This window comes from Cupriavidus sp. 22TCCZM01-5 (assembly GCF_057798915.1).
This window is the reverse complement of record NZ_JBYOJR010000012.1, coordinates 115343-164482: the sequence shown is the minus strand read 5'-3', so window position 1 is coordinate 164482 and position 49140 is coordinate 115343. Positions and strand designations below refer to the sequence as shown.

At 65.3% G+C, this 49140-nt stretch carries 42 protein-coding genes (1 of these 42 running past the window's edge); 20 read left to right on the top strand and 22 right to left on the bottom strand.

The genetic code is table 11. The features are described 5' to 3' along the window. From AC3FNH_RS14330 to AC3FNH_RS14305, 6 genes are all read left to right on the top strand, one after another. Positions 1–256 (top strand): citrate/2-methylcitrate synthase (locus AC3FNH_RS14330; protein WP_488720499.1); only part of this gene is annotated, 256 nt, incomplete at its 5' end. 90 nt (positions 257–346) lie between these two features. Continuing rightward, complete coding sequence (gene acnD / locus AC3FNH_RS14325) at positions 347–2959, top strand: Fe/S-dependent 2-methylisocitrate dehydratase AcnD (RefSeq protein ID WP_276100421.1); 2613 nt, start codon at positions 347–349, stop codon at positions 2957–2959. 68 nt (positions 2960–3027) lie between these two features. After that, positions 3028–4221 carry a 2-methylaconitate cis-trans isomerase PrpF gene (gene prpF / locus AC3FNH_RS14320; protein WP_488720498.1) on the top strand — a complete coding sequence of 398 codons (1194 nt, stop codon included), beginning with the start codon at positions 3028–3030 and terminating at the stop codon, positions 4219–4221. A gap of 55 nt (positions 4222–4276) precedes the next feature. After that, positions 4277–5719, top strand: coding sequence for a bifunctional 2-methylcitrate dehydratase/aconitate hydratase (locus AC3FNH_RS14315; protein ID WP_488720497.1), 1443 nt, complete (start codon positions 4277–4279; stop codon positions 5717–5719). A 201-nt stretch (positions 5720–5920) separates the two neighbouring features. After that, entirely contained in the window at positions 5921–7045 is a 1125-nt protein-coding gene (locus AC3FNH_RS14310) for an asparaginase (protein WP_276100418.1), read from the top strand. Between the two features lie 342 nt (positions 7046–7387). Further along, on the top strand, positions 7388–9076 hold the full coding sequence (locus AC3FNH_RS14305; protein ID WP_488720496.1) for a SulP family inorganic anion transporter: 1689 nt from the start codon (positions 7388–7390) through the stop codon (positions 9074–9076). A gap of 7 nt (positions 9077–9083) precedes the next feature. Here AC3FNH_RS14305 and AC3FNH_RS14300 read toward each other — a convergent pair whose 3' ends face one another. Then, positions 9084–10463: an FAD-containing oxidoreductase gene (locus AC3FNH_RS14300; protein WP_488720495.1), complete on the bottom strand. Its 1380-nt coding sequence runs from the start codon at positions 10461–10463 to the stop codon at positions 9084–9086. A gap of 314 nt (positions 10464–10777) precedes the next feature. Here AC3FNH_RS14300 and AC3FNH_RS14295 point away from each other — a divergent pair, with 314 nt between their 5' ends. Further along, positions 10778–12316, top strand: a complete 1539-nt coding sequence (locus AC3FNH_RS14295) for a CYTH and CHAD domain-containing protein (RefSeq protein WP_488720494.1) — start codon at positions 10778–10780, stop codon at positions 12314–12316. Positions 12317–12361: 45 nt separating this feature from the next. Here AC3FNH_RS14295 and AC3FNH_RS14290 read toward each other — a convergent pair whose 3' ends face one another. Then, positions 12362–12826, bottom strand: coding sequence for a PaaI family thioesterase (locus tag AC3FNH_RS14290; RefSeq protein WP_488720493.1), 465 nt, complete (start codon positions 12824–12826; stop codon positions 12362–12364). 192 nt (positions 12827–13018) lie between these two features. Here AC3FNH_RS14290 and AC3FNH_RS14285 point away from each other — a divergent pair, with 192 nt between their 5' ends. Then, positions 13019–13261: a DUF1289 domain-containing protein gene (locus AC3FNH_RS14285; protein WP_276100413.1), complete on the top strand. Its 243-nt coding sequence runs from the start codon at positions 13019–13021 to the stop codon at positions 13259–13261. Between the two features lie 15 nt (positions 13262–13276). Here AC3FNH_RS14285 and AC3FNH_RS14280 read toward each other — a convergent pair whose 3' ends face one another. The 4 genes from AC3FNH_RS14280 to AC3FNH_RS14265 form a co-directional block, all read right to left on the bottom strand. After that, complete coding sequence (locus tag AC3FNH_RS14280; RefSeq protein WP_488720504.1) at positions 13277–13999, bottom strand: MOSC domain-containing protein; 723 nt, start codon at positions 13997–13999, stop codon at positions 13277–13279. Next, the gene (locus tag AC3FNH_RS14275; protein ID WP_488720492.1) at positions 13999–14718 is read right to left on the bottom strand and encodes a glutamine amidotransferase; all 720 of its coding nucleotides are present in this window, start codon (positions 14716–14718) and stop codon (positions 13999–14001) included. The genes AC3FNH_RS14280 and AC3FNH_RS14275 overlap by 1 nt, the downstream gene beginning before the upstream one ends. A gap of 97 nt (positions 14719–14815) precedes the next feature. After that, positions 14816–17284 (bottom strand): penicillin acylase family protein, encoded by a 2469-nt coding sequence (locus tag AC3FNH_RS14270; protein WP_488720491.1) that lies wholly within the window; start codon positions 17282–17284, stop codon positions 14816–14818. Positions 17285–17410: 126 nt separating this feature from the next. Then, positions 17411–18841, bottom strand: a complete 1431-nt coding sequence (locus tag AC3FNH_RS14265) for an aldehyde dehydrogenase family protein (protein ID WP_488720490.1) — start codon at positions 18839–18841, stop codon at positions 17411–17413. A 189-nt stretch (positions 18842–19030) separates the two neighbouring features. On the opposite strand from AC3FNH_RS14265, the gene AC3FNH_RS14260 reads away from it, so the two are divergent. Then, positions 19031–19651, top strand: a complete 621-nt coding sequence (locus tag AC3FNH_RS14260; RefSeq protein ID WP_488720489.1) for a hypothetical protein — start codon at positions 19031–19033, stop codon at positions 19649–19651. A 90-nt stretch (positions 19652–19741) separates the two neighbouring features. Here AC3FNH_RS14260 and AC3FNH_RS14255 read toward each other — a convergent pair whose 3' ends face one another. The 5 genes from AC3FNH_RS14255 to queE all read right to left on the bottom strand — a co-directional run bounded on the left by AC3FNH_RS14255 (position 19742) and on the right by queE (position 24280). Next, complete coding sequence (locus AC3FNH_RS14255; protein ID WP_276100405.1) at positions 19742–21364, bottom strand: ABC-F family ATPase; 1623 nt, start codon at positions 21362–21364, stop codon at positions 19742–19744. 184 nt (positions 21365–21548) lie between these two features. Beyond that, positions 21549–22505: a muramoyltetrapeptide carboxypeptidase gene (gene ldcA, locus AC3FNH_RS14250; protein WP_488720488.1), complete on the bottom strand. Its 957-nt coding sequence runs from the start codon at positions 22503–22505 to the stop codon at positions 21549–21551. A 15-nt stretch (positions 22506–22520) separates the two neighbouring features. Further along, positions 22521–23054 carry a tRNA adenosine(34) deaminase TadA gene (gene tadA / locus AC3FNH_RS14245; protein ID WP_276100403.1) on the bottom strand — a complete coding sequence of 178 codons (534 nt, stop codon included), beginning with the start codon at positions 23052–23054 and terminating at the stop codon, positions 22521–22523. Between the two features lie 7 nt (positions 23055–23061). Then, positions 23062–23538, bottom strand: coding sequence for a 6-pyruvoyl trahydropterin synthase family protein (locus tag AC3FNH_RS14240; RefSeq protein WP_276100402.1), 477 nt, complete (start codon positions 23536–23538; stop codon positions 23062–23064). 106 nt (positions 23539–23644) lie between these two features. Further along, positions 23645–24280 (bottom strand): 7-carboxy-7-deazaguanine synthase, encoded by a 636-nt coding sequence (gene queE, locus AC3FNH_RS14235; protein ID WP_488720487.1) that lies wholly within the window; start codon positions 24278–24280, stop codon positions 23645–23647. Between the two features lie 419 nt (positions 24281–24699). Between queE and AC3FNH_RS14230 the strand changes: the two genes are divergently transcribed. Then, complete coding sequence (locus tag AC3FNH_RS14230; protein ID WP_276100400.1) at positions 24700–25905, top strand: MFS transporter; 1206 nt, start codon at positions 24700–24702, stop codon at positions 25903–25905. 32 nt (positions 25906–25937) lie between these two features. Here AC3FNH_RS14230 and AC3FNH_RS14225 read toward each other — a convergent pair whose 3' ends face one another. After that, positions 25938–26444 carry a DUF1993 domain-containing protein gene (locus tag AC3FNH_RS14225; RefSeq protein ID WP_276100399.1) on the bottom strand — a complete coding sequence of 169 codons (507 nt, stop codon included), beginning with the start codon at positions 26442–26444 and terminating at the stop codon, positions 25938–25940. Between the two features lie 172 nt (positions 26445–26616). Between AC3FNH_RS14225 and AC3FNH_RS14220 the strand changes: the two genes are divergently transcribed. Further along, a complete protein-coding gene (locus AC3FNH_RS14220; protein WP_488720486.1) occupies positions 26617–27030 on the top strand; it encodes a hypothetical protein in 414 nt (137 codons plus the stop codon). 61 nt (positions 27031–27091) lie between these two features. Here AC3FNH_RS14220 and AC3FNH_RS14215 read toward each other — a convergent pair whose 3' ends face one another. Next, a complete protein-coding gene (locus tag AC3FNH_RS14215) occupies positions 27092–28018 on the bottom strand; it encodes a LysR family transcriptional regulator (RefSeq protein ID WP_488720485.1) in 927 nt (308 codons plus the stop codon). Positions 28019–28121: 103 nt separating this feature from the next. Between AC3FNH_RS14215 and AC3FNH_RS14210 the strand changes: the two genes are divergently transcribed. The 6 genes from AC3FNH_RS14210 to AC3FNH_RS14185 all read left to right on the top strand — a co-directional run bounded on the left by AC3FNH_RS14210 (position 28122) and on the right by AC3FNH_RS14185 (position 35379). Further along, positions 28122–29546, top strand: coding sequence for an aldehyde dehydrogenase family protein (locus AC3FNH_RS14210; protein ID WP_488720484.1), 1425 nt, complete (start codon positions 28122–28124; stop codon positions 29544–29546). Between the two features lie 504 nt (positions 29547–30050). Beyond that, positions 30051–30818 carry a 2-hydroxycyclohexanecarboxyl-CoA dehydrogenase gene (badH, locus tag AC3FNH_RS14205; RefSeq protein ID WP_276100393.1) on the top strand — a complete coding sequence of 256 codons (768 nt, stop codon included), beginning with the start codon at positions 30051–30053 and terminating at the stop codon, positions 30816–30818. Between the two features lie 29 nt (positions 30819–30847). Next, a complete protein-coding gene (badI, locus tag AC3FNH_RS14200; protein ID WP_276100392.1) occupies positions 30848–31630 on the top strand; it encodes a 2-ketocyclohexanecarboxyl-CoA hydrolase in 783 nt (260 codons plus the stop codon). Between the two features lie 93 nt (positions 31631–31723). Continuing rightward, the gene (gene aliB / locus AC3FNH_RS14195) at positions 31724–32875 is read left to right on the top strand and encodes a cyclohexanecarboxyl-CoA dehydrogenase (RefSeq protein ID WP_488720483.1); all 1152 of its coding nucleotides are present in this window, start codon (positions 31724–31726) and stop codon (positions 32873–32875) included. A gap of 48 nt (positions 32876–32923) precedes the next feature. Then, positions 32924–34567, top strand: a complete 1644-nt coding sequence (gene aliA / locus AC3FNH_RS14190; protein ID WP_488720482.1) for a cyclohexanecarboxylate-CoA ligase — start codon at positions 32924–32926, stop codon at positions 34565–34567. A gap of 35 nt (positions 34568–34602) precedes the next feature. Then, entirely contained in the window at positions 34603–35379 is a 777-nt protein-coding gene (locus tag AC3FNH_RS14185; RefSeq protein WP_488720481.1) for an enoyl-CoA hydratase, read from the top strand. A 27-nt stretch (positions 35380–35406) separates the two neighbouring features. On the opposite strand, the gene AC3FNH_RS14180 is transcribed toward AC3FNH_RS14185, so the two are convergent. From AC3FNH_RS14180 to AC3FNH_RS14150, 7 genes are all read right to left on the bottom strand, one after another. Further along, the gene (locus AC3FNH_RS14180) at positions 35407–36870 is read right to left on the bottom strand and encodes an efflux transporter outer membrane subunit (RefSeq protein ID WP_488720480.1); all 1464 of its coding nucleotides are present in this window, start codon (positions 36868–36870) and stop codon (positions 35407–35409) included. Then, a complete protein-coding gene (locus AC3FNH_RS14175) occupies positions 36867–37850 on the bottom strand; it encodes an efflux RND transporter periplasmic adaptor subunit (protein ID WP_276100386.1) in 984 nt (327 codons plus the stop codon). The genes AC3FNH_RS14180 and AC3FNH_RS14175 overlap by 4 nt, the downstream gene beginning before the upstream one ends. Beyond that, the gene (locus tag AC3FNH_RS14170) at positions 37847–38056 is read right to left on the bottom strand and encodes a DUF1656 domain-containing protein (protein ID WP_276100385.1); all 210 of its coding nucleotides are present in this window, start codon (positions 38054–38056) and stop codon (positions 37847–37849) included. The genes AC3FNH_RS14175 and AC3FNH_RS14170 overlap by 4 nt, the downstream gene beginning before the upstream one ends. Next, the gene (locus AC3FNH_RS14165) at positions 38056–40032 is read right to left on the bottom strand and encodes an FUSC family protein (protein ID WP_488720503.1); all 1977 of its coding nucleotides are present in this window, start codon (positions 40030–40032) and stop codon (positions 38056–38058) included. Before AC3FNH_RS14165 ends, AC3FNH_RS14170 begins: the two co-directional genes overlap by 1 nt. A gap of 630 nt (positions 40033–40662) precedes the next feature. Beyond that, on the bottom strand, positions 40663–41727 hold the full coding sequence (locus tag AC3FNH_RS14160) for a porin (protein ID WP_276100384.1): 1065 nt from the start codon (positions 41725–41727) through the stop codon (positions 40663–40665). A 400-nt stretch (positions 41728–42127) separates the two neighbouring features. Further along, complete coding sequence (locus tag AC3FNH_RS14155) at positions 42128–43117, bottom strand: Bug family tripartite tricarboxylate transporter substrate binding protein (RefSeq protein ID WP_488720479.1); 990 nt, start codon at positions 43115–43117, stop codon at positions 42128–42130. 153 nt (positions 43118–43270) lie between these two features. Continuing rightward, complete coding sequence (locus AC3FNH_RS14150; RefSeq protein ID WP_488720502.1) at positions 43271–44287, bottom strand: 1-aminocyclopropane-1-carboxylate deaminase; 1017 nt, start codon at positions 44285–44287, stop codon at positions 43271–43273. A 201-nt stretch (positions 44288–44488) separates the two neighbouring features. Between AC3FNH_RS14150 and AC3FNH_RS14145 the strand changes: the two genes are divergently transcribed. Continuing rightward, positions 44489–44998: an Lrp/AsnC family transcriptional regulator gene (locus AC3FNH_RS14145; RefSeq protein WP_488720478.1), complete on the top strand. Its 510-nt coding sequence runs from the start codon at positions 44489–44491 to the stop codon at positions 44996–44998. Between the two features lie 90 nt (positions 44999–45088). Here AC3FNH_RS14145 and AC3FNH_RS14140 read toward each other — a convergent pair whose 3' ends face one another. Both AC3FNH_RS14140 and AC3FNH_RS14135 read right to left on the bottom strand, forming a co-directional pair. Continuing rightward, positions 45089–46612 carry an amidase gene (locus AC3FNH_RS14140; RefSeq protein ID WP_488720477.1) on the bottom strand — a complete coding sequence of 508 codons (1524 nt, stop codon included), beginning with the start codon at positions 46610–46612 and terminating at the stop codon, positions 45089–45091. A gap of 74 nt (positions 46613–46686) precedes the next feature. Beyond that, positions 46687–47682 carry a Bug family tripartite tricarboxylate transporter substrate binding protein gene (locus AC3FNH_RS14135; RefSeq protein WP_488720476.1) on the bottom strand — a complete coding sequence of 332 codons (996 nt, stop codon included), beginning with the start codon at positions 47680–47682 and terminating at the stop codon, positions 46687–46689. 168 nt (positions 47683–47850) lie between these two features. Between AC3FNH_RS14135 and AC3FNH_RS14130 the strand changes: the two genes are divergently transcribed. Together AC3FNH_RS14130 and AC3FNH_RS14125 are read left to right on the top strand one after the other, a co-directional pair. Continuing rightward, positions 47851–48774: a LysR family transcriptional regulator gene (locus tag AC3FNH_RS14130; RefSeq protein ID WP_488720475.1), complete on the top strand. Its 924-nt coding sequence runs from the start codon at positions 47851–47853 to the stop codon at positions 48772–48774. A 170-nt stretch (positions 48775–48944) separates the two neighbouring features. Beyond that, positions 48945–49140, top strand: the beginning of a protein-coding gene (locus AC3FNH_RS14125; RefSeq protein WP_488720474.1) for an NAD(P)/FAD-dependent oxidoreductase. It continues 1046 nt past the right edge of the window; only the first 196 of its 1242 coding nucleotides appear in the window; it begins with the start codon at positions 48945–48947; the stop codon falls past the right edge of the window.

Genomic DNA, 49140 nt, shown 5'->3' with positions numbered 1-49140 from the left:
CGACATCGCCGAGCGCCTGGAAACGGTGATGTGGGACATCAAGAAGATGTTCCCGAACCTGGATTGGTTCAGCGCCGTGAGCTATCACATGATGGGCGTGCCGACCGCGATGTTCACGCCGCTGTTCGTGATCGCGCGTACCTCCGGCTGGGCCGCGCACATCATCGAGCAGCGCATCGACAACAAGATCATCCGCCCGAGCGCCAACTACACTGGTCCTGAGAACCTGGAGTTCGTGCCGATCGAGAAGCGCTGATCACACCGCGCTGACTGGGGAACGTGGAACGGGGCGCATTGCGCCCTGTTCCACAGTTCCTGTGCTTGACCCCGTATTCCTCCCCACGCCATGAACACTGCACACCGCAAACCACTGCCGGGCACCAAGCTGGATTTCTTCGATGCGCGCGAAGCCGTCGAGGCAATCCAGCCGGGTGCCTATGACAAGCTGCCCTACACGTCGCGCGTGCTGGCCGAGAACCTCGTGCGCCGCTGTGACCCGGCCACGCTGACCGATTCGCTGAAACAGCTCATCGAGCGCAAGCGCGAGCTGGATTTCCCGTGGTTCCCGGCGCGCGTGGTATGCCATGACATCCTGGGCCAGACCGCGCTGGTGGACCTGGCCGGCCTGCGCGACGCGATTGCCGACCAGGGCGGCGACCCCGCCAAGGTCAACCCCGTGGTGCCGGTGCAGCTGATCGTCGACCACTCGCTGGCCGTGGAATGTGGCGGCTTCGACCCCGACGCCTTCGCCAAGAACCGCGCCATCGAGGACCGTCGCAACGAAGACCGCTTCGACTTCATCAACTGGACCAAGAAGGCCTTCCAGAACGTCGACGTGATCCCCCCGGGCAACGGCATCATGCACCAGATCAACCTGGAGAAGATGTCGCCCGTGATCCACGCTGACAAGGGCGTGGCTTATCCCGATACCTGCGTGGGCACCGACAGCCACACGCCGCACGTCGACGCGCTGGGCGTGATCGCCATCGGCGTGGGCGGCCTGGAAGCCGAGAACGTCATGCTGGGCCGCGCCTCGTGGATGCGCCTGCCCGATATCGTCGGCGTCGAGCTGACCGGCAAGCGCCAGCCCGGCATCACCGCCACCGACATCGTGCTGGCCCTGACTGAATTCCTGCGCAAGGAAAAGGTCGTCGGAGCCTACCTGGAATTCCGCGGCGAAGGTGCCTCGAGCCTGACGCTCGGCGACCGCGCAACGATTTCCAACATGGCCCCGGAATATGGCGCCACGGCCGCGATGTTCTTCATCGACGACCAGACGCTGGACTACCTGCGCCTGACCGGCCGCGAGGACGAGCAGGTCAAGCTGGTCGAGACCTATGCGAAGACCGCCGGCCTGTGGGCCGACTCGCTCAAGAACGCCGAATATGAGCGCGTGCTGAAGTTCGACCTGTCGAGCGTGGTGCGCAACATGGCCGGCCCGTCCAACCCGCACAAGCGCCTGCCGACCTCGGCGCTGGCCGAGCGCGGCATCGCCGTCGACCTGGACAAGGCACTGGCGCAGGAAGCCGAAGGCCTGATGCCTGACGGCGCCGTGATCATCGCCGCCATCACCAGCTGCACCAACACCAGCAACCCGCGCAACGTGATTGCCGCCGCCCTGCTGGCACGCAATGCCAATGCGAAGGGCCTGACCCGCAAGCCGTGGGTCAAGTCGTCGCTGGCCCCGGGATCGAAGGCCGTTGAGCTGTACCTGGAGGAATCGAAGCTGCTGCCGGACCTGGAAGCGCTGGGCTTTGGCATCGTCGCCTTCGCCTGCACGACCTGCAACGGCATGTCGGGTGCGCTCGATCCGAAGATCCAGCAGGAAATCATCGACCGCGACCTGTACGCCACCGCCGTGCTGTCGGGCAACCGCAACTTCGATGGCCGCATCCACCCGTATGCCAAGCAGGCCTTCCTGGCCTCGCCGCCGCTGGTGGTCGCCTACGCCATCGCCGGCACCATGCGCTTCGACATCGAGCGCGACGTGCTGGGCACGGACAAGGACGGCAAGCCAGTGTACCTGAAGGACATCTGGCCGACCGACGAAGAGATCGACGCGATCGTTGCCAAGGCGGTGAAGCCCGAGCAGTTCCGCAAGGTCTACGAGCCGATGTTCGCGATTACCGCGGCCAGCGGCGAGCAGATCAGCCCGCTGTACGACTGGCGCGCGCAGAGCACCTACATCCGCCGTCCGCCGTACTGGGAAGGCGCTCTGGCCGGCGAGCGCATGCTAAAGGGCCTGCGTCCGCTGGCGGTGCTCGGCGACAACATCACCACCGACCACCTGTCGCCGTCGAACGCGATCCTGGCCAACAGTGCCGCGGGTGAGTACCTGGCCAAGATGGGCCTGCCGGAGGAGGACTTCAACTCCTACGCAACCCACCGCGGCGATCACCTGACCGCGCAGCGCGCCACCTTCGCCAACCCGACGCTGATCAACGAGATGGCCGTGGTCGATGGCCAGGTCAAGAAGGGTTCGCTGGCGCGCGTCGAGCCGGAAGGCAAGGTCGTGCGCATGTGGGAAGCGATCGAGACCTACATGGACCGCAAGCAGCCGCTGATCATCGTCGCGGGTGCCGACTACGGCCAGGGCTCGTCGCGTGACTGGGCAGCCAAGGGCGTGCGCCTGGCGGGCGTGGAAGTGATCGTCGCCGAAGGCTTCGAGCGCATCCACCGCACCAACCTGATCGGCATGGGCGTGCTGCCGCTGGAGTTCAAGCCGGGCGTGAACCGCCTGACGCTGGGCCTGGACGGCACCGAGACCTACGACGTGAGCGGCGAGCGCAAGCCGCGCGCCGACCTGACGCTGGTGATCCACCGCAAGAACGGCGAACGCGTCGAAGTGCCCGTGACCTGCCGCCTGGACAGCGACGAGGAAGTGTCGATCTACGAAGCCGGCGGCGTGCTGCAGCGCTTCGCGCAGGACTTCCTTGAATCCGCGAAAGCGGCTGCCTAAGGTAGCGAGATGAGCGGGCGGTGCGGCAACGTACCGCCCGCTGCAGTTTGACCAGGACAAAGACTTCCATGGCCCACGTACCCCAGATCAAGATTCCCGCCACCTATATCCGCGGTGGCACCAGCAAGGGCGTGTTCTTCCGCCTGCAGGACCTGCCCGAGACCGCCCAGGTCCCGGGCAAGGCACGCGATGCGCTGCTGATGCGCGTGATCGGCAGCCCCGACCCATACGGCAAGCAGATCGACGGCATGGGTGCCGCCACGTCGAGCACGAGCAAGACCGTGATCGTCGCGAAGAGCAGCCGCCCCGACCACGACGTCGACTATTTGTTCGGCCAGGTCTCGATCGACCAGCCCTTCGTCGACTGGAGCGGCAACTGCGGCAACCTGTCGGCAGCGGTCGGCCCGTTCGCGATCAGCGGCGGCCTCGTCGATGCGTCGCGCATCCCGCAGGACGGCACGGCTGTCGTGCGCATCTGGCAGGCGAATATCGGCAAGACCATCATCGCCCACGTGCCCATTACCAACGGTGAAGTGCAGGAGACCGGCGACTTCGAACTCGACGGCGTGACCTTCCCCGCCGCCGAAGTGCAGCTCGAGTTCATGGACCCTGCCGCCGAGGAGGAAGGCGACGGCGGCGGCGCGATGTTCCCGACTGGCAACCTGGTCGACGACCTCGAAGTGCCGGGCGTCGGCACGTTCAAGGCGACCATGATCAATGCCGGCATCCCGACCATCTTCGTCAACGCGGAAGCCATCGGCTATACCGGCACCGAACTGCAGGAAGCCATCAACGGCGACCCGAAGGCGCTGGCGATGTTCGAGACCATCCGTGCCTACGGCGCCGTGCGCATGGGCCTGATCAAGAACGTCGATGAGGCCGCCAAGCGCCAGCACACGCCCAAGGTCGCGTTTGTCGCGAAGCCGAAGGACTATGTCGCGTCCAGTGGCAAGCCGGTCGGCGCCGGTGACGTGGACCTGCTGGTGCGCGCGCTGTCGATGGGCAAGCTGCACCATGCGATGATGGGCACGGCAGCCGTGGCCATCGGCACGGCCGCCGCCATTCCGGGCACCCTGGTCAACCTGGCCGCGGGCGGTGGCGAACGCAATGCGGTTCGCTTCGGCCATCCGTCGGGCACCCTGCGCGTTGGCGCCGAAGCCAGCCAGTCCAATGGCGACTGGACCGTCACCAAGGCCATCATGAGCCGCAGCGCACGTGTGCTGATGGAAGGCTGGGTGCGCGTGCCGGGCGACGCGTTCTGACGTCTGGAGACCGGGCCCGGTCCCGGTCTCGCCCCTGTTTCGCCGGAGGGCCAACATGGAGTCCACCGCACGTCCCGACCCGGACCAGGTCCTGGTCGATATTGCCGACTACGTGACGCAATACAAGGTCAGGAGCCCGCTGGCCTATGACACCGCCCGGCTGTGCCTGATCGACACGCTGGGCTGCGGGCTGGAGGCCCTCTCCTATCCGGCCTGCACCAAGTTGCTAGGCCCGGTCGTGCCCGGCACCATCGTTCCCAACGGAGCCAGGGTACCGGGCACGCAGTTCCAGCTCGACCCCGTCCAGGCCGCCTTCAATATCGGCGCGATGATCCGGTGGCTGGACTTCAACGACACCTGGCTCGCCGCGGAATGGGGACACCCTTCCGACAACCTCGGCGGCATCCTCGCCACGGCCGACTGGCTCTCCCGCACTAACCTGGCCGCTGGCCGCAAGCCGCTGTTCATGAAGGACGTGCTCACGGCCATGATCAAGGCCCATGAGATCCAGGGCTGCATCGCGCTGGAGAACGCGTTCAACAAGGTCGGGCTGGACCATGTGGTGCTGGTCAAGGTAGCGTCCACGGCCGTGGTCGCGCAGATGCTCGGCCTGTCGTATGACGAGATCATCAACGCCCTGTCGCTCGCGTGGGTGGATGGACAAAGCCTGCGCACCTACCGCCATGCGCCCAATACCGGCAGCCGCAAGAGCTGGGCCGCGGGCGATGCCACCAGCCGCGCCGTGCGCCTGGCGCTGATGGCCAGGACCGGCGAGATGGGCTATCCCTCGGCGCTGACGGCGAAGACCTGGGGCTTCTACGACGTGCTCTTCAAGGGGCAGCCGTTCCGTTTCCAGCGACCCTATGGCTCGTACGTGATGGAAAACGTGCTGTTCAAGGTCGCCTATCCGGCGGAATTCCATGCGCAGACAGCGGTGGAAGCAGCCATGTCACTGCATCATCAGCTTGCCGCGATGGGCAAGTCGGCGGCCGAGATCCGGGCCGTGACCATCCGCACGCATGAAGCCTGCGTGCGCATCATCGACAAGAAGGGTCCACTGGACAACCCCGCCGACCGCGACCACTGCGTCCAGTACATGGTGGCCATACCCCTGCTGTTCGGCCGGCTGACCGCCGAGGACTACGAGGATGATGTGGCAGCGGACCCTCGCATCGACGCCTTGCGCGCCCGGATCACCTGTGTGGAAGACCCCGCGCTGACCGCGGATTATCACGATCCGGACAAGCGCGCGATCGCCAACGAGCTGACAGTGGAACTGGACGACGGCACGGTGCTGCCTGAAGTGCTGGTGGAATATCCGCTTGGCCACAGGCGTCGCCGCGATGAAGGCACGCCCTTGCTGGTCGAGAAGTTCAGGACCAATCTGGCCCGCCGGTTTCCGCCACGCCAACAGCATGAGATCCTGCGCGTGTCCCTGGACCAGGCACGGCTCGAACAGATGCCCGTGCATGAGTATCTCGATCTATATGTCATTTGAGTTATCAATTCGGCAGGATCATGCCGATTTTGCATAACCCTGCCAAGTCCACTCCCGCGGCAATTTCTCCTCCCTTATAGTTGCAGCCGCTGTCGGCACCGGCCCTGAAATCCAGGTCCTGCCCGGCAGCCACCGACCGAATATGGACGGCGGCGTCCTGCCCAAAAGGCGCGCCATGCCGATCCGCCACCGAGGAGAATCATGAAACGTCTTGCCCGCACCACGAAGCTGGCCGCCGCGCTGTTCGCTGCCAGCCTGATCACCGGCACCGCCCACGCCCAACTCGCTCCGTCCGCACAGCCTTCGGCTGCGCCCGCCGCGGCCCAGGCAGAGGCCCGCAAGGCCAATATCGTCATCATCGGGACGGGCGGCACCATTGCCGGCGCCGGCGCTTCGGCCACCAACACGGCGGCCTACCAATCCGCCGTGGTGCCGGTCGACAAGATCATCGCCTCGGTGCCCGAGATCTCGAAGGTCGCCAACGTTAAGGGCGAGCAGATCTTCCAGATCGGCTCGGAGAGCTTCAACAACGAGCGGCTGCTGAAGCTGGGCAAGCGTGTCTCCGAACTGCTCAAGCAGCCTGACGTGGACGGTATCGTCATCACCCACGGCACCGACACCATCGAGGAAACGGCCTATTTCCTGAACCTGACGCTCAAGAGCGACAAGCCCGTGGTGGTGGTCGGCTCGATGCGTCCGGGTACGGCGCTGGGCGCGGACGGCGCGCTGAACCTGTATGACGCCGTGCTGGTGGCATCCAACCCCGCGTCGCGGGGCAAAGGCACGCTGGCGGTGCTGAATGACGAGATCCACACCGGCCGCGACGTGACCAAGAGCAACACCTTCAAGACCGAGACGTTCCGCTCGCCGTTCGGCCCGCTTGGCTATGTGGTGGAAGGCCGCACGCTGTTCTACCGGCTCCCTGCCCGCCCGCACACCATGCAGACCGAGTTCGACATCGACAAGATCGACAAGCTGCCTGAAGTGGCCGTGGTCTATGCCTACGGCAACGTGAACCCGGGCAGCATCGATGCCGCCGTGAAGAATGGCGCCAAGGCCATCGTCTATGCCGCCACCGGCAATGGCAGTGTCGGCGACTACATGGTCGAGCCGCTGAAGGCCGCTCGCGCCAAGGGCGTGCAGATCGTGCGCGCCTCGCGCACCGGCAGCGGCATCGTGGTCCGCAACGCCGAGCAGCCGGACGACAAGTACGACTGGGTGGTCACCGACGACCAGTTGCCGCAGAAGGCACGCATCCTGACGGCCCTGGCGCTGACCAAGACCAACGACAGCAAGCAACTGCAGCAGATCATGTGGAAGTACTGAAACCTGGGGACGCAGGTTCCCCAGGTTTCAGAAGGTTGCCAGCGCTACAGTCATGGCAGCAGATCGGCGCGCCGGAAATTCCGGCGCGCTTTTTTTTGGGGTGTTGCTGCCTGTCGGTTAATTGCGTTAATGGAGCGTGCAGATCAGGCGAGCCCCCTGCCCTGGCTTCACAAGCATGCGGGAGATTCCTGGATGCGTGCCACGGTCGCCGATATGCACGGGGAATTGACTCTCCGAATCCCGGCCGCCACACTGCAAACGCGCATTCGCAACGCAAGTCACCATGTCTCAGGGGGGATCACCATGCCCGAGAGGACGGAAAAGACAGGCCCCACCCTTTCCATGCTCCTGCCCCGCTGGCTGCACGGCTACCACAAGGAATGGGCGACGCCAGACGTGATCGCGGGCCTGACCGTCGCCGCCGTGGTCATTCCCAAGGCATTGGCCTATGCCACGATCGCAGGTCTGCCCGTCCAGGTCGGTCTCTACACGGCTTTCGTTCCGATGCTGGTCTATGCGCTGCTCGGCAGTTCGCGCACTCTCAGCGTCAGCACGACCACGACGCTGGCGATCCTGGTCGCGGCCTCCTTCGCCAGCCTGGGCCCAAACCCCGGCACATCGACACTGATGACGGCATCGGCAACCATGACGTTCCTGGTCGGCGTCATGCTTGTCGCCGCGCGTCTGCTTCGGCTTGGCTTCGTCGCCGACTTCATCTCCGAGCCGGTGCTGATCGGCTTCAAGGCGGGGATCGGCATTGTCATCGTGGTCGACCAGATCCCGAAGCTGCTCGGCATCCATTTCCAGAAGGGGTCCTTCGCCCATAATCTGCTGGGCATCGTCGAGGGCATTCCGCATGCCTCGCTGACGACCGCCGCCGTGGGCATAGCGATGGTCGCGATCCTGCTGGCCATGGAACACTGGGTACCGCGCGCGCCGGCCCCGCTGATCGCCGTGGCCGTGGGTATTGCCGGCGTTGCGCTGCTCAACCTTCCTGCCTTGGGCGTAGCGATCGTCGGCAAGGTACCGACCGGACTGCCGCCGCTGACCCTGCCGGACGCGGACATGATGCAGCAGCTATGGCCCGGCGCGCTTGGCGTGGCGCTGATGAGCTTTACCGAGAGCATTGCCGCCGGCCGCGCGTTCGCGCAAAGCGGGGAGCCGCCTCCCGCGGCGAACCGGGAACTGATGGCGACAGGCCTGGCGAATCTCGCAGGCGCCCTGGTCGGTGCCATGGCCGCCGGTGGCGGGACGACGCAGACCGCGGTCAACCAGATGGCCGGCGCGCGCACGCAGCTCGCTGGCCTGGTCACCGCGCTGGCTTCGCTGGGTACGATGCTTGTGCTCGCGCCATGGGTGGGGTTGATGCCTGAAGCCACCCTGGCCGCGGTGGTCATCGTCTATTCGGTCACGCTGATCAAGCCCGCGGATTTCCGCACGGTCCTGCATGTGCGGCGCACGGAATTCAGCTGGGCGCTGATCGCCATGGCCGGCGTCGTCGCGCTTGGCACGCTGCAGGGTATCGTCGTGGCCATCATCGCGTCCATGCTGGCCCTGGCCTACCAGACCTCCGACCCGCCCGTGTACGTATTGGTCCGCAAGCCGGGGACCAACGTGTTTCGACCGCGTTCCGACAAGCACCCCGACGACGAGACGCTGCCGGGCCTGCTCATGCTGCGCCCCGAAGGGCGGATCTACTTTGCGAATGCGCGGCGCGTCGGGCACAAGCTGCGCGCCCTGGTCGCCGAATCCCGTCCACGCGTACTGGCGCTGGACCTGGCGGGCGTCTCGGACCTCGAGTACACCGCCCTGCATATGCTGATCGACTCGGAACGGCGCTTGCGCGAAGAAGGCGGCGTCCTGCTATGGCTGGTCGGCCTGAACCCGGATGTACTGGAAATGGTCCAGCGCTCCCGGCTTGGGGAGACACTGACGCACGAAAGGATGTTCTTCACCCTCGACCTTGCAGTCGCCAGATACGAGGCAGGCGGTACCCCGAGTAAGCAGGCATCAACGCCCATGGTCAAGTGAGATTCCGCTAGACCTGCTCCCGCAACTCCTGCAGTAGCGTCGGTACCAGCTCGGACACCGTCGGATGGATGTGCATCGCGCGGCTGATGGTCGTATAGGGGGCCCGGGCATACATGATGTCGAGCAGCGAATGAATCACCTCGTCGCCGGTGAGGCCGAGGATCGCGGCGCCCAGGATCATCCGGGTGTCGGCGTCGACCACCACCTTCATGAAGCCCTGGCTCTCGCCTCTTTCCACGGCCCGCCCGACTCGGCTCATCGGGCGAGTGCCGACCAGTACCCGGCGTCCGGATTGCCGCGCCTCCAGCTCGGTCATGCCGGCGCGGCCGAGCGGCGGGTCGATGAACATGGCATAGGCTGCGATACGGTCGGCCACCGTGCGCGGGTCGTTATCGAGAAGGTTGCCTGCGACGATCTCGTAATCGTTGTACGACGTGTGCGTGAAGGCGCCGCGGCCGTTGCAATCGCCTAGCGCCCAGATGCCGGGGACATTGGTGCGCAACTGCTCGTCCACCTTGATATAGCCGCGCGCATCGGTCTCGACCCCGGCCTTGTCGAGCCCCAGATCGTCCGTGTTGGGCACGCGCCCGACCGCCAGCAGCAGGTGCGAGCCATGGACCTCGGGCGCGCCGGCGGCGCAATCCAGACCCACGGCAATATGGTCGCCAGCCCTGCGCGCGCTCAGGCAGTTGGCATCGAGCCGGATTTCCATGCCCTCGCCTTCCAGGATCTCCCGCACCGCTTGCGAGACATCCTCGTCTTCGCGCTGGATCAGGCGCGGGCCTTTTTCGACGATGGTCACCCTGGCCCCGAAGCGCCTGTACATCTGGCCAAACTCCAGGCCGATGTAGCTGCCGCCAATCACGATCAGGTGCTCCGGCAGGTAATCCACCTCCATCATGCCCGAGTTGGTCAGGTACGGTACCTGATCCAGCCCGGGCATCGGCGGGACCAGGGCCCGGCCACCGACGTTCACAAAGATCTGGTCGCCTTCCAGCAGCTCGCCGTTGACCCTCACGGCGTGCGCGCTCTCGAAGCGGGCGTGCCCCTGATAGACCGTAGCGTTTTCCAGCCCACGCATCCACTGCTCCACACCGTTTCTGGACCGGCCGGAGATTTCGTCCATGCGTGCCTTAACCCGCTTCATGTCGACCGCGACCGCCCCGCCAATCGTCACACCGTACTCGGCAGCCCGCCGCGCCAGTTGGGCGGCGTACGCGCTCGCGATGAGGGTTTTGGTGGGAATGCAACCGGTGTTCACGCAGGTGCCGCCAAAGCGCGCGCGCTCGATGACGGCCAGTTTCATGCCCGCGCCGGCCAGCCGCGCGGCCAGTGCGGGGCCGGCTTGCCCGGTGCCGATGATGATCGCGTCGAATCTTTGAGCCATCACGATTCTCCTTGCCGGGTACCGCGTTCACAGCAGTTAGGGATGACAGGATCCTGCTACCGCCTAACTTTACAACCTGCTCGATTTTTTGCTTCCGCGACTCCAGCACACTTGCGCATGGCACCGCCTTCTGGCCGGATAAGCGCCGGCCGCCAAGTGGCGGCACGCCTTTTGCACAGGTACTGGATCATCGCCAATTTAAATGCCCGAAGCATCGGCTCTCGCTGCAGTCATGCGCAGATCCGGCAATCCGTTGCAAGAACCGGGCGGCGACCCACATGCCTGATAGTGCGCCGTGCCCAAGGAGCAACACCATGGAGAAGGAACTGAAATTCGAACTGGCGGCAGGTCAGGACTTCGCCATGCGCAACCTGCCCGCTCTTCCGGACGTGGAGCAGGATTCGCAACCGCAGCAGGCACTTGAAAGCGAATACTTCGACACCCCGGACTTCCTCTTGTGGCGAAACGGAGCCGCCTTGCGTGTCCGCAGGAACGGCGACCAGCTCGTCCAGACCCTCAAGTCGTCCGGCGAGCAGCGCGGCGGACGCTTCGAGCGCGAAGAATACGAGTCCGTGCTGAAAGAGGCGCGGCCAGATCTCGAGGCCTTGCGTGCTGCGGTGCCAAAGTCTTCTCCACTCTTTTGTGTCCTCAAGCAAGGTTCGCTATCAGATCATCTGGTCCCGGTTTTCCGAAGCATGGTCACACGGAAACTGTGGACGCTGAAACTGGCGAGCGGCGAGGAAATAGAGGTCGCACTGGACAGCGGGCAAGTCACAGCGGCAGAGCAGGCAAGCTCCTTCTCAGAGCTTGAACTGGAACTCAAGCACGGCGATCCGCGGCGCCTTACCGAAATCGGGCTGCAATTTATCGACAGGATACCGATGTCCCTGAGCATGCAGAGCAAGAGCGACCGCGGCTACGACTTGCTGGCATCGGACACTCGCCCGGCAGTCAAGGCCCAGCCCATTGCGTTGAGGACGAAAGACACTGTGGAAGCAGCCGTCTGCAAAATTTTGCAGAACTGCCTGGATCAGGTACATGCCAACGCACCCCTCGTAGCCACCGGGCATTTGCCCGAGGGCGTGCATCAGATGCGGGTGGGCCTGCGCCGCCTGCGTTCCGCGCTCGATATGTTCGACGATGTGGTCACAATGCCGGAGGCGCTCGCCGATGAAGTGAAGTGGATTGCCGGCGAACTCGGTGAATCCCGGGACTGGCATGTGCTGGCGCATTCGACGCTGCCGCAGGTTGACGCGGGCAAGGACAAGCGCGGCAAGATGGCGGAAGCCCAGGCGGCTGCGGCGGAGGTCGCGAAGGCCCGCCTCGCCAAGGCAACGGCCGCGGTGCAATCGCCCCGCTATGCACACGTCGCCCTTGCACTGGGTCACTGGGTCACGACGCCTCCCTGGCGCGATGCGTCCGGCGAGACACGCAGACGGCTTGGGCGACATGTCGGCGGCTTCGCCGATCGGATCCTGCACAAGCGTCATCGCAAGCTCATGCGCCGTGGGCGAGGCCTTCACAAGCTGGATGCGCATCAGCGCCACCGCGCCCGGATCGCGGCAAAGAAACTTCGCTACGCGGCCGAGTTCTTTGCTGATCTCTTCAAACCCAAGCGTCTGGAGCCATATCGGCGCGTGCTGGCGACATTGCAGGATGACCTGGGATGGGGCAACGACATGGCGGTGGCGGATCGCTTGCTGGACCATCTGCAGCAGCATCATCGCAAGGCTTCGGATGGGGCGAGCTACGCACGCGGCTTCCTGGCAGCCCGCGTGGCCGACGATCGGGACCATCAACGCAAGCTGTGGAAGCGGTTCTGGAGCACATGCCGACCTGCCAGTCGCCGATGACGGGTTCCACCAGCCCTGGTTTTCCGCCCTGCCGCCTCACGGCCGTCACCCGAACAGCGTGCTGCTCATCAGCGCCTTCGCCACCAGGGTGCCGGCGTCCGATTCCTCGGCGTACACCTCGACATCGCTGATCACCTGCCGGCGGCTACGCCGCACCACGCTTGCAACCGCGCGCAGGCTGGCGCCATTTGCCGGGGCCAGGTACTGGACGGTGAGCGAGCCGGTCGCCCCGCCCTTGACCTGCTCCGGGTCGGCGCCGGAGGCCGCGGCGGCGGCTCCCGCAATATCGATCAGCGTCGCGATCACGCCGCCATGGACGGTGTTGCCGAGGGTGACGTTTTCCGGGCTGTATGGCAACGCCAGCTCGACATGCTCCGGCTTCAGCACATCGAGCTGCACGCCCAGTGCCCGCGCGACGGGAGAGCCCATCAGGATCTCCTCCACCATCTGCCGCATGCGCGGGTGTGTCATGGCGGGAACTGCAACGGCTTGGTTGAAGGCTTCACGCATCGCTGGCTCCTATCGAAGGTCGACGCAATGCAGCGTACCGGGCACGGCGCGGCGGCTCAACGACCTCCGAGGTAATCGGCATGATTCCATGCCCGCTCGGCGGCAATCACCGCCACTCGGGCCGTTCACGAAACCCGGGACGCCGGGGCAGCCCGTTTATAATGCCCGACTGCGAGCCCTTTCCACTTCTGCATGTCGTCTTCCCCCTCCGATTCCGCCCTGTCCGCCGTCCAGTCCGACGCCACCGGACTGGCTGACCGCCCCGACAGCCCCTGCATCGGCATCTGCTCGACGCTGTTCGACGAAATCTGCCAGGGCTGCGGACGCACCGCGGCGGAAGTCAGCAACTGGGTGTTCCTGAGCGACGAGGAAAAACAGGTGATCTGGGAGCGCATCACCCGCGAGGGCACAGCCCGGCGCTTCCGCCAGGGCTGAGCCCGGCGGGCCGCTTCAGCCGCCGGCCAGGCGCTTTTCCATGTCTTCGACTTCGTGTTTCGCCACGCGCTGGCGGGCCAGCTTGCGCCAGCTCTCGGCCAGCGGCGGCAGTTCGGACATCTCGGCCAGCGCCGCGTAGTCCAGGCGATCCACATAGAGCACGCGCAGCAAACGCGCCAGGCTCCACGCCGGATACGGACGGCTGGCCAGCGTCAGCCCATCGCCCGCGCGCACTTCGCCCTCCTCCAGCACGCGGTAGTACCAGCCCGTGCGCAGGCTCTGCTGCACGGCGCGCGACATGCCCGCGTAGCCGAAGCGATGGTTCAGCTTCCAGCACGGCTGGCGCGCCTGCGACACCTCCACCAGCGCGGAGCCAAGACGGAAGCGGTCGCCAACGCAGACATCCGCCTCGATCAGCCCGGTGGTGCTCAGGTTCTCGCCAAAGGCGCCCGGCGCCGACAGAACCGAACCGGCCTGCGCGGCCACGCCCGCAAGCTCGGCCCGCCAGGCGGGGTAATGGTCATACGCGTAGTGATGGAGCGCCTTTTCCGGGCCGCCATGATGCTTGGGGTCACCCTGGCCATCCCCAGACAGGCCGAGTACCGTCACCGGCACCGATCCGGCCAGCGGCCGCTTGTCGATGCCGCTTGGCACGCCCTTCGGGCCGAACGGGCGAACCTGGCCGACCAGGACCGTATCGACCGAGACGCCGCGCAACGTGGGCGCGTCCGGCGGCATCACAGGCCGGCCTCATCCAGCCAGCGGGCAAACATGCGCCGGCCGGCCGCCGCGACGGACTCGCCGACTTCCGCGGTACGCGCACGGATGGTGCGCGGATCGATGCCCGACTTGCCCAGTTCCACCGTGTGCCCGATCAGCCAGGCCTCGATATCGCGCGGCAGCACCTCGGGATGGAACTGCAGGGCCAGGACCTGCTTGCCGATGGCGTACGCCTGGTGAGGTACCGCAGCCGTCGAGGCCAGCAACTCCGCACCGTCAGGCAGATCGAAGGTGTCGCCGTGCCAGTGCAGGACTTCCCAGTTGGCCGCGGCCAGCTCCGCCAGCGCCGAATCACGGCCGCGCGCCGTCGGAACGATCGGCGCCCAGCCGATTTCGCGGGTCCCCGGATAAACGCGCGCGCCGCAGGCCCGTGCAATCAGTTGCGCCCCGAGGCAAACCCCGATCACCTTGCCGCCAGCGGCAAGGCGCGTGCGAATCAGCGCGATTTCCTCCTCGAGCCACGGATAGGCTTCGGTCTCGTAAACGCCGATCGGGCCGCCCAGCACCAGCAGCAGGTCGGGCGGATTGTCGGCGATGGGCCGCAGGTCATCCACGCCCGCCTGGAACACCTGCAGGGCGTGGCCGCGCGCGCGCAGCGCTTCGGCAACCACGCCGCCGTGTTCAAAGGCGACGTGCTGGATGATGTGGGTGGTACGCGAAGGGGTGGACGTTGCCATGCACGGCTCCTGCCGATGGGATGGCCCGCCATGGTACCGCCATTCGCTTGAGGACGTCCGATCACCCGGCTGCTTGCCGCGACTGGCCTCTTACCCCTTACCTCGCCGTTGCAGGCTCGAGCACCAGCGTGTCGAACGGCTCGCGCGCAGGCTCGCGTCGCCGCGCGAGCGTAATGTACTCGACGGCCGCCCACTTGCCCGTCCAGTCGCGGTAGTTCGGCGACACCGGGTTGCCCGACTGCCCGGTCGAGTCCATGAAGCGCGACGCCTCCAGCTCGGCCAGGTCATAGAGCGCGCGCAGGCTTGCGGCGTGCGTGCTTTCGAACGGGGCCTGTTCGTCGCGCGGGTTGTTGCGCCCGGCATTGACCGTGTAGGTGTCCCCCCCGGTCGGCACGCGCAGGTTGAACAGACCCGACAGGTACGGCTGCTTGCCGAACGGCTTGTGCTCCGAGCGGGCCGTATGCGCCTTGCCCCAGCGCCATTTGCCAGGATTGTCGCCATAGCGCCGCGACAGGTCGGCAAGCGCGAGCGTCCACGCGTCCGCGACGGCATCGTCACAGGACTCATGCTCCGTCGTACCGGACTTGTCGCACCAGAAACTGCCCAGCGAGCCGGGGCCGGCGGCATTGCGCAGGATATTCAGCATGGGCTGCTGCACATTGCGCTGCTCCCACATGCGCACGAACAGCGCCTCGCCGACCTTGTCCTCGAACAGCCGGCGCGACAGCTCGCGCAGCCAGGCGGAGACCACGAGCGGCTCCGGTGCCGCGGCGTCCATGGTGCCGTCCCACTTGCGCAGCGCATCGAACAGCTCGCGTTCGCGCTGTGGCCGGGTGGCGTCATTCGCAACGGGCGAGGCCAGCAGCAGCGGCAGAAAATCGCGCATCGACAGCGACACCACGTCTTTCTGGATCGCGCCGAATGACTCGAACGTGTGGCGCGGCACGGCATCAAGCAGCGCGCGGATGCGCTGGTAGCGATACGGCACGGTCCATTCGCTCGTGATGAAGTAGGGATAGTCGGGCCCCACGATACGCTGGTTCGCGGTGACGATAATGCCGTTGGGCGGGTTGTAGGCGCGCGGCAGGTGCTCGAACGGGATGAAGCCCTTCCAGTCATAGCGCGCATCCCAGCCCGGGGCCGGCGCCAGGCCCTTGAGATCGTTGTCGGCGCGGCGCAGAGGAATACGCCCGGGCGCGATGAATCCGATATTGCCGTCCACGTCGGCATAGACGATGTTCTGCTGCGGCGCGTGGAAATCGCGCAGCGCCTGCGTGAAACTGGCCCAGTCGGTGGCCAGGTTGATCTTCAGCCCGGCCTGGAAGGTGCGGTCGTCGGGGCGCAGCGCCGTCCACTGGAACGCCACGACGTAACGGGCGCCCAGCGGCGCCGCGGCATTGGCGACGGGCTCGGACACATCGGAGATGACCGGACCATGGCGCGTTTCGCGCACGGTCAGCGTGACATCGGCCGCGCCATTGACATGGATGGTCTCGGTACGCGTCACGAATGCCGCCCAGCCGTCCGGCGTCTGGTAGTTATCGGTGCTGCCCGGCTGCAGGCGTTCGAGGAACAGGTCCTGCACATCCGGCGCGGTATTGGTGAAACCCCAGGCGATGCGCGCGTTATGGCCCAGCACGACCACGGGCGCACCCGGCAGCGTGGCGCCGGCCACGTCCAGTCCCGGTGCCTGCAGACGGGCCAGGTACCAAAGCGCGGGCGCCTGCAAACCCAGGTGCGGGTCATTGGCCAGCATGGGCTTGCCCGACTGCGTGTGCGCACCGGACACGACCCAGTTGTTCGACCCCATCCCTTCGACATAGCTGGCCGGCGCCATCTCGCCCACGCGGGCCAGCGCGGAGGCCAGCGGGGCCAGGTGGCGGTACAGGTTGCCGTAATCGAGCGTCCGCACGGGCCGCTCTCCCGGATACGGTGCCAGCAGCTCGCTGATGCGCGCGGTGGGCAAGACCTGCGACAGCGCCATGCGCAGGGTTTCCTGGGTCCAGTTGCCACCCAGGTCCCAGGCCATCATGGTCTGCCAGCCAAGGGTATCGGCGGGCTCCCAGTGTTCGGGGCGCGTCTGCAGGATCACGAACTCCGGCGGCAGCGGGCCCTTGCGCTGGTCGATATAGGCATTCACGCCGGCCGCGTACGCCTGCAAGGCGGCGCGCGTGTCGGGTTCGAGCTGCGCGAAGATGGCCTCGGCATTGCGGCGCACGCCCAGCGTGCGCAGGAAACGGTCGGTATCGAGCGCCTTGGGCCCGAGGATCTCGGCGAGCCGGCCGGCCACGACGCGCTTGTTCATCTGCATCTGCCACAGGCGGTCCTGCGCATGCACGAAGCCCAGCGCGTAGTATGCGTCCAGCCGCGAGGCGGCCTGGATGTGCGGCACCGAGTTGCGGTCGCGCACGATGGTGACGCGCCCCTGCAGCCCCGGCAGCGCCAGGGTGCCCGCGGACTGCGGCTGCGACGCCTGTCGATACCAGATATAGCCGCCCGCCAGCGCTGCCACGGAAACCAGTAACAGCACCGCCACCAGCCAGGCCAGCCGTCCGAACCAGCGCATCTGTCATCTCCCCCTGAAGATTTTTGTCTGGCGGCAATTATCGCCACGAATGGGCTCAAATAAAAAGCCAAAAAGCCCCGCATGCTGCCATGCGGGGCCTTGTGCCGGAACGCCCGCAGGGGGCACTCAGGCCGGCTTCTTGAATTGCAGGGACTTGTACTCGAGGAATTCCTCAAGCCCATATTTGCCGGCCTCGCGCCCGTTGCCGGATTGCTTGTAGCCGCCAAACGGCGCCTGCATATTGAACGGGCCGCCGTTGATATCGACCTGGCCGGTACGGATGCGCCGCGCCACGCGGATCGCACGCGCCTCGTCGCCGCCCCATACACCGCCACCGAGGCCGTAGATGCTGTCGTTGGCGATACGCACGGCCTCTTCCTCCGTGTCGTAGCAGATGATGGAAAGCACCGGTCCGAAGATCTCTTCCTGCGCCACGGTGGCGCGCGGCTCGACATTGCCCAGCACCGTCGGCTTGACGAAGAAACCCTTGCCGAGTCCGGCCGGGGTCTCCGGTCCGCCCGCCACCAACTCTGCCCCTTCTTCCAGGCCGCGGCGGATATAGCCGGTCACGCGGTCCTTCTGCACGGCGGAAATCAGCGGCCCGAGCCTGGTGGTTTCCTGCAGCGGGTCGCCGACGGTAAAGCCTTCGACCACCTTTGCGGCAATCGCCTTCACTTCGTCATAGCGGTTGCGCGGCACCAGCATGCGGGTATGCGCCGAGCAGGTCTGCCCGGAGTTCAGGAAGCAGGCATTGATGGTGCCCTTGACCGCCGCGGCCAGGTCCGCATCGTCCAGGACCACCGAGGCGGACTTGCCGCCCAGTTCCAGCGCCACGCGCTTGACGGTCTGCGAAGCCAGTTCCGACACGCGCTTGCCGGCCCGGGTGGAGCCCGTGAACGACACCATGTCGACCTCGGGATGGCTGGCCAGTACCTCGCCAACCACCGGGCCATAACCCGTCACCAGGTTGAACACGCCCGGCGGCAGGCCGGCTGCCTCGATCACCTCTGCCAGCACGAATGCATTCAGCGGCGCCACTTCCGACGGCTTGAGCACGACCGTGCAACCGGCCGCCAGCGCGGGCGCCACCTTCAGCGTGATCTGGTTGAGCGGGTAGTTCCACGGCGTGATCGCCGCCACCACGCCGACCGGCTCGCGCACGACCAGCGAATTACCCACCTCCTCCTCGAAATCAAAGTCCTCCAGCAGCTTCGCGGCCTGGCCCCAGTTGTAGACAGGGCCGCCTACCTGGATCGCGCGCGCCAGCTTGATCGGCATGCCGACCTCGCCCGCGATCAGTTGGGCCAGTTCCTCGGTCCGTGCCTTCAGGCCTTCGGCGATCTTGCGGATATAGTCGGCGCGTACTGCCGGGGGTGTGCTGGCCCAGCCGTCAAACGCGGCACGGGCAGCCTGGATCGCGTCTTCCGCGTCGCGTGCGCTGCCTTCGGGGATGCGGCCCATGACCGCTTCGGTGGTGGAGTGGATCACGTCGATCAGCCCGGTGCCGTGCGGGCTGACCCACTTGCCGTTAATGAAGAGTTTGTCTCGTTGTTGCATGGCCACAGTTGTCAGATTGGTCAATCAGCGGTTGCAAATTTTTTGTTACTTTTATGGTGCACGCACATTGTAGAGCGGATTGCGGCGGGCGTTTTTTTGCGCCGCGCAAACGCCAGGACACAAATGGCGATAATCGGCCGGCCCCGAGGGTTCTCGCGAGGGCGGCCGATACATAACAGGGAGCGAGACGTGGTCAACCCCATTTACCGCAAGACCGAAGCCGGCCTTGACGAGATCAAGACGCGCGCGCGCAAGCTCGATCACAAGCTGCGCGCCCTGCTGCTGATCGTCAATGGCGAGCGGCGCGAAGAGGAACTGCTCTCGCAGCTTGACGGCATGGGCGTGGGGCAGGCGTCGCTAAACCAGCTGGTGCAAATGGCCCTGGTCGAGACCGTGCAGGAAGTTGCCCGGACGCTGCCCACCCCGCCACAGGCGGCACCGGCCACCGAGGACAGCAATCTCTTCTCGCTGTATGCCATGCGCCGCGTGGATGCGCCACGGTCCGGGAGCCAGGCGCCGGTGACAGCGCAGGCCCCAGCGTCCGCCGACACGCCCCACTCCGAGGCGGATATCCGGGCCTACCAGCGTCTGTACCACTTCTATACCGACATTGTCGGCCAGCACCTTGGCCTGCGCGGCTACGTCATGCAGGTCAAGGTGGAAAAGGCCACGGACCTCCCGTCGTTGATCGCCCTGCGCGAGCCGTTGCATGCGGCACTTCTCAAGGCCAAGGGGGAGATCACCGCGCAAGCCATCACCGGGCAGCTCGATGAGCTCGTCGAGATGATCGGGATGGACAAAGGCGGCTGAAGCAAAACCTTCCGCAATCAACGCAAAGGCCGCCCGAAGGCGGCCTTTGCGTTGTCATGGTTTCGGGCGCTTAGGGGCGCTTCGGGGCGCTTAGCCGTCGATCCCCTGCGACTGCAGGTACTCGTCATACGTGCCCAGGTAATCCGTCAGCGTGCCATCGGTACGCACTTCAATCACCCGCGTGGCCAGGCCGCTCACGAACTCGCGGTCGTGCGACACGAAGATCAGCGTGCCCTGGAACTTGTCCAGCGCGATCTGCATCGATTCGATCGACTCCATGTCCATGTGGTTGGTCGGCTCGTCCAGCGCCAGTACGTTATGGCGGCCCAGCATCAGCTTGCCCCAGATCATGCGGCCTTTTTCGCCGCCGGACAGCACCTTGACGTTCTTCTTGATGTCGTCCGCCGAGAACAGCAGGCGGCCCAGCGTGCCGCGCAGCGAGGTCTCGTCATCGCCGGCCTGCGTCCACTGGCTCATCCAGTCCATCACGTCGCGGTCCGTGGGGAACTCCTCGTAAGTGTCCTGCGGCATGTAGCCCACGTTGGCGTTCTCGGCCCACTTGACCGTGCCGCGATCCACCTCCACGCCGCGCTGCACGCCGGTCTGCACCGCGCCGTTCAGCAGGCTGCGCAGCAGCGTGGTCTTGCCCGCGCCGTTCTCGCCGATGATCGCCACGCGCTCGCCAGCCTGGATCGCCATCGACAGGTTGTTGATGATCTTGCGGTCGTAGGTCTTGGTGATGCCTTCCACCTCGACGGCCAGGTTGTGCAGCTTCTTCTCGAACTCGAAGCGGATGAACGGGTTCTGGCGCGACGACGGCTTGATGTCCTCGACCTTGATCTTCTCGATCTGCTTGGCGCGCGAGGTGGCCTGGCGTGCCTTGGACTTGTTGGCCGAGAAGCGGCGCACGAAGTCCTGCAGTTCGCTGATGCGCTCCTTGGCGCGCGCGTTGGCGGCCATCTGGCGCTCGCGGGCCTGCATCGACGCTTCCATGTATTCGTCGTAGTTGCCCGGGTAGACCTTGAGCGTGCCGTAATCCATATCGGCCATGTGCGTGCACACGGAGTTCAGGAAGTGGCGATCGTGCGAGATGATGATCATGGTGGAGTTGCGCTCGTTGAGCACGGTCTCCAGCCAGCGGATCGTATTGATGTCCAGGTTGTTGGTCGGTTCGTCCAGCAGCAGCACGTCCGGGTTCGAGAACAGTGCCTGCGCCAGCAGCACGCGCAGCTTCCAGCCCGGCGCGACGTCACTCATCGGGCCCTGGTGCTGGCTGGTGGGGATGCCTACGCCCAGCAGCAGTTCGCCGGCGCGTGCCTCGGCGGTGTAGCCGTCGTACTCGGCGTACTTGGCCTCCAGCTCGGCGGCCTTCATGTAGTCTTCGTCGGTGGCTTCCGGATTCGCGTAGATCGCGTCACGCTCCTGCGCCGCGGCCCACATTTCGGTGTGGCCCATCATCACCACGTCCAGCACGCGCATGTCTTCATAGGCGAATTGGTCCTGGCGCAGCTTGCCCAGGCGGATGCCCGGCTCCAGCATGACGTTGCCGGACGACGATTCGAGGTCGCCACCCAGGATCTTCATGAAGGTGGACTTGCCGCAGCCGTTCGCGCCGATCAGGCCGTAGCGGTTGCCCTCGCCGAACTTGACCGAGATATTCTCGAACAACGGCTTGGGGCCGAACTGCATGGTGATGTTTGCGGTAGAAAGCACGTCTGGAACCTTGTCTGGAAACGGGGTATGGCGCCAATGCGCCAGGCTTGCCGGAACGGGGCAGCGCCGCCGAATGCGATGCGCCCCGGTTCATGGGAGAACCCGGCAGCAAATGGGGAAATAACCGGTTATTTTACCATCCACAGGCCTTTCCGGCGACCCGGTGGCGTGTGTCGAAGCGTTCTCAGGGCCGCGCGGGAAGCACCGGGTAACCCGACATGGCCAGCGTGAAGCCTTCCGCACTTGCGCTGAGCTGCGCCGGGGCGCCAACCGGCAGGGTCAGCTTGCGCGCGCAATGGCCGAACGGCAGGCCGGTCAGCACCGGCACCTGCAACCGGTCGCGCAGATAGGCGACCACCGCATCCATGTCATAGCCGTTGTCGTAGTCCGTCACGCGGTAGTTGGAGAAATCGCCAAGGATGATGGCGCGCTGCGCGCCCAGCACGCCGGCCTGCTGCAGTTGCAACAGCATGCGCTCCACGCGGTACGGCGGCTCGTTGATGTCTTCCAGGAACAGGATGCCGCCTTCTACCTGCGGCATGAACGGCGTGCCCAGGAGGCTGCACAGCATGGCCAGGTTGCCGCCCCACAGCGTGCCGGCGACCGAGCCCGAGAACGGCTGCCCGCCGTCCTGCGGGGCCGGCACCGTCACCGTGTACGCCGGATCGCGCAGGATGCCTTCGAAGTGCTCCCACATGAACGCATCGACGGTATCGACCCCGAAATCCGCCAGCAGCATCGGGCCCGCAAACGTCACGCCGCCAGTGGCAGCCAGGTAGGCGAGCTGGAACGCCGTGAAATCGCTGTGGCCGACGATGGGGGTACCGCTCGCGCGCGCCTGCTCGGCGATCCGCGCGAAATCGAGCCGTTCCAGCAGCCGCGCGATGCCGTAGCCGCCACGCACGGCCAGTGTCAGCTCGTGCGGAGCGCCGGTACCGATCGCATGCAGGTCCGCCAGCCGCTCGGCATCCGTGCCGCCAAAGCGCAGGTAGCGCCGGGCCAGCACGTCGGGGTTGGTCATGTGGTAGCCGTGCGCCTTGAGCCAGGCACAGCCGCGCGCCGCAATGGCGACATCGTGCGGGTAGCCGGACGACGCGATGAGGCGGACTTCGGTATGCGGCTGGATGCTCGGCGTGCTCATGCGGGCTGGGCTTGGTCAGGGTTGATCGGAATCGGATAGGGTTCGTGCGGCGAGCTGCGCCGCCTTCTGCGCGCGGCGGCGGGCACCGAAGAAGTCCTTCAGCATCTGCCCGCAATCGGCCGCGAGCACGCCGCCCGTGATGGTGGTCTGGTGATTGAGTTGCGCCTGCTCGAACAGGTTCACCACGCTGCCGGCCGCGCCGGTCTTCGGGTCCGCCGCGCCGAACACCACGTGGCGCAGGCGCGCGTGGAGGATGGCGCCGCTGCACATCGCGCACGGTTCCAGCGTCACGTAGAGTTCGCACTCGGGCATGCGGTAATTGCCCAGCACCTGCGCGGCCGCTCGCATGGCCTGCATCTCGGCATGGGCCGACGGATCCATCGACGTGATCGGCAGGTTGTGCCCGCGCGCGATGATGGCATCGTTCCATACCACCACCGCGCCGACCGGCACCTCGCCGGCGGCCTCGGCCAGGCGCGCCTCGTCCATGGCGGCGCGCATATAGCGCTCGTCGCGCGCCATTTCCTGCGCCGTGCGGGGGTCCGTCATGGCCGCGTCAGTCCTGCGCCGGCAGCGCTGCCGTGGCGGTGACCTCGGCCCAGCAGTTGGGGGTTTCGAACAGGACCAGGCGAGTCAGCTGCAGATGGTGGCCGAAGCAGTCCTTGAACACGGGCGCCAGCATGTCGAAGGCGATCTGCGCCAGGTTTTCGACGGTCGGGATCGCGTCCAGCACCACGGTCTTGTGCTCTTCCATCGATTGCAGGAAGTTCAGCAGCGCCGTGTCGCCGCGATAGATCAGGAATGCATGGTCCCACCTGGACACCAGATGCTCCTGCGCCAGCGACTTGATATCGCCGAAATCGAGGATCATGCCGTCGTCCGACGCGCCTTCACGATGCAGCACCTCGCCCGACAGCGTCAGGTCCAGGCGATAGCGGTGGCCGTGGATGTTGCGGCACTGGCCGCAGTGGTTCGGGATGCGGTGGCCGGAATCGAATTCCAGCCGGCGGGTAATGGAAACTTGTTTGCTCATGAGTACGGGCGCTTGCAAGGCGGCCAGCATAGGGTGGACATCGCGCCGGGGTCCGCAGGCTCTATTGTGGCCCACTGTGCGGCCACGCGACAGCCATCCGCGACGATCAGCGGATGCCCAGCAGCTTGTGGGTCTGCAGCGACAGGCGCCAGCGCGGATGCTGCTGGCAGAACGCCACGGCGGCGGCGGTATTTTCGCGGGCCAGCGGGCCGTCCATGGCCTGCACCAGGAAATACTGGAAATCCAGCTGCTCGTATGCGGCGAAGTCCTGCCCGGCCTGTGGAATGACGACCTTCAGCTCGTTGCCCTTCCTGACCACCAGCTCGGAGCCCATCTTGGGGCTCACGCAAACCCAGTCGATGCCCTGTGGAACCTCGATCGTGCCATTGGTTTCGATCGCGATCTCGAAGCCCTGCGCGTGCAATGCGTCGATCAGCGGCGCATCGAGCTGCAGCAGCGGCTCGCCGCCCGTGCATACCACCAGCGGCTTGCCGCCGGCGCCCTGCGGCCATTCGGAAGCGACCGTGGCGGCCAGTTCCCCGGCCGTGCGGTACTTGCCGCCGAGCGTGCCGTCGGTGCCGACGAAGTCCGTGTCGCAGAACTGGCATACCGCCGTGGCCCGGTCCTCTTCCCGCCCGCTCCACAGGTTACAGCCGGCAAAGCGGCAGAACACCGCGGCACGGCCGGCGTTGGCGCCTTCGCCCTGCAGCGTATAGAAGATTTCCTTGACGGCGTAAGTCATGCTTTGCGGCGCGCTCCGGTCAGGAACGCAATGGTTTCAGCGGCCAATGGCGGCCGGTCTTTCATGGGTCGGGAGAGCGAGGCCAGGACTCCGTATCAGAGATGGCTTGAGGCAAGGCGCCCTCCGGCAGTGCATCGGAGCGGTGGTCCGCATGGCCTCTCGCAGGCTGTATCCGGCAGCGGCCAGACAACACGGAAGTATACCAGACGCGTCAGGGTTTTCGCTGATATGGCGACCAGACGGCACGTGACGCAAGGGCAGGCATCTTCACCCCGACGTCCCCCGGGACACCGGACTGCTTCATAACGGCCGGCCCCGATATTCTTGCATTTATTTCAAATATCTTCTGTCGATCACCACGTTAATCCGCAAAGGTAATGCAGGCACACTGCCGCCATCCCATCTTCTGGAGGCAGACCATGCCCATTGCCCTGTTAGCGCTGACCATCAGCGCATTCGCCATCGGCACGACGGAATTCGTGATCGTCGGGCTGATCCCGACCATCGCCACCGACCTGCACATCAGCGTGCCATCGGCCGGCATGCTGGTCAGCCTGTACGCCCTCGGCGTGGCGGTCGGCGCACCCGTGCTCACGGCACTGACCGGCCGCCTGCCGCGCAAGGCGCTGTTGCTGTCGCTGATGGCGCTCTTCACGCTTGGCAACCTGCTCGCCTGGAAGGCGCCGGGCTATGAATCGCTGGTCGTGGCGCGCATCCTGACCGGCCTGGCCCACGGCGTGTTCTTCTCGATCGGCTCGACCATCGCTACCGGCCTGGTGCCGAAGGAAAAGGCGGCCAGCGCCATCGCCATCATGTTCACCGGCCTGACGGTTGCACTGGTGACCGGCGTGCCGCTGGGGACGTTCATCGGCCAGCATTTCGGCTGGCGCGAGACTTTCCTGGCCGTGTCGGGGCTTGGCATGATTGCCTTTCTGGGCAGCCTGCTGTTCGTGCCGTCTTCGATCCGGCACACGCCGCCCGCGTCGCTGCTGCAGCAGGCGCGTGTGCTGGCGGAGCCCCGCTTGTTGCTGGTGTACGCTAAGACTGCGATCGGCTACGGCGGCTCGTTCATCCCGTTTACCTTCCTCGCGCCGATCCTGCAGGATGTGTCGGGCTTCAGCGCCAACGCCGTCGGACTGGTGATGCTGGTCTATGGCGTGTCCGTGGCCGTGGGCAATATCTGGGGCGGCCGCCTGGCCGATCGCCATGGCCCGATTCCCGCCCTGCGGGTGGTCTTCCTGCTGCTCGCGGCCGTGCTGTTCGTGCTGACGTTCACCGCGCCGCACCCGTGGCTGGTCGTGGCCACCGTGCTGGCCTGGGGCGCCGTCGCCTTCGGCAATGTGCCGGGCCTGCAGGTCTATGTGGTCAAGCAGGCAGAGCGCCATACGCCGAACGCGGTCGACGTGGCCTCCGGCCTGAATATCGCGGCCTTCAACCTTGGCATTGCCGGGGCGGCCTGGGCCGGCGGCCTGATCGTCACGCACCTGGGCCTGATGCATACGCCCTGGATCGGTGCGCTCGTCGTGCTGGTGGCGCTGGCCCTGACGGAACTGAGCGGCCGGCTGGACCGCGCCGCCGGCTTCGATGCACGCGGCACGCTGCCCGCCGGCGCCGCGATGCACTGAGCCCCTGCCCCGGCCGGGGCAGGGATAGCGCCTCAGCGCGTGCCGAGGTAATCCATCTTGCCGATCTGCACCCCCTTGTGGCGCAGGATGTCGTAGGCGGTGGTGATGTGGAAGTAGAAGTTCGGCAGCGCAAAGCCCAGCAGGTAGCTCTTGCCGTCGAAGGTCACCGTGCCCTGCCGCAGTTTCAGCTCGATGACCCTCGATTCGCTGCCGTCGAGCTGTTCGGGACGGATCGACTTCAGGAAGCCCACTGTCTTCGCGATACGCTCTTGCAGTTCAGGAAACGTCGCCTCCGTATCGGCATAGGACGGCACGTCGATACCCGCGAGCCGCGCCGCGCAGCCCTTCGCGGCATCACTGGCACGCTGCACCTGGGCCGACAGCGGGTCCATGTCGGCGATCAGGCGCGTCTGGATCAGGTCGGCCGGGTCCAGGCCTTGCGCCTGCGCATGCGCCGCCCCTTTTTCCAGGATGGCGGAAAGGTTGGTCAGGGCGCGGATGAACGCGGGAATCGATACGTCATACATCGAGAGGGCCATATGGTCTCCTGGCATGGGTCGTGTCTGGTTTCGGTATGCGGCGGTCCTGCACCGCCTGCGGCAGCATAAATCGAATCGGCACGTCATGCAGGCGGTCCAATGCGCCGGCCCACCGCATCGTGCTTTAAGATATCCGGCTACCGCCCCCGCACGGGACCTCCCCCCGCCGCCGATGAACGCGCCCTTCCCGATCCGCACCGAGTGCCCGCCCGGCGCCTGCACCTGCCGCAGGGAAGCATTGCTGGCCGATCCGAACGCCGATATCCGCGTCCTGCGCCTGACTCGCGACGAAGAAAAACGGCTCGTGGCCCGCCTGGAAACCGTGACGAGCCTGGCGGACCTGCGGCATGTGGGTGACCGCCTGCGGGCGCAACTGGGCATCGTCCTGACCATCACGCCGAGCGCGAACGGCGTGCGCACGCTGCGGGGCATCAACATCCAGCTGGAAGACCAGCCCGGACTATGCCGCAAGACGAAGCAGGCGATTCCCGCAGCAGTCCGGCGGGCAATGGAAGCTACGCCGGAGATTGCCTATGCGCTGCTGGATGAGCAGGACTTGTTGGGTGGAGGCGGACTGGCGGGTTGAAGGGCAAAGCTCGCGCGATTTCCCGTCAGGCCACCCTGGCGCCTGCGCCGGCACCCTCGAATCATCCGGCTTGAACCGCTCGCAACGGCGCTTCAGCCAGGTTCAGTTCATGGACCAGGCTGATGAGAGCGCGCAACCGCGCAGGCACGAAACGATGACCTGAGTAGTAGAGCCTCAGCCCGCCAAACGACGGGCACCACGGCGTCAGCACGGGCACCAGGGCGCCGGTCTTCAGCTCTTCCTCGATGAACCATTCGGAGATGAAGCCGATGCCCAGCCCGAGCAGTACCGCCTGCTTGATGGCCGGCATCTCATTGAGCGCGAAGCGCACCGGCACATCCATCCGCAGCTTCTGGCCCTTGCGCTCCAGTTCCCACTGATAGATGCCGCCGTGGGCCATGCGCATGCCGATACTCTGGTGCCTGAGCAGGTCGCGCGGATGCCTGGGCGTGCCGTGGCGCTTCAGGTACTCGGGGGTTGCCACCACGAGCATGCGGATGTCGCGCGAGAGCGGCACGGCGATCATGTCCTGGGGCACGGACTCGGCCAGGCGGATACCGGCGTCGAATCCCTCGGCCACCACATCGATCATGCGCGATTCGCTCACGATATCGATCTGCACCTCGGGATAGCGCTGCGCATACACGTTGAAAAGCGGCTCCAGCAGCAGGTATGCCACGCCCTGCGGTGCATTGATGCGCAGCGTGCCGCTGGGCACGTCGGGGCCCGTAGCGGCCTCTTCGCCCGCGCTCTTGATTTCCGCCAATGCGGGACCGATGCGCTCCACATAGCGTTGGCCCGCGTCAGTGAGGGCAACGCTGCGCGTCGATCGATTGAAGAGACGCACCCTCAGGCGTGCCTCCAGTCCGGCCACTGCGCTGCTCACGGCCGTGGTGGACATGCCCAGTTCCTGCGCCGCGCCGCGAAAGCTGTTGCGGCGCGCGATGGCCAGAACGACTTCCAGCTCGGTCATTCCTGTTCGGTGCATGGATTGTCCTGAAATCAGGGATACATCATCAGCAACAAGACGGCTTATCAGAACAATAAACCATACCTAGACTTCGTTGCATCCCTTCCTGGCAGGAGCCGCCATGCAACGCATTGAACACATCTATATCAACGGCGAATTCGTCACGCCACACGGCGACGAATGGTTCGATCTCCACGACCCGAGCACCGAGGAAGTCATCGGTCAGGTGCGGCTGGGCGATGCGCAGGACGCGCGGCGCGCCATCGCGGCGGCCCAGGCTGCGTTCCCCGCCTGGTCACGCACCACACGCGAGGAGCGCATTGCGGCCCTGCAGCGCATGCACACGGCCGTGGCGGCGCGCGAGGATGAACTGATGGAAGCCATCCTTAGGGAGTACGGCGCGCCGTTAGTGCGCGGGCGCTGGATGGCGACGTATCCGGCCGATGTCATTGCCCAGGCGATCGATGCACTGGAGTCCTTCGTGTTCGAGGAACAAGCCGGCGCGGCCAGGGTGATCCAGACGCCGGTGGGGGTCGCGGGTCTGATTACGCCCTGGAACAGCAATGCGGGCTTTATCTGCAACAAGCTGGCTACCGCGCTGGCGGCGGGTTGCACCGCCGTCATCAAGCCCAGCGAGATGAGCGCAATGCAGACGCAGATCGTTGCCCAGGCGCTGCACGAAGCCGGTCTTCCACCCGGGGTGTTCAACATCGTCAATGGCCGCGGCGATGTCGTCGGCGAAGAGATCGCGCGCAACCCCGGCGTCGCCAAGATCTCGTTCACGGGCTCGTCCGCAGTGGGTCAGCATCTGGTCACCACTGGAGCAGCCACGATGAAGCGCGTGACGCTGGAGCTGGGCGGCAAGTCGCCCACGGTGGTACTGGAGGACGCGGACTTTGCCGCCATCATGCCGCTGGTGCTGCAGGCCGGCTTCCTCAACAGCGGCCAGGCCTGCATTGCGGGAACGCGCATCCTCGTGCCGCGCAGTCGCCTGGCCGAATTCGAGCAAATCGCGAAAGCGGCAGTCTCGCATATTCGATCCGGCGACCCGCGCAATGCCGACACCGATATCGGCCCGATGGTGAGCCGGAAGCAATGGGAGCGGGTGCAGAACTACATCCGCATCGGACAGGAGGAAGGCGCGACGCTGCTGGCAGGAGGTGAAGGCCGGCCCGATGGCTTGCGCGCCGGCTGGTTCGTGAAGCCCACCCTCTTTACCCATGCCAACAACCAGATGCGCATTGCGCGCGAGGAAATCTTCGGCCCCGTGCTGACCATCATCCCCTACGAGGATGAAGCCGACGCGATCGCCATTGCCAACGACACGCGCTACGGCCTGAGCGCCCTGGTGCTGGGCAAGAACCCGGAACGCTGCGAACGTGTGGCACGCCAGATCGATTCGGGCCGCGTGCTCGTCAACACCTTGGCCCACGAGCCGCGCGCACCATTCGGAGGCTTCAAGCATTCGGGGCTCGGGCGCGAAATGGGTCGCTGGGGCATGAGCGCGTACCTGGAGCCCAAGACCTTGTTGACGAGCGCAAGCTGAGCTTTATGACGGTCTTCGCCTGATGCGTTCGCATGCCGTCGCGTATGTCTTGCCGACGGCCTGACAACGAGGCTTTTTGGGGCCTTTACACCGGGCGCAGGCAGTGCCGCGCCCGGATTTCCTCTTCATCGGCCCATGGGTGCTACACCCATCCGTGACGTGATCGTGCTTCTCAAGACGCTGAACGACGGCTACAAGCCGTAGCCCTCTAACCTGGCTTCCGGTCAATGCCCTGTTGCGTGATCAGACCTTCTTGCCCAACCGCCCAGGCTCCCATTGTGCGCAACATATTTGCGCATTGCCACAAACAAAAAACAATCTGTCGGCAAGAATGTCCTTGACAGAGGCGCTATAACTAGGGTTTTCCATAATCTTCTTCTGGAAAAACTTCCACTTGCACTTGGACGATACCCTGCTAATATACGTCAACATATTTACTTATATAAACGGTTCTTGAGACGTATGTTGCTCAAACCAGGGCCATCACAAGCGATAGGAGGCACGATGCAGCGATTCGAAGGCAAAACGGTAGTCATCACGGGCGGTGGCGGCGGAATTGGCGGGGCGACTTGCCGCCGCTTCGGCAAGGAAGGCGCGCGCGTCGCGGTGTTCGACCTGAATCTGGAGGCGGCGGAAAAAGTGGCCGCCGAGATCCGGGCCGACGGCGGCCTGGCCGAGGCGTTCCCCTGCGACATCACGGACCGTGCCGCCGTGGATGCCGCCGTCTCCGCGGCCGAGTCGAAGCTCGGGCCGATCGACGTGCTGGTCAACAACGCCGGCTGGGATGTGTTCAAGCCATTCACCAAGACCGAGCCGGCGCAATGGGACAAGCTCATTGCGATCAACCTGACCGGGGCACTGCATATGCATCATGCCGTACTGCCCGGCATGTCGGCACGCAAACAGGGCCGCATCATCAATGTTGCCTCGGACGCCGCACGGGTCGGCTCTTCTGGCGAGGCAGTCTATGCCGCCTGCAAGGGCGGTCTGGTGTCGTTCTCCAAGACCATCGCCCGTGAGCATGCCCGCCACGGGATCACCGTCAACGTGGTCTGCCCGGGCCCGACCGATACGGCGCTGTTTGCCGAATACAAGGAAGGCGCAGGCAACCCCGAGAAATTGATGGAAGCGTTCACCCGTTCCATTCCTCTGGGCCGTATCGGCCAGCCGGATGACCTGCCTGGGGCCGTGCTGTTCTTCGCGAGCGATGACGCCGCCTATGTGACAGGCCAGGTACTGAGCGTGTCGGGCGGCCTGACGATGAACGGCTGATCCCGGCAAACCCAAGAGGAGACTGAGAAATGACCTTCGAAGACATTCTGTACGAGAACCGCAACGGCGTGGCCTGGATCACCATCAACCGCCCGGACAAGATGAACTCGTTCCGCGGCCAGACCTGCGATGAGCTGATCAAGGCCCTGAACAAGGCCGGCTATGACAAGAGCGTAGGCGCCATCGTGCTGGCCGGTGCCGGCGACCGCGCCTTCTGCACTGGTGGCGACCAGTCGGCGCATGACGGCAACTACGACGGCCGCGGCACCATCGGCCTGCCGATGGAAGAACTGCACGACGCCATCCGCAACGTGCCCAAGCCCGTGATTGCGCGCGTGCAAGGCTTCGCGATCGGCGGCGGCAATGTGCTGTGCACGATCTGCGACCTGACCATCTGTTCGGAGAAGGCGATCTTCGGCCAGGTGGGCCCCAAGATGGGATCGGTCGATCCTGGCTACGGCACCGCGTTCCTCGCACGGGTCGTCGGCGAGAAGAAGGCCCGTGAAATCTGGTACATGTGCCGACGCTATTCGGGGCAGGAAGCCGTGGCGATGGGCCTGGCCAATGCATGCGTGCCGCACGACCAGCTGGACGCGGAAGTACAGAAGTGGGGCGAAGAACTCTGCGAGCGCAGCCCGACGGCACTGGCCATCGCCAAGCGCAGCTTCAATATGGACACGGCACACCAGAGCGGCATCGCCGGCATGGGCATGTACGCGCTGAAGCTGTACTACGACACCGAAGAGTCGCGCGAAGGCGTGGCCGCGCTCAAGGAAAAGCGCAAGCCGGAGTTCCGCAAGTACGCGAAGTAAGCGCGGCCACCGATCGATTCTCCTTATGTTGCATGGCGCGCACGCCGGGCGCGCCAGCCCCCCCTTTGCCCTGCTCCCCCCAGGAGACAAGCCATGAACCCCTATCTCAATGAAGACCTCGTAACCCTTGGCGACCACGCCAGGCGCTTCGCAACGGACCGCATCGCGCCCGGTTTCCAGGAGCGCGACGACACTCGCGTGCTCGACCGTGCCCTGATGCGCGAGATGGGCGAGATGGGGTTTATCGCCCCGGAATTGCCGGAGGCGTACGGCGGCCAGGGGCTGGGATGCCTTGCCGCCGGCGTTATCCACGAGGAGGTGGCCCGGGCCGACCTGAGCCTCTCCTATATCAACCTGCTGGCTTCGCTCAACGGACAGATCCTTGCGCACCACGGCAAGCCGGAGGTCGTACGCCCCTGGCTGACCCGTCTCACGCGCGGCGAAGCCTTGCTGGCCATCGCGCTGACCGAACCGCGCGGCGGCTCGGATGCCGCCAACCTGCGCCTGCGGGTCGAGCGCGTCGGCGACGAATACGTGATCAACGGAGAGAAGACCTCGATCTCCGCGGCCGACCAGGCCGATGCCACAGTGGTCTTCGGACGTACCGGGTCCGTCGAGTCCGCGGCGCACGGCGTCACGGCACTGCTCGTCCCCATGGACCTGCCCGGCATCACTACCAATCGCTTCAACTGCCATGGGCAACGGGCAATCGGCCGTGGCTCTATCTTCTTCGAGAACGTGCGCGTCCCGGTGGACCACCGGCTCGGCGAAGAGAACAAGGGCTTTGTGCAGGTGATGCAGGGCTTCGATTTCTCGCGGGCGCTGATCGGGCTCCAGGTGCTCGCCGTAGCCCGCGTGGCGCTCGAGGAAACCTGGGCCTATGCCGCGGAACGGCAGGCGTTCGGCAAACCCCTGTCCGCCTTCCAGGGCGTCTCCCATCCGCTGGCTGATTTCGACACGCAGGTCGTGGCCGCCCGGCTGCTGTGCCTGCAGGCGCTGTGGCTGAAGGATAAGGGCGCGCCGCACAGCGCCGAGGCCGCCATGTGCAAGTGGTGGGCCCCCAAACTGGCCTACGACGTCGTCCATCAATGCCTGCTTATGCACGGGCATGGCGGCTATGACCGCGGCCTGATGGAACAGCGCCTGCGCGATGTACTGGGCTTCCAGATCGGCGACGGCACCGCCCAGATCATGAAGACCATCATCGCCCGCGACCGCGCCGGCCGTGGCGCGGTACCGGCCTGATCACGCCTGTTCCTGCTTGCTTCCCATAACGAAAAAAGGAGACATGCCATGGAATTCGACGCCGTCCTGCTGGCGCCGCGCCGCGCCACAAGCATCGCCAGGGGCTACTGGCACGATCGCACGATCAACGGCGATCTGGACGCTTGCATTGCCGCCTGCCCCGACAAGCTCGCCCTGACAGCCGTTCGGGTCGAAACGGGGGAAACCCGGCGCTTCACCTACCGCGAGCTGGGGGCGATGGCCGATCGGATCGCCGTGGGCCTGGCCCGCCTGGGCGTTGGCCGCAATGACGTCGTGGCGATGCAACTGCCGAACTGGTGGCAGTTCAGCCTGCTCTACCTGGCTTGTTCGCGCATCGGTGCGGTGCTCAATCCGCTGATGCATATCTTCCGGGAGCGCGAACTCTCGTTCATGCTCAAGCATTCGGAGGCGAAAGTCCTGGTCGTGCCGAAGGTGTTCCGAGGCTTCGATCACGAGGCAATGGCTCGCTCGCTGCAACCTGGCTTGCCATCCCTGCGGCGCATCATCGTCGTGGGCGGCGGCGGTGCCGATGACTTCGATACCTTGCTCACGAGTCCCGAGTGGGAGCGCGAGCCAGACGCCAAAACCATCCTGACAAGCCACCGGCCAGGCCCCGACGACATCACGCAGCTGATCTACACCTCGGGCACGACCGGCGAGCCCAAGGGCGTGATGCACTCGGCCAACACCTTGATGGCCAACATCCTGCCGTACGCCGATCGCCTGAGGCTGGGCCAGGACGACGTCATCCTGATGGCGTCGCCCATGGCGCACCAGACCGGCTTCATGTACGGCCTGATGATGCCCATCATGCTGCGGGCCGGCGTGGTCCTGCAGGACACATGGGAGCCGAACAAGGCCATCGAACTCATCCGCGCCGAAGGCGTCAGCTTCACAATGGCCTCGACGCCGTTCCTGACTGACCTCACCAAGACCGTCCAGGAAAGCGGCGGCACGGTGCCAAGCCTGCGCACCTTCCTGTGTGCCGGGGCCCCGATCCCAGGCCCGCTGGTCGAGCAGGCACGGCGGGTACTGGGCACGAAGATCGTCTCGGCGTGGGGCATGACGGAGAACGGCGCGGTCACCCTGATCAGGCTCGATGACGACGACCAGCTCGCTTTCACCACCGATGGCTGCCCGCTCCCCGGCGTGGATTTGCAGGTCATCGATTCCGCCGGGCAGCCGTTGCCGCCCGGCGAGGTTGGCAGGCTTATGGTGCGCTCGTGTTCGAACTTCGGTGGTTACCTGAAGCGGCCGCAACTGAACGGCACGGATGCCGACGGCTGGTTCGACACCGGCGACCTGGCCAGCATGGATGCCAATGGCTACATCCGCATCAGCGGACGCAGCAAGGACGTCATCATCCGAGGTGGCGAGAACATTCCGGTGTTCGAGATCGAGGCGCTGCTCTACAAGCACCCCGCCATCGCGCAAGTCGCAATCGTCGCTTATACCGACCAGCGACTCGGCGAGCGAGCCTGCGCCGTGGTCGTGCCCAAGCCGGGCCAGCATGTCGACTTCGCCGGCATGGTGGAGTTCCTCAAGGCACAGAAGGTGGCGATCCAGTACATCCCTGAGCGGCTGGCGGTGCGCGACGCGATGCCCGCCACCCCCTCAGGAAAGATCCAGAAATTCAGGCTGCGCGAGATGCTGAGCGACGGCACGCTCTGATCAGCCGTCCATCCCGCCGCCAGGAGAGATAAGAAATGGAAGAGCAAGTGGTTCTCGTCGGGCGTACCGGGCGTGTCGGCATCGTCACGCTGAACCGGCCGCAGCAACTCAACGCCCTTAACGACGCCGTGATGGACCGGCTCGGCGCAGCATTGCTGGCGCTCGACGCGGACGAAGGCATCGGTGCGATTGTCCTGACCGGCGGTGCGAAGGCCTTCGCCGCCGGCGCCGACATCGCGGCCATGGCCGACTGGTCCTACATGGACGTTTATTGCAGCGACTTCATTACGCGCAACTGGGAGACGATCCGGCGCGTGCGCAAGCCGGTGATCGCCGCGGTAGCGGGCTTCGCGATGGGAGGCGGCTGCGAGCTTGCGCTTGCATGCGACCTGATCGTGGCCGCGCAAAGCGCGAAGTTCGCCCTCCCGGAAATCAAGCTCGCGATGCTGCCTGGCGCCGGCGGCACGCAGCGTCTGCCTCGCGCGATCGGCAAGGCCAAGGCGATGGACATGTGCCTGTCGGCGCGGCAGCTCGATGCGAGCGAGGCCGACCGTTACGGGCTGGTGTCGCGCGTTGTCGCCGACGAGCGGCTGATGGAGGAAACGCTCGCGTTGGCCACCACCATTGCCGGCTATTCCCTGCCGGCTCTGATGGCAATCAAGGAGTCGGTCAACCGGGCCTACGAGGCGTCGCTGAGTGAAGGCATCCTGTTCGAGCGCCGGCACCTGCACGTGCGCTTCGCGAGCGATGACGCGCATGAAGGCATGAATGCCTTCCTCGAAAAGAGAAAGCCGGTGTTTGGCCACCGCTAGACTCAGCCAGCTTGCCAGGTCAAGGCGTCAATGCGTTTGCTCGCCGACTGCATGGCTGGCAATGGCGGGCGCATCCTGCCACCCGCCCCCGAGCGCCAGGAACAGGTTGATCTGGTCCATCGCTACCTGCGCATCCGATGCGGCCAGCGCGGCATCGGCATTGGCCAGGGTACGATCCGCATCCAGGCTTTGCAGGTACGGCGAACGCCCCGCCTGCCACAACTGCCGGTTCTGCCGGGCGGCCTCGTTGGCCTTGTCACGCGCCGCATGCAGCGATTGATTGCGCTCGAGCTCATGCGTGTAGGCCGACAGCGCGCTCTGCGTTTCGCGCAGCGCCTTCAGCACCACCCCATCGAAGTGCGCGAGCGCGCCTTCGGCGCCAGCCTCCATGCCATGGATACGCGCACGCGTGCCGCTGGTCGGGATGGTCCACGATATCAGCGGCCCCCAACCCCAGTGGGCGGTGGGCGCCTGCCCGAGGTGGTCGAGGATACCGGTGAAGCCTGCCGAAGCGCCGATACGTATCTGCGGGTACAGGTCGGCCGTAGCCACGCCGATCTTCGCCGTCGCCGTGGCCAGCTCTCGTTCAGCCTGGCGGACATCGGGCCGGCGCTTGAGCAATGCGGCGCCATCGCCAACCGGCAATGGCTGGCGCAAGGCCGGCACGCGCTCGCACGCCACGCTGCTGAGATCAAGCGCCCCAGGCGGCTTGCCGAGCATCACGGCAAGCCGGTATGCGGCGGCTTCCCGCTCGGCGCGATATCGCGGTAGTGCCGAGCGCAGCGTATCGGCCTGTGCCTGCGCACGAAGCAAATCCGTTGGCTGGCCGCGGCCTGCATCCACGAGTTTCTGCGCCAGATGGACGCCGCGCTCCTGCAGCTCAAGCTGGTGTTCCGCGACGTGCAATTCATGCGTGGCCGTGCAACCCTGCACATAAGCGCGGACCGTTTCCGCCACGACGCCCACGCGGGCCTGGTCCAACGCCGCGTGGCTGGCCTGTGCGGCAGCGAGTGCAGCTTCGTCGGCTCGCGCAAGCTTGCCCCAGAAATCGAGCAGGTACGAAACCTCGAACCCGATGTCGCCGAAGTTCATCGCGGGGATCTTCTCTTCATGGAGCAGCGGCTCGCCGGCGATCTGCCCGCGCTGCACGCCGGCCTTGAACCTGGCTTCCGGCAGGTTTTCCGCTTCGACCTCGTGATAGACGGCGATGGCGCGCTTCAGGTTGGCCGCAGCCACGCGCAGGTCGGTGTTGGCGACCAGCGCCTGTTTCACCATCGCGTCAATCTGCGGATCGTCGTACAGACGCCACCAGTTGCCCGGAACCGCACCGATCGAGACCGCGGCATTGTCCGCGCCGGCGAAGAGGCCGCTGGCAGCCGGAGAATTCACGGCTGCGTCGTCGGGCACCTTGTGATCGGGGCCGACGGTCATGCAGGCAGCCAGCGCCAGCGGCAACATCGCCACCAGCGTGGCGCGGGAAATGCGCTTCACTGCACGGCTCCGGTGATCGACATCGACGTCTCCTTGCCGGCCCGCGCGACCTGATCACGCGGGACATCCTTGCCAGCCCCCGCGGCCGCGCCAGGCCGGCCGTCCGCGTTCTCGATCTCCCCCTTCACCGACACCGTGGCGGTACGACCTGCCACCAGCCGCACGGCCTCGGGCATCTCATCGAACTGGATCCGCACCGGGATGCGCTGGGCCAGGCGGACCCAGTTGAACGTCGGGTTCACATTTGGCAGCAGGTTCGAACCATTGCTGCGGTCCCGGTCTTCAATGCCGGCCGCGATGCTCTGCACATGGCCGTGCAGCACGCGCTGCTCGCCCATGATCCGGATATCGACCGGGCTCCCGATATGGATGCCTTGCAACTTGGTTTCCTCGAAATAGCCTTCCACGTGGAAGGACTTCGAATCGACCATCGACAGCACCGGCTTGCCGGTCACGACATAGTCGCCCAGCCGCGGCAGCCGGTCATTGACGTAGCCTTCGACCGGGCTCACCACACGCGTGCGTGCCAGGTTCAGCCTTGCCACGTCGACGGCGGCTTCGGCCTGCGCAAGCTGGGCTTCGCCCTGCTGCACCTTGGCGAGGCCTTCTTCGACGATCTCCTTCGATACCACTTCAGAGAGCGCCTGGCTGCGCGAGGCCTCGCGCCGCGCCTGTGCAAGATTTGCACGTACCGCCGCCGCGGTCGCCTCCGCCTGGCGCAGCGCCAGCGCATAGCGTTCGCGATCGATCTCGAACAGGACATCGCCCGCCTTCACATGCTCGTTGTCCTTGACCGCGATGCGGGTGACGAGTCCCGAAACATCCGGTGCCACCTGCACCACGTCGGCACGGATATGCCCATCGCGGGTCCATGGCGCCACCGTGTAATAGTCCCAAAGGTGCTTGACGACGACAGCGCCCACGGCTGTGACGGCCAGTGTCAGCAGGACCGGCCCAAGAGAAGAAAGTTTGAATTTCATGACTGCAGCCAAGGCACGATGCCAACCACCCCACCGAGGACGATTGCGTAAAGCGCCAGATTGAAGAGGGAACGATGCCAGACGTGCCGGTAGAAGCCCACCCGCACCAGTACGGCACGCGCGGCGCTCGTGAGGAGGAAGGCGGCGAGCATCCAGACCAGCAGGCTGGGAATGAATACGCCATAGATGCTGATTTCACCGGGCATCAAGCTTCTCCGGAAATGGATTCCGGCAGCGCCGGAGGAAACAGGGCCACCTGCATTTCGACAAGCGCGGCCAGCGCGATGCGCGAGTGAACCTTCTGCTGCGCATTGGCCAGGCGCTTGCGCAACGCCAGCGGTGGTGCGTCGAGCTTGCCGTCAAGGCGTGCCTTGTAGTAGGTGGAGATGCTGCGCAGTACACGTCTGACCGCATGCTGCTCCTCTGGCTGCATGTCTGCCATCTCCCGCTGCAGGGCCAGCGTAGTCAGTTCCACACGCACTTCGCTGAAGCCGTCGTCCGAAACCTCGCTTTCAGTTGCCGCCAGCCGCGGCACCAGCTGCGCCAGGCGGTCCAGCATGCGGGCGCGCAAACGGGCATGGGATTCGGCCCGCGTGCCCATTGCGTTCTCGGCGATATCGCCCCAGCCGGCACGCACGAGGCGCCGCGTGGCAGCGCGCGTACCGAACGGGCGCACGACAAGCGTCCAGGCCAGCGCAAACGCGATGCCCGCGATGCCGGCCACGTTGCTGTTGAAGAACGACTGGAAGTTGGCACTGTAGGCGCCCTGGATGCCGATGTCGTTGGCTGTGACCACGGCCAGCGGCATGCCGATCATGGCCAGGCGCGGCTGGGCAACCAGGAGCCCGATAATCAGGTATGGCACCGCGAACATCAGCACCAGCATCTCGAAGTCATGCGCGGTCGGCAACGCCGCGAACAGCATCACAAGCGAGATCAACAGGCAGACCACGTTCCAGTGGAAGAACGACCGGATCATGGGCGCGGGCTCGTCGAGCGCTGCGAAGAAGCAGCACGAGATCGCGCCAAGCGCCACCGCGCCGGCCCCATCGGCCCAGCCCATCTGGATCCACAACATGCCCATCGCGAAGATCGCAAGCGCCACTGTGACGGTCGAGAACAGCAGCATGCCGTGGTCATAATGGCGTGCACGGCCTACGTCCCAGCGCACGAACCTGGGCGCCCATTTGCCGGCGATGTGCTTCTCGCCCAGGCGACAGCACAGCGTCATGCAGTCTTCCCAGAGCGCAGCCAACTGGTGCAGCCGGTCTTCTGCGGCTGCGGCGAGCGCAGCATCACGGCCCGGATCCGGCAGCACCGGACTGTGAGCGAGGGGCGATGCCTCTGCCCTGCCACGTTCGATCCAGTCCTTCAGCGCGCGCATCCGCAAGGCTAGCGGCGCCGGAACGCCGCCGGCACCCCGCATCGCTTCGATGATCGACGCAAGCGACGACAGCACCGGCAGCAGCATCGTCATCCGCCCGCGCAGTTCACGAGCGGCACGCACGTGCGCGGCGCTCTCGGCGTCATAGCTCAGCTGGCTGATCAACTGGTCCAACGCCAGGATGTCCGCGGCCAGGCGATGCCGGCTGTGATGACGGGTCACCTGCGCGCCGGGGCCTGGCGACAGCATGTCGCTGGCCCACAGCGCAGCATCGGCCATCCACTGCCGCGATTTGTTGCGCAACACGCCGGCCACGCTGGCCGGCATGATCACGGCACCCACTACGCTGGCGCAGAGAATTCCGAGACAGATTTCTTCGGAACGGGCCACGGCCAGGTCGAAGATGCCAACGGGATTGTCGACGGAAGGCAACGCCACCAGCGGCAGGGTATAGGCTGCCAGCATGAACAAATAGCTGCGCGGCGTACGGTGCAGCAAGGCCACATAGAGCAGGCAAGCCACCCAGATGGCCACGGCCGCAATCAGCAGCGGCGGGGAACTGACCAGCGGCGGCACCATCGCCACGCCAGCCGCCGCGCCCAGCAGCGTGCCGAGCACGCGGTACAGCGCCTTCGAGCGCGTCGCACCGGTGAGCGGATGCGCCACGATGTAAACGGAGCCCATCGCCCAGTACGGACGCGGCAAACCAAGGTACATCGCAATCCACAACGCCAGCATCGCGGCAATGAAGGCCTTGAAGGAAAAAATCCAGTCTCGTGAGGATGGCCAGCTGCCCATGTTCATCACAACGCCCTACTCCCTGGTAATAAGGGTGCCTTCAACGCCCATATAGCTTGATTGATCACCCAACCTTCGCGTGGGCCGCGGCAATGGCTCGCGCGCACGCAAGCTCTGCGGCGAAACGGAAGCGTCAGCAACAGGAGCGCGTTGCATCGGCGGCAGCGCAGTGTGGCGATGGCATGCAGGGGGTGCTGCACTTTGATGCCTAGGACAGGGCAAACGCCAAGGTGGAAGCTGCTTGGCGAGTGGAGGGGGTGGAACAAGGTTCAGGACACTGGGAAAGATGGCGGAGTCTATCTGAGACTGAGCATGAGAAAAACTTCTCCAGGACGACAAACTGTTCCGCCTGACAGACAATGGCCGGCATCGCAAGCTGGAGACTGTGCCAAGTTCTCTTGTCCGGATTGGCGTCTCGTTCTTGGCAGGCGCCGCCCCCGCCGGCTACGCCGGCGAAACAGCAGCGCCTGCCAAGCACGACAACCCCATCATTGCCCGTTCCCCGTATTCCGGCGAAGAACCAGAAAAAAGGCCAGCATAGCTGCCGGCCAACGTCCTTGAACCCAGTGACAAGCCAAGGTCGATATGAATCTCTTTCGTGCACGCGCTGATGCGCGTGCTCAAGCTATATCAGAACCGGTGGCGAACGCCAATCATCGCGCCGGTCTGGTTCTGTCCTGGCAGCGTATTCGCGGTACCGGTTACGCCGTAGGTTGCATTGCCTTTGTTGCTCACATAGCCGAGCAGCAGGTACGCGTCGGTGCGCTTGGAGAAGGCATAGTCCGCGTTCAGCACGAACATCCACGAATCCTTGCTGTCAGTGCGGGCGTCCGTATAGTAGGCCGCGCCGGTCAGCGTGAAGGCCGGCGTGAACCTGTAGTTCGCGCCAAGCCAGTACAGGTTATCGTGACGCGCCGTACCCGTGGTGACCTCGTCGCGCATCCAGCGGTAGCCAGCGAATACCTTGGCATCGCCGAAGGCATACGAACTGCCGATCGCGGCGCGCTTGGCGGTCAGGTCCGCTGAAGCCAGGGTGCTGCCCTGGAACTGGTCATAGGCAACGCCCACCGAGAACGGGCCGTTCGCGTAGGCCAGACCGCCGCCAAAGTTGGTACCGACCTTGAAGTGGCCTGGCACTTCACCTCCCAGGCCAGTGTTCACGTCACGGCCGAAGCTGTAGAAGCCAGTTGCCGTCAGGCCACCGAACTTGCCCGTGTACTTGATGGCATTATCGGCGCGGCCGTTGAACTGATTGTCCACAGAGTTCAGCGAATAGATCGGGCCGACTGCCATCGGATCATAGGCCCCGAACAGGTCGTACAGCGAGTTCTGCTGACGGCCCAGGGTCACGGCGCCGAAATCGCCCTGCAGGCCAACATAGGCCTGGCGACCAAACAGCCGGCCACCCTGGGCGGACTTGCCGGTGTCGATATCAAAACCGCTTTCCAGTACGAAGATGCCCTTCAGGTTGTTGCCGAGGTCCTCCACGCCGCGCAGACCCCAACGCGAGCCGGACAGGCCGCCCGATGTCACACCAGTGACTGAGCCACTGCCGTTGGCGCCACCATTGACATGATTTTGGAAACTGATGCCGGCATCGGCGATGCCATAGAGCGTCACGTTGGACGACTGGGCAAAGGCGGCGCCCGACGTGGCGCAGGCAGCGAATGTCACTGCGAGGAGAGCATTTTTCATTGTTGAATCGGAAGACTGTTTGAACGAGTTGGTTCCCTGCCGTCAGTCCACATTAAGGCCGGCCGCCGAACCAAGCGGCCCTTCCTGACGCGTCGGGGATATTAGGGCGCTCATATGACAGCTTGCGTAAGCAATGACTTGATTCATGGAAACATTGTTCGCCACGGCGAACAATGGACTGGCGGAAAGAAATGGACCCGGTCGATGAGATGGCCACATACCTACCATCGCGCTCTGCGAGCTTGTAAGGGGTCGCGCATGGGCTGACTACCGGCGCTCCAGGCTCGGCAAAACCGCAATGGCTCGTGAATGAATTCCCTCTGCGCCAGTGGCAGAGGGTTGCCAACTTAGCTGCCAGACCGCCGGACGAATCGGAAACCGGCCATCGGCAACCTTCACTTCAGTTGGATTGGATACCGGCGCGCTGCGCAATCGCCCGCATGCGCGGCAGCTCCGCGTCGATCATGGCGCTGACCCGCTCGGGTGTTGCATAGGCCGGCTCGAGCCCGTTGGCGAGCAGTTTCTTCTGGATCTCCGGATCCCTGGCGACCTCGGCAATTGCCTTGTCCAGGCGGGCGCGCACCTCCGCCGGCAGCCCTCGTGGCGCCGCGAGGGCTACCCAGGCATCGGCATCGAAGCCGGGAAAGCCGGACTCCGCGACGGTTGGCACATCGGGCAACGCGGTTGCGCGCGTGGCGCCAGTCACGGCAATCGGCTTGATCTTGCCGCTGCGGATATGCGGCAGCGAAGCGGCAACGGTGTCCACAGAAAACGGGATCTGGCCGCCGATCAGGTCAGCAACGGCTGGCGCGCTCCCCTTGTAAGGGATGTGCTGCAGCTTCATGCCAGTGGCTTCGAGCAGCATCTCGCCAGCGAAATGCCCCGTGGTGCCGGTGCCGAATGAACCATAGGCGTACTTGTCCGGCGCGGCCTTGGTCAGCGACACCATGTCCTTCAGGCTGTTTGCCGGCACGTTGCGATTGGCCAGTACGACCAACGGCACGCGCGCCACCAGGCCGACCGGCTCGAAGCTCTTGACCGGGTCATAGGGCAAGCTAGCGTTGATGGCGGGATTGACCGTGAACGTCGAGCCCGAGCTGATGAACAGCGTGTAGCCGTTGGGCGCGGCCTTGGCCACGTAGCTGGCGCCCACGATAGTGCCGGCGCCGGCGCGGTTCTCGATCACCACGGGCTGGCCGAGCCGGTCGCCCAGCGCCTTGCCGACCATGCGGCCGATGATGTCCACTGCGCCTCCCGCGGGAAACGGCACCACCAGCACCAGCGGTTTGGCAGGATAGCCTTCGGCCCGGGCGTGTGTGCCGGCCACGGCCAGCCCCAACAACGCGAGCGCCTGTAGTCCCCAGGCCGCAAAGCGTGGAATTCCCTTCATTTGCTGTACCTCCGATCGCTTGATGTGATCCGGGCCAACTCATGGTGCGGCCCGGGACGCTGTCCCCTCCCGGTTGAAGCCTGCCCCTTATCGCGTGTCAGGTCGGCGGCTGCGCAGAGCCGGTTGCAGGCGGCGCTGCGCGGCCGGAATCGGTCAGCCGTTGCGGAAGAGGAAGCTGTAGGCATTCAGCGCGGGGGCCCCGCCGAGGTGGGCGTACAGCACCCTGGAGCCTTCGGGGAATTCGCCGCGGCGCACGAGGTCGATCATGCCCTGCATCGATTTGCCCTCGTAGACCGGGTCGGTCATCACACCTTCGTACTTGGCACAGAGGCGGATGGCCTCCAGCGTGCCCTCGGACGGCAGGCCGTATTCAGGCCCGCCATAGCGCGTGTCGAGCACCACGTCGGCGTCCGTGATGTCGCGGCCCAGGTCGACCAGCTCGGCGGTATGGCGCGCGATGCGCAGGATCTGCGCGCGGGTCTGTTCAGGCTTGGCCGATGCGTCGATGCCGATGACGCGATCGGCACGGCCGTCGGCGGCGAAGCCCACCACCATACCGGCCTGGGTGCTGCCCGTGACGGAGCACACCACGATGTAATCGAACTTGAAGCCCAGTTCCGCCTCCTGCGCCCTCACCTCCTCGGCAAAGCCGACAAATCCAAGGCCTCCCAGAGGATGTTCGGAACAGCCCGCTGGAATCGGGTAGGGTTTCCCGCCAGCCTGGCGCACGCTTTCCATCGCGTCTTCCCAACTCTTGCGGATACCAATGTCAAAGCCGTCGCTGACCAGCCTCACGTCGGCGCCCATCATGCGCGACATCTGGATATTGCCGACGCGGTCATAGACGGCATCGGAGTAGTTGACCCAGTTTTCCTGGACCAGTACGCACTTCATACCCAGGTGGGCCGCCACCGCGGCCACCTGGCGGGTCTGGTTGGACTGGATGCCACCGATCGAAACCAGCGTGTCGCAGCCCTGCTCCAGCGCATCGGGAATCAGGTATTCCAGCTTGCGGGTCTTGTTGCCACCGAAGGCCAGGCCGCTGTTGCAGTCTTCGCGCTTGGCATACAGCTCGACCTTGCCGCCCAGATGCGCGCTCAGGCGCTTGAGGGGCTGGATGGGCGTGGGACCGAAGGTCAGCGGGTAACGGGGAAAGCGCTTGAGATTCATGCTGGCAACTCCTGGGTTGAAGGCGGGTATCCAGGCATCGAGGCTCGCGAAGAACATGGGCATGCCGGGCTCCGTGGCTTGATGCTGACGGCTTCATCCTAGGGAAAAATGCGCGAAACATGCTTGCAAAGATTGCGATTTTTGCGCACGATAAAAAGGTTAATCGAGTCGATTTGATGTCAGAATTTTTTGATTAAGGCGATGAACGAAACAACATTTCGCACCAAAACCGAGCAGCCCGGGCCCCTGATGGATGCCCTCGATCGCACCGACAAGGGGATCCTCCGTGCCTTGCAACAGGACGCGTCGATCTCCAACGTGGCGTTGGCGGCCAAGGTGAATCTGAGCCCGCCGGCGTGTCTGCGCCGCGTCGAGCGCCTGAAGGAAATGGGACTGATTCGGGGAATCGTGGCACTGCTGAACCCTGCACCGCTGGAGGCCGGGATGCTGGTGCTGATCGGCGTGGTGCTGGACCGCTCCACGCCGGAGTCCTTCGCCCAGTTCGAGCAGGCCGCGCAGAAAGTCTCGGGCTGCATGGAATGTCACGTGGTGACGGGCGAATTCGACTACTTCATGATGGTGCGCACGAAGGACAGCGAGAGCTTTAACCGGCTGCATGCCGAACAGCTGCTGTACCTGCCGGGCGTGCGCCAGATCCGCTCCTTCATGGTGCTCAAGCAGGTGCTGTCGACCACCCAGATCCCGATCTGAGCCGCAAGGTTCGGCATGCCCGTTGATGTCGCGCCGGCGGGAAAGCTGGCTCCGTGGGCAGCCGGCGCGATGACTCTTTCAGGTGCAGCGTCAAACTGCCGATACGCCACCCGCTTGTGTGGTCTCGCAGAAAGTGGGCGGGGCGGTCACGATGGAGCGAAGCGCGGGCACGGCCGGCGCGATGGCATCGAGGTCAGGAATGGGACGGCGCAATGCGGATGAGGCGGCAAACGCTGTCTCCATCGCCTGCGCCACGCCGAGCGTCTCGGCATCGCCCCGGAAGCGGCCGGTCACCTGCAGGCCGAATGGCATGCCTTGCTCGTCAACACCGCACGGCAATGAAATCGCCGGGTGCGTAGTCAGGGTGACGACATAGGTCAGTGCCAGCCAGCGGTAATAGTTCTCCTGCTTCTCGCCATTGATGGTATCCGCGTACAGGCGGGTCCACGGAAATGGAGAGACTGGCGTTGTCGGCGACAGGATCACGTCATAGTCCTGGAAGGCCTGCTGGAGGCGTTGCAGGATCCGGGTCTGCTCTGCCTGGGCCCAGGAGCTGTCGACGAGCGACAAGCGGGCGCCAATCTCGTAGTTGGCGCGGGTATTGGGCCCGAGGCTGTCGGGATCGCGCTGGTAGGCTTCATGCAGGCTGGCGACGAAGCTCTCGGCGCGCAGCACGTCAAAGCATCGGTGTATATCGCCCAGCTCGAACCTGACCTCATCGCAGGACTTGAAGAGGTGGCGCATCGCGGCGATCCTTGCCCGAAAGACGCGGCGGATGCCGTCATCAACGCTGCAGCTGCCGAAATCCTCCGTCCAGCCTACGCGCAAGTTGGACAGGTCAACGTGCGGTGGCGACAGGAAGGCGGCCGGATCGAGTTCGTAGCTCAGCGGATCAGTGACCGAAGCGCCCGCAGACGCTGCCAGTTGCAGGCAGGTATCGGCGACCGTGCGGCCCATCGGGCCGACCACCGAGATCGGGGTCCAGCCCAGCAGTTTGCGCGAGTTCGGCACGACCCCCGGCGAGGGCCGAAAACCGACCACGCCACACTTGGCCGCCGGGATGCGCAGCGATCCCCCCGTATCAGAGCCCGTGCAAACCGGCAGGAAATTGGCGGCCAGCGCAGCGGCCGAGCCGCCCGAGGAACCGCCAGCGTTCAGGTTCGGATCGAAAGGGTTGCCGGTGGCCCCCCACACCGCATTGCGCGAGTTCGCACCAGCACCCATTTCCGGGATATTGGTCTTGCCGACGACGATGGCGCCGGCCGCCCGCAGGCGCGCCACCAGGACATTGTCCTGGCTGGGCACGTTGCCCCGGTACAGCGGCGAACCATAGGTGGTGAGCAGCCCGGCGGTTGCCTCCAGGTCCTTGACGCCCAGCGGCAGCCCGTGCAGAAGGCCCAGGGGCTCGCCGCGCATGACTGCCTGCTCGGCCGCCCTCGCCTCCTTGCGCGCACGCGCGTAGCAGGTCGCGGTGACCGCGTTGATGAGCGGGTTGTAGGTCTCGATGCGGGCGATGCACGCCTCCAGCAGTTCGACCGGGGAGATATCTCTGGTGCCGATCAGCCGGCGCAGTTCGACGGCGGACGCCGAAGTCAGTTGGTCCTGCGAAGACATGGAACGATGATCTCCTTGAGTGGCCCGGCGCTAGCGCCGACGGCCCGGATTGAATGGCAGGAATTTGCGCGGGCTCAGTCGAGCTTGATATTGGCGCGCTGGGCAACCGCACGCATTTGCGGTATCTCTTTCTCGATCATGTCGCTGACCTGCCTGCCCGGCGCGTAGTGCGGCTCGATGCCGTTATCGTTCAGCTTGCGTTGCGTATCCGGGTCCGCGACGACGTCGGCGAGCGCTTTCTCCAGCCTGGCGTGGACCTCCGGCGGCAAGCCACGCGGTGCCACCAGCGCGATCCACGTGCTGGTGTCCATGCCGGGATAACCGCTCTCGGCCACGGTCGGCACATTGGGCAGCAGCGCCGAGCGCTTGGCCGTGGTGACGGCGATGGCCTTGATCTTGCCGGCCTTCACTTGTGGCAGGGCCGCGGCCACGGTATCGATGCTGAAGGGGATCTGGCCGCCAATCAGGTCCGCCATGGCAGGCGAACTGCCTTTGTAGGGCACATGCAGCAACTTGGTACCGGTCAGGCTGAGCAGTGCCTCGCCGGCAAAGTGCGCGGTGGTCCCGGCGCCGAAAGAGCCATAGGAGTACTTGCCGGGCTGGGCCCTGGCGGCGGCGACGAACTCCTTCAGGTTGTTGACGGGCACGCTGCGGTTGGCCAGCAGGATCAGGCCGGTGGATCCGATCAGGCCAATCGGCTCGAAGTTCTTTTGCGGATCGTAGGGCAGCCGCGGATAGATGGCGGGGTTGACGGTGAAGGTCGTGCCTGACGTTGCCAGCAGGGTGTGGCCGTCGGCCGCCGACTTCGCGACATAGCTCGCGCCGACGATCGTGCCGGCGCCGGGGCGGTTGTCGACCACTACAGTCTGGCCGAGTCGCTCACCGAGCTTCTGGCCGATGATGCGGCCGACCACATCGGTGGCGCCGCCCGGCGGATACGGCAGCACGAGCTGGACCGGCTTGGACGGGTAATTGCCCTGCGCGCCTGCCGGGGCGGGCGCCAGGCCAGTCCCGATGGCGAGCCCGCAGACGGTCAGCGCAGAAAGAGCGTGGTGGACAGGGGATCGCATCGTTTTGCTCCAGCAGGGTTAGGAACCGACACAGGCGACGGCGGCGCGCCGCGTGTCACTATCCTACGATCTCATCAGTCCGAACCCGTGGCAATGTTTCGAATATTTGATTGCCGATTCGGCAATCCATAGAATTGAACTTGTCCACTGCAATTCCCAGGCTCCCCTATGTCCTCCTATCGCATCCTTCAGGAAACCGCCGTCCGCTACTTCCTCGAAGTGGTGCGCACCGGCTCGGTCAAAGACGCGGCGCTGAAGCTGAATGTGGCCCCGTCAGCGGTCAGCCGGCAGATCGCCAAGCTTGAGGATGAACTGGACACCCTGCTGTTCGACCGGCGTGCGCGGGGCCTCGCTCCCAATGCCGCCGGAGAGTTGCTGGCGGCATTCGCCAAGCGCTCGCAGCAGGACATCGAGCGCGTCACAGGCGATATCCAGGCGCTGCGTGGTCTGCGCGCGGGACGGGTGCGGCTCGCCAGTGTCGAGGGCCTCGCCCACGAGTTTCTGCCGACCCTCGCGGCGAGGTTCAGGGAAGAGCACACGGGGATTCGCTTCGATCTTGACGTTTGCCCGCAGGGCGATGTCGCCCGGCGAATCCGGGACGGAGAGGCCGATATCGGCGTCACGCTGAGCGGGCTGCCCGAACGGGAGATCGAGGTGGAACTCCGCCACCCCGCGCCCGTGCTCGCCATCATGGCACCGGACCATCCGCTCGCCGGACAGCGCCAGGTCTCGCTGTCGCAAGTCATTGCCCATCCGCTCGCGCTGCCGCCCAAGGACAGCTCGCTGCGGCAGTTGCTTGACACGAGCTGCAGCCGGCAGGACCTGCACTACCAGACGGTATTCTCGAGCAACCATCTCGATGCGCTCGTGAGCTTCGTCGTGGCCGGCGGCGGCGCCATCAGCTTCTATGGGGAACTATCGGTACGAGGACGGCTGAAAGCCGGCACAATCGCCGCCGTGCCGTTGCGCGACCGGGAAATGAACGAGCGCTACATCGAGATCCAGACCCTGGCCAAGCGCAACTTGCCCCCTGCCGCGCGCGCCTTCGTCCAGCAGTTGGTGCAGACCATCACTGGCGTCGGCAGCGGCTGATTGCCGAAATTGCAATCGATCGTTCCGTTAAATGCCGCGCAAGCATATTCCCTTTGACTCGCGCGGCATGGAGAATCTGAACCTGGTCCCTATGGCCAGCATCACTGCTGGTCCGCCGTGACCCGACCTCGTTGCCGGCACCGGCACCCTTGGATGACAGCAAAGACGGCATGACAAAGGACATTGTGGTACTCGGCGCCGGCATGGTGGGCGTATGCACGGCGTTGGCACTGCGCCAGCGCGGCCATGCCGTGACGCTGGTCGATCGCCAGGCACCCGGGAGGGAAACCTCCTACGGCAACGCCGGCATCATCCAGCGAGAAGCGGTGCAGCCCTATGCCTTTCCGCGCGAGTGGCAGGCGATCC

What these genes read in the sequence shown, in the direction of transcription:
- AC3FNH_RS14285 (WP_276100413.1), top strand. Translation starts at nt 13,019, where the DNA reads ATGTCGTCTTCCCCCTCCGATTCCGCCCTGTCCGCCGTCCAGTCCGAC.
- prpF (WP_488720498.1), top strand. Translation starts at nt 3,028, where the DNA reads ATGGCCCACGTACCCCAGATCAAGATTCCCGCCACCTATATCCGCGGT.
- badI (WP_276100392.1), top strand. Translation starts at nt 30,848, where the DNA reads ATGACCTTCGAAGACATTCTGTACGAGAACCGCAACGGCGTGGCCTGG.
- AC3FNH_RS14295 (WP_488720494.1), top strand. Translation starts at nt 10,778, where the DNA reads ATGGAGAAGGAACTGAAATTCGAACTGGCGGCAGGTCAGGACTTCGCC.
- AC3FNH_RS14215 (WP_488720485.1), bottom strand. Translation starts at nt 28,018, where the DNA reads ATGCACCGAACAGGAATGACCGAGCTGGAAGTCGTTCTGGCCATCGCG.
- AC3FNH_RS14135 (WP_488720476.1), bottom strand. Translation starts at nt 47,682, where the DNA reads ATGCGATCCCCTGTCCACCACGCTCTTTCTGCGCTGACCGTCTGCGGG.
- AC3FNH_RS14230 (WP_276100400.1), top strand. Translation starts at nt 24,700, where the DNA reads ATGCCCATTGCCCTGTTAGCGCTGACCATCAGCGCATTCGCCATCGGC.
- tadA (WP_276100403.1), bottom strand. Translation starts at nt 23,054, where the DNA reads ATGACGGACCCCCGCACGGCGCAGGAAATGGCGCGCGACGAGCGCTAT.
- AC3FNH_RS14160 (WP_276100384.1), bottom strand. Translation starts at nt 41,727, where the DNA reads ATGAAAAATGCTCTCCTCGCAGTGACATTCGCTGCCTGCGCCACGTCG.
- AC3FNH_RS14170 (WP_276100385.1), bottom strand. Translation starts at nt 38,056, where the DNA reads ATGCCCGGTGAAATCAGCATCTATGGCGTATTCATTCCCAGCCTGCTG.
- acnD (WP_276100421.1), top strand. Translation starts at nt 347, where the DNA reads ATGAACACTGCACACCGCAAACCACTGCCGGGCACCAAGCTGGATTTC.
- AC3FNH_RS14280 (WP_488720504.1), bottom strand. Translation starts at nt 13,999, where the DNA reads ATGCCGCCGGACGCGCCCACGTTGCGCGGCGTCTCGGTCGATACGGTC.
- AC3FNH_RS14130 (WP_488720475.1), top strand. Translation starts at nt 47,851, where the DNA reads ATGTCCTCCTATCGCATCCTTCAGGAAACCGCCGTCCGCTACTTCCTC.
- AC3FNH_RS14275 (WP_488720492.1), bottom strand. Translation starts at nt 14,718, where the DNA reads ATGGCAACGTCCACCCCTTCGCGTACCACCCACATCATCCAGCACGTC.
- AC3FNH_RS14305 (WP_488720496.1), top strand. Translation starts at nt 7,388, where the DNA reads ATGCTCCTGCCCCGCTGGCTGCACGGCTACCACAAGGAATGGGCGACG.
- AC3FNH_RS14155 (WP_488720479.1), bottom strand. Translation starts at nt 43,117, where the DNA reads ATGAAGGGAATTCCACGCTTTGCGGCCTGGGGACTACAGGCGCTCGCG.
- AC3FNH_RS14185 (WP_488720481.1), top strand. Translation starts at nt 34,603, where the DNA reads ATGGAAGAGCAAGTGGTTCTCGTCGGGCGTACCGGGCGTGTCGGCATC.
- AC3FNH_RS14145 (WP_488720478.1), top strand. Translation starts at nt 44,489, where the DNA reads ATGAACGAAACAACATTTCGCACCAAAACCGAGCAGCCCGGGCCCCTG.
- AC3FNH_RS14240 (WP_276100402.1), bottom strand. Translation starts at nt 23,538, where the DNA reads ATGAGCAAACAAGTTTCCATTACCCGCCGGCTGGAATTCGATTCCGGC.
- AC3FNH_RS14315 (WP_488720497.1), top strand. Translation starts at nt 4,277, where the DNA reads ATGGAGTCCACCGCACGTCCCGACCCGGACCAGGTCCTGGTCGATATT.
- AC3FNH_RS14150 (WP_488720502.1), bottom strand. Translation starts at nt 44,287, where the DNA reads ATGAATCTCAAGCGCTTTCCCCGTTACCCGCTGACCTTCGGTCCCACG.
- AC3FNH_RS14270 (WP_488720491.1), bottom strand. Translation starts at nt 17,284, where the DNA reads ATGCGCTGGTTCGGACGGCTGGCCTGGCTGGTGGCGGTGCTGTTACTG.
- AC3FNH_RS14225 (WP_276100399.1), bottom strand. Translation starts at nt 26,444, where the DNA reads ATGGCCCTCTCGATGTATGACGTATCGATTCCCGCGTTCATCCGCGCC.
- badH (WP_276100393.1), top strand. Translation starts at nt 30,051, where the DNA reads ATGCAGCGATTCGAAGGCAAAACGGTAGTCATCACGGGCGGTGGCGGC.
- AC3FNH_RS14175 (WP_276100386.1), bottom strand. Translation starts at nt 37,850, where the DNA reads ATGAAATTCAAACTTTCTTCTCTTGGGCCGGTCCTGCTGACACTGGCC.
- AC3FNH_RS14265 (WP_488720490.1), bottom strand. Translation starts at nt 18,841, where the DNA reads ATGCAACAACGAGACAAACTCTTCATTAACGGCAAGTGGGTCAGCCCG.
- ldcA (WP_488720488.1), bottom strand. Translation starts at nt 22,505, where the DNA reads ATGAGCACGCCGAGCATCCAGCCGCATACCGAAGTCCGCCTCATCGCG.
- AC3FNH_RS14165 (WP_488720503.1), bottom strand. Translation starts at nt 40,032, where the DNA reads ATGGGCAGCTGGCCATCCTCACGAGACTGGATTTTTTCCTTCAAGGCC.
- AC3FNH_RS14300 (WP_488720495.1), bottom strand. Translation starts at nt 10,463, where the DNA reads ATGGCTCAAAGATTCGACGCGATCATCATCGGCACCGGGCAAGCCGGC.
- AC3FNH_RS14290 (WP_488720493.1), bottom strand. Translation starts at nt 12,826, where the DNA reads ATGCGTGAAGCCTTCAACCAAGCCGTTGCAGTTCCCGCCATGACACAC.
- AC3FNH_RS14310 (WP_276100418.1), top strand. Translation starts at nt 5,921, where the DNA reads ATGAAACGTCTTGCCCGCACCACGAAGCTGGCCGCCGCGCTGTTCGCT.
- queE (WP_488720487.1), bottom strand. Translation starts at nt 24,280, where the DNA reads ATGACTTACGCCGTCAAGGAAATCTTCTATACGCTGCAGGGCGAAGGC.
- AC3FNH_RS14210 (WP_488720484.1), top strand. Translation starts at nt 28,122, where the DNA reads ATGCAACGCATTGAACACATCTATATCAACGGCGAATTCGTCACGCCA.
- AC3FNH_RS14220 (WP_488720486.1), top strand. Translation starts at nt 26,617, where the DNA reads ATGAACGCGCCCTTCCCGATCCGCACCGAGTGCCCGCCCGGCGCCTGC.
- AC3FNH_RS14140 (WP_488720477.1), bottom strand. Translation starts at nt 46,612, where the DNA reads ATGTCTTCGCAGGACCAACTGACTTCGGCGTCCGCCGTCGAACTGCGC.
- aliA (WP_488720482.1), top strand. Translation starts at nt 32,924, where the DNA reads ATGGAATTCGACGCCGTCCTGCTGGCGCCGCGCCGCGCCACAAGCATC.
- aliB (WP_488720483.1), top strand. Translation starts at nt 31,724, where the DNA reads ATGAACCCCTATCTCAATGAAGACCTCGTAACCCTTGGCGACCACGCC.